The 53,663-nt window shown below is 61.6% G+C and carries 64 protein-coding genes, 1 tRNA gene and 3 pseudogenes (1 of these 68 running past the window's edge); 26 read left to right on the forward strand and 42 right to left on the reverse strand.

From position 1 onward, the window contains the following. Positions 1-123: 123 nt before the first annotated feature. Together HMPREF3120_RS09125 and HMPREF3120_RS09130 are read right to left on the reverse strand one after the other, a co-directional pair. Positions 124-744, reverse strand: a complete 621-nt coding sequence (locus tag HMPREF3120_RS09125) for a CPBP family intramembrane glutamic endopeptidase (RefSeq protein ID WP_070452551.1) — start codon at positions 742-744, stop codon at positions 124-126. 74 nt (positions 745-818) lie between these two features. Continuing rightward, on the reverse strand, positions 819-2,150 hold the full coding sequence (locus HMPREF3120_RS09130) for an esterase-like activity of phytase family protein (RefSeq protein WP_070452555.1): 1,332 nt from the start codon (positions 2,148-2,150) through the stop codon (positions 819-821). Positions 2,151-2,308: 158 nt separating this feature from the next. Here HMPREF3120_RS09130 and HMPREF3120_RS09135 point away from each other — a divergent pair. Both HMPREF3120_RS09135 and HMPREF3120_RS09140 read left to right on the forward strand, forming a co-directional pair. After that, positions 2,309-2,382 (forward strand) — tRNA-Leu (locus tag HMPREF3120_RS09135). A 196-nt stretch (positions 2,383-2,578) separates the two neighbouring features. After that, entirely contained in the window at positions 2,579-3,043 is a 465-nt protein-coding gene (locus tag HMPREF3120_RS09140) for an S-ribosylhomocysteine lyase (protein ID WP_070421693.1), read from the forward strand. 5 nt (positions 3,044-3,048) lie between these two features. Here HMPREF3120_RS09140 and HMPREF3120_RS09145 read toward each other — a convergent pair whose 3' ends face one another. Continuing rightward, a complete protein-coding gene (locus HMPREF3120_RS09145; protein ID WP_070452557.1) occupies positions 3,049-3,990 on the reverse strand; it encodes a suppressor of fused domain protein in 942 nt (313 codons plus the stop codon). Between the two features lie 98 nt (positions 3,991-4,088). Between HMPREF3120_RS09145 and HMPREF3120_RS09150 the strand changes: the two genes are divergently transcribed. Then, positions 4,089-4,871 carry a Bax inhibitor-1/YccA family protein gene (locus HMPREF3120_RS09150; RefSeq protein ID WP_070452744.1) on the forward strand — a complete coding sequence of 261 codons (783 nt, stop codon included), beginning with the start codon at positions 4,089-4,091 and terminating at the stop codon, positions 4,869-4,871. A 115-nt stretch (positions 4,872-4,986) separates the two neighbouring features. Here HMPREF3120_RS09150 and HMPREF3120_RS09155 read toward each other — a convergent pair whose 3' ends face one another. The 3 genes from HMPREF3120_RS09155 to HMPREF3120_RS09165 form a co-directional block, all read right to left on the reverse strand. Beyond that, entirely contained in the window at positions 4,987-5,496 is a 510-nt protein-coding gene (locus tag HMPREF3120_RS09155) for a hypothetical protein (RefSeq protein WP_070452562.1), read from the reverse strand. Positions 5,497-5,533: 37 nt separating this feature from the next. Further along, positions 5,534-6,055: a transcription elongation factor GreA gene (gene greA / locus HMPREF3120_RS09160; RefSeq protein WP_070421690.1), complete on the reverse strand. Its 522-nt coding sequence runs from the start codon at positions 6,053-6,055 to the stop codon at positions 5,534-5,536. A 106-nt stretch (positions 6,056-6,161) separates the two neighbouring features. Continuing rightward, positions 6,162-6,611: a DUF4307 domain-containing protein gene (locus tag HMPREF3120_RS09165; protein WP_246815458.1), complete on the reverse strand. Its 450-nt coding sequence runs from the start codon at positions 6,609-6,611 to the stop codon at positions 6,162-6,164. Positions 6,612-6,713: 102 nt separating this feature from the next. Between HMPREF3120_RS09165 and mca the strand changes: the two genes are divergently transcribed. The 3 genes from mca to HMPREF3120_RS09180 are packed head-to-tail and all read left to right on the forward strand — an operon-like array spanning position 6,714 to position 8,694. Beyond that, on the forward strand, positions 6,714-7,595 hold the full coding sequence (gene mca, locus HMPREF3120_RS09170) for a mycothiol conjugate amidase Mca (RefSeq protein ID WP_070421688.1): 882 nt from the start codon (positions 6,714-6,716) through the stop codon (positions 7,593-7,595). Continuing rightward, entirely contained in the window at positions 7,595-7,894 is a 300-nt protein-coding gene (locus HMPREF3120_RS09175) for a hypothetical protein (protein ID WP_070452565.1), read from the forward strand. Before mca ends, HMPREF3120_RS09175 begins: the two co-directional genes overlap by 1 nt. A gap of 20 nt (positions 7,895-7,914) precedes the next feature. Continuing rightward, positions 7,915-8,694 carry an isoprenyl transferase gene (locus HMPREF3120_RS09180; RefSeq protein WP_070421686.1) on the forward strand — a complete coding sequence of 260 codons (780 nt, stop codon included), beginning with the start codon at positions 7,915-7,917 and terminating at the stop codon, positions 8,692-8,694. A gap of 12 nt (positions 8,695-8,706) precedes the next feature. Here HMPREF3120_RS09180 and coaA read toward each other — a convergent pair whose 3' ends face one another. Next, a complete protein-coding gene (gene coaA, locus HMPREF3120_RS09185; protein ID WP_070421685.1) occupies positions 8,707-9,630 on the reverse strand; it encodes a type I pantothenate kinase in 924 nt (307 codons plus the stop codon). Between the two features lie 112 nt (positions 9,631-9,742). Between coaA and glyA the strand changes: the two genes are divergently transcribed. Then, positions 9,743-11,035, forward strand: coding sequence for a serine hydroxymethyltransferase (gene glyA, locus HMPREF3120_RS09190; protein ID WP_070452749.1), 1,293 nt, complete (start codon positions 9,743-9,745; stop codon positions 11,033-11,035). On the opposite strand, the gene HMPREF3120_RS09195 is transcribed toward glyA, so the two are convergent. Next, positions 11,032-11,418, reverse strand: coding sequence for a DUF5997 family protein (locus HMPREF3120_RS09195; protein WP_070452752.1), 387 nt, complete (start codon positions 11,416-11,418; stop codon positions 11,032-11,034). The two genes, glyA and HMPREF3120_RS09195, sit on opposite strands and share 4 nt — an antisense overlap. Before the next feature lie 25 nt (positions 11,419-11,443). Here HMPREF3120_RS09195 and HMPREF3120_RS09200 point away from each other — a divergent pair, with 25 nt between their 5' ends. Both HMPREF3120_RS09200 and HMPREF3120_RS09205 read left to right on the forward strand, forming a co-directional pair. After that, on the forward strand, positions 11,444-12,064 hold the full coding sequence (locus HMPREF3120_RS09200; RefSeq protein WP_070452568.1) for a LysR family transcriptional regulator substrate-binding protein: 621 nt from the start codon (positions 11,444-11,446) through the stop codon (positions 12,062-12,064). 25 nt (positions 12,065-12,089) lie between these two features. Then, positions 12,090-12,698, forward strand: coding sequence for a hypothetical protein (locus tag HMPREF3120_RS09205; protein WP_070452570.1), 609 nt, complete (start codon positions 12,090-12,092; stop codon positions 12,696-12,698). 66 nt (positions 12,699-12,764) lie between these two features. Here HMPREF3120_RS09205 and HMPREF3120_RS09210 read toward each other — a convergent pair whose 3' ends face one another. From HMPREF3120_RS09210 to HMPREF3120_RS09225, 4 genes are all read right to left on the reverse strand, one after another. Next, a complete protein-coding gene (locus tag HMPREF3120_RS09210; RefSeq protein ID WP_070421682.1) occupies positions 12,765-14,324 on the reverse strand; it encodes an MDR family MFS transporter in 1,560 nt (519 codons plus the stop codon). Further along, positions 14,318-14,926: a TetR/AcrR family transcriptional regulator gene (locus tag HMPREF3120_RS09215; RefSeq protein WP_070452573.1), complete on the reverse strand. Its 609-nt coding sequence runs from the start codon at positions 14,924-14,926 to the stop codon at positions 14,318-14,320. Before HMPREF3120_RS09215 ends, HMPREF3120_RS09210 begins: the two co-directional genes overlap by 7 nt. A gap of 27 nt (positions 14,927-14,953) precedes the next feature. Continuing rightward, positions 14,954-15,457, reverse strand: coding sequence for a hypothetical protein (locus tag HMPREF3120_RS09220; RefSeq protein ID WP_070452576.1), 504 nt, complete (start codon positions 15,455-15,457; stop codon positions 14,954-14,956). Positions 15,458-15,523: 66 nt separating this feature from the next. After that, a complete protein-coding gene (locus tag HMPREF3120_RS09225; protein WP_070452579.1) occupies positions 15,524-16,924 on the reverse strand; it encodes a class II fumarate hydratase in 1,401 nt (466 codons plus the stop codon). Between the two features lie 103 nt (positions 16,925-17,027). Between HMPREF3120_RS09225 and HMPREF3120_RS09230 the strand changes: the two genes are divergently transcribed. Next, a complete protein-coding gene (locus tag HMPREF3120_RS09230) occupies positions 17,028-17,720 on the forward strand; it encodes a CPBP family intramembrane glutamic endopeptidase (RefSeq protein WP_070452582.1) in 693 nt (230 codons plus the stop codon). A gap of 53 nt (positions 17,721-17,773) precedes the next feature. Here the strand turns inward: HMPREF3120_RS09230 and glpX are convergent, their stop codons facing one another. After that, entirely contained in the window at positions 17,774-18,784 is a 1,011-nt protein-coding gene (gene glpX / locus HMPREF3120_RS09235; RefSeq protein WP_070452585.1) for a class II fructose-bisphosphatase, read from the reverse strand. Between the two features lie 142 nt (positions 18,785-18,926). Between glpX and HMPREF3120_RS09240 the strand changes: the two genes are divergently transcribed. After that, positions 18,927-19,499 carry a DUF4245 domain-containing protein gene (locus HMPREF3120_RS09240; RefSeq protein ID WP_070452588.1) on the forward strand — a complete coding sequence of 191 codons (573 nt, stop codon included), beginning with the start codon at positions 18,927-18,929 and terminating at the stop codon, positions 19,497-19,499. A 10-nt stretch (positions 19,500-19,509) separates the two neighbouring features. Here HMPREF3120_RS09240 and HMPREF3120_RS09245 read toward each other — a convergent pair whose 3' ends face one another. Then, positions 19,510-19,779 (reverse strand): exodeoxyribonuclease VII small subunit, encoded by a 270-nt coding sequence (locus HMPREF3120_RS09245; RefSeq protein ID WP_070421676.1) that lies wholly within the window; start codon positions 19,777-19,779, stop codon positions 19,510-19,512. A 42-nt stretch (positions 19,780-19,821) separates the two neighbouring features. Next, positions 19,822-21,096: an exodeoxyribonuclease VII large subunit gene (gene xseA / locus HMPREF3120_RS09250; RefSeq protein ID WP_246815459.1), complete on the reverse strand. Its 1,275-nt coding sequence runs from the start codon at positions 21,094-21,096 to the stop codon at positions 19,822-19,824. A 103-nt stretch (positions 21,097-21,199) separates the two neighbouring features. Between xseA and HMPREF3120_RS09255 the strand changes: the two genes are divergently transcribed. Next, positions 21,200-22,171: a 4-hydroxy-3-methylbut-2-enyl diphosphate reductase gene (locus HMPREF3120_RS09255; RefSeq protein WP_070452591.1), complete on the forward strand. Its 972-nt coding sequence runs from the start codon at positions 21,200-21,202 to the stop codon at positions 22,169-22,171. A gap of 53 nt (positions 22,172-22,224) precedes the next feature. Here the strand turns inward: HMPREF3120_RS09255 and HMPREF3120_RS09260 are convergent, their stop codons facing one another. From HMPREF3120_RS09260 to HMPREF3120_RS09270, 3 genes are read right to left on the reverse strand one after another with little or no spacing between them, the layout of a single operon-like run. Further along, complete coding sequence (locus HMPREF3120_RS09260; RefSeq protein WP_180949987.1) at positions 22,225-22,902, reverse strand: DUF6542 domain-containing protein; 678 nt, start codon at positions 22,900-22,902, stop codon at positions 22,225-22,227. An 11-nt stretch (positions 22,903-22,913) separates the two neighbouring features. Continuing rightward, positions 22,914-23,963 carry a DNA recombination protein RmuC gene (locus HMPREF3120_RS09265; RefSeq protein WP_070421673.1) on the reverse strand — a complete coding sequence of 350 codons (1,050 nt, stop codon included), beginning with the start codon at positions 23,961-23,963 and terminating at the stop codon, positions 22,914-22,916. 31 nt (positions 23,964-23,994) lie between these two features. Next, the gene (locus tag HMPREF3120_RS09270; RefSeq protein WP_246815460.1) at positions 23,995-25,371 is read right to left on the reverse strand and encodes an AI-2E family transporter; all 1,377 of its coding nucleotides are present in this window, start codon (positions 25,369-25,371) and stop codon (positions 23,995-23,997) included. 83 nt (positions 25,372-25,454) lie between these two features. On the opposite strand from HMPREF3120_RS09270, the gene ychF reads away from it, so the two are divergent. The 4 genes from ychF (at position 25,455) to HMPREF3120_RS09290 (ending at position 29,619) form a co-directional block, all read left to right on the forward strand. Next, positions 25,455-26,543 (forward strand): redox-regulated ATPase YchF, encoded by a 1,089-nt coding sequence (gene ychF / locus HMPREF3120_RS09275; RefSeq protein WP_070452600.1) that lies wholly within the window; start codon positions 25,455-25,457, stop codon positions 26,541-26,543. Between the two features lie 18 nt (positions 26,544-26,561). Beyond that, complete coding sequence (locus tag HMPREF3120_RS12390; protein ID WP_070452603.1) at positions 26,562-26,858, forward strand: recombinase family protein; 297 nt, start codon at positions 26,562-26,564, stop codon at positions 26,856-26,858. Positions 26,859-27,113: 255 nt separating this feature from the next. After that, complete coding sequence (locus HMPREF3120_RS09285; protein ID WP_228496378.1) at positions 27,114-28,898, forward strand: hypothetical protein; 1,785 nt, start codon at positions 27,114-27,116, stop codon at positions 28,896-28,898. Continuing rightward, entirely contained in the window at positions 28,885-29,619 is a 735-nt protein-coding gene (locus tag HMPREF3120_RS09290) for an ATP-binding cassette domain-containing protein (RefSeq protein WP_016456434.1), read from the forward strand. Before HMPREF3120_RS09285 ends, HMPREF3120_RS09290 begins: the two co-directional genes overlap by 14 nt. A 133-nt stretch (positions 29,620-29,752) precedes the next feature. On the opposite strand, the pseudogene HMPREF3120_RS12395 reads toward HMPREF3120_RS09290, so the two are convergent. Then, a pseudogene (locus HMPREF3120_RS12395) lies at positions 29,753-29,875 on the reverse strand (IS3 family transposase); the annotation flags it as partial. A 146-nt stretch (positions 29,876-30,021) separates the two neighbouring features. Here HMPREF3120_RS12395 and HMPREF3120_RS09295 point away from each other — a divergent pair. Next, on the forward strand, positions 30,022-30,255 hold the full coding sequence (locus HMPREF3120_RS09295) for a recombinase family protein (RefSeq protein ID WP_224784272.1): 234 nt from the start codon (positions 30,022-30,024) through the stop codon (positions 30,253-30,255). 349 nt (positions 30,256-30,604) lie between these two features. Then, positions 30,605-31,459 (forward strand): 23S ribosomal RNA methyltransferase Erm, encoded by an 855-nt coding sequence (gene erm, locus HMPREF3120_RS09300; protein ID WP_070452609.1) that lies wholly within the window; start codon positions 30,605-30,607, stop codon positions 31,457-31,459. Positions 31,460-31,529: 70 nt separating this feature from the next. Here erm and HMPREF3120_RS12400 read toward each other — a convergent pair whose 3' ends face one another. From HMPREF3120_RS12400 to merA, 4 genes and pseudogenes are all read right to left on the reverse strand, one after another. After that, on the reverse strand, positions 31,530-31,883 hold the full coding sequence (locus HMPREF3120_RS12400; RefSeq protein WP_016423158.1) for a type IIL restriction-modification enzyme MmeI: 354 nt from the start codon (positions 31,881-31,883) through the stop codon (positions 31,530-31,532). Positions 31,884-32,257: 374 nt separating this feature from the next. Continuing rightward, positions 32,258-32,647, reverse strand: a pseudogene (locus HMPREF3120_RS09310) (peptide chain release factor I). Between the two features lie 192 nt (positions 32,648-32,839). After that, positions 32,840-33,190 (reverse strand): hypothetical protein, encoded by a 351-nt coding sequence (locus HMPREF3120_RS09315; RefSeq protein WP_005293255.1) that lies wholly within the window; start codon positions 33,188-33,190, stop codon positions 32,840-32,842. Further along, a complete protein-coding gene (gene merA, locus HMPREF3120_RS09320) occupies positions 33,187-34,608 on the reverse strand; it encodes a mercury(II) reductase (RefSeq protein WP_070452615.1) in 1,422 nt (473 codons plus the stop codon). The genes HMPREF3120_RS09315 and merA overlap by 4 nt, the downstream gene beginning before the upstream one ends. A gap of 98 nt (positions 34,609-34,706) precedes the next feature. Here merA and HMPREF3120_RS09325 point away from each other — a divergent pair, with 98 nt between their 5' ends. Beyond that, on the forward strand, positions 34,707-35,096 hold the full coding sequence (locus HMPREF3120_RS09325; RefSeq protein ID WP_005290994.1) for a heavy metal-responsive transcriptional regulator: 390 nt from the start codon (positions 34,707-34,709) through the stop codon (positions 35,094-35,096). Between the two features lie 46 nt (positions 35,097-35,142). Here HMPREF3120_RS09325 and HMPREF3120_RS12405 read toward each other — a convergent pair. After that, positions 35,143-35,388 (reverse strand): annotated as a pseudogene (locus HMPREF3120_RS12405) (alkane 1-monooxygenase); the annotation flags it as partial. A gap of 82 nt (positions 35,389-35,470) precedes the next feature. Beyond that, positions 35,471-35,821 carry a VOC family protein gene (locus HMPREF3120_RS09335; RefSeq protein ID WP_070452620.1) on the reverse strand — a complete coding sequence of 117 codons (351 nt, stop codon included), beginning with the start codon at positions 35,819-35,821 and terminating at the stop codon, positions 35,471-35,473. Positions 35,822-36,154: 333 nt separating this feature from the next. Here HMPREF3120_RS09335 and HMPREF3120_RS09340 point away from each other — a divergent pair, with 333 nt between their 5' ends. Then, positions 36,155-36,436, forward strand: coding sequence for a type II toxin-antitoxin system RelE/ParE family toxin (locus HMPREF3120_RS09340; protein ID WP_005290974.1), 282 nt, complete (start codon positions 36,155-36,157; stop codon positions 36,434-36,436). A gap of 34 nt (positions 36,437-36,470) precedes the next feature. Beyond that, complete coding sequence (locus tag HMPREF3120_RS09345; protein WP_070452758.1) at positions 36,471-36,731, forward strand: HigA family addiction module antitoxin; 261 nt, start codon at positions 36,471-36,473, stop codon at positions 36,729-36,731. 13 nt (positions 36,732-36,744) lie between these two features. On the opposite strand, the gene HMPREF3120_RS09350 is transcribed toward HMPREF3120_RS09345, so the two are convergent. From HMPREF3120_RS09350 to relB, 4 genes are read right to left on the reverse strand one after another with little or no spacing between them, the layout of a single operon-like run. Continuing rightward, positions 36,745-37,335, reverse strand: coding sequence for a putative glycolipid-binding domain-containing protein (locus tag HMPREF3120_RS09350; RefSeq protein WP_083284865.1), 591 nt, complete (start codon positions 37,333-37,335; stop codon positions 36,745-36,747). A 48-nt stretch (positions 37,336-37,383) separates the two neighbouring features. Then, positions 37,384-37,827 carry an alternative ribosome rescue aminoacyl-tRNA hydrolase ArfB gene (arfB, locus tag HMPREF3120_RS09355; RefSeq protein WP_070452622.1) on the reverse strand — a complete coding sequence of 148 codons (444 nt, stop codon included), beginning with the start codon at positions 37,825-37,827 and terminating at the stop codon, positions 37,384-37,386. Positions 37,828-37,848: 21 nt separating this feature from the next. Then, on the reverse strand, positions 37,849-38,136 hold the full coding sequence (locus HMPREF3120_RS09360) for a type II toxin-antitoxin system RelE family toxin (RefSeq protein ID WP_070452625.1): 288 nt from the start codon (positions 38,134-38,136) through the stop codon (positions 37,849-37,851). A 9-nt stretch (positions 38,137-38,145) separates the two neighbouring features. Further along, complete coding sequence (gene relB, locus HMPREF3120_RS09365; protein WP_070452628.1) at positions 38,146-38,361, reverse strand: type II toxin-antitoxin system RelB family antitoxin; 216 nt, start codon at positions 38,359-38,361, stop codon at positions 38,146-38,148. 165 nt (positions 38,362-38,526) lie between these two features. Between relB and HMPREF3120_RS09370 the strand changes: the two genes are divergently transcribed. Next, positions 38,527-38,763 (forward strand): VOC family protein, encoded by a 237-nt coding sequence (locus HMPREF3120_RS09370; RefSeq protein WP_070452630.1) that lies wholly within the window; start codon positions 38,527-38,529, stop codon positions 38,761-38,763. On the opposite strand, the gene HMPREF3120_RS09375 is transcribed toward HMPREF3120_RS09370, so the two are convergent. The 3 genes from HMPREF3120_RS09375 to HMPREF3120_RS09385 all read right to left on the reverse strand — a co-directional run bounded on the left by HMPREF3120_RS09375 (position 38,760) and on the right by HMPREF3120_RS09385 (position 41,644). Further along, the gene (locus HMPREF3120_RS09375) at positions 38,760-39,797 is read right to left on the reverse strand and encodes an FUSC family protein (RefSeq protein WP_083284866.1); all 1,038 of its coding nucleotides are present in this window, start codon (positions 39,795-39,797) and stop codon (positions 38,760-38,762) included. The genes HMPREF3120_RS09370 and HMPREF3120_RS09375 overlap by 4 nt on opposite strands. 150 nt (positions 39,798-39,947) lie before the next feature. After that, on the reverse strand, positions 39,948-40,979 hold the full coding sequence (locus HMPREF3120_RS09380; protein ID WP_070452635.1) for a sensor histidine kinase: 1,032 nt from the start codon (positions 40,977-40,979) through the stop codon (positions 39,948-39,950). Continuing rightward, positions 40,976-41,644, reverse strand: coding sequence for a response regulator transcription factor (locus HMPREF3120_RS09385; protein ID WP_208856611.1), 669 nt, complete (start codon positions 41,642-41,644; stop codon positions 40,976-40,978). Before HMPREF3120_RS09385 ends, HMPREF3120_RS09380 begins: the two co-directional genes overlap by 4 nt. Before the next feature lie 83 nt (positions 41,645-41,727). On the opposite strand from HMPREF3120_RS09385, the gene HMPREF3120_RS09390 reads away from it, so the two are divergent. Continuing rightward, entirely contained in the window at positions 41,728-42,567 is an 840-nt protein-coding gene (locus HMPREF3120_RS09390; protein ID WP_070452641.1) for a DUF418 domain-containing protein, read from the forward strand. Then, positions 42,548-43,399, forward strand: coding sequence for a trypsin-like serine protease (locus HMPREF3120_RS09395; RefSeq protein ID WP_070452644.1), 852 nt, complete (start codon positions 42,548-42,550; stop codon positions 43,397-43,399). Before HMPREF3120_RS09390 ends, HMPREF3120_RS09395 begins: the two co-directional genes overlap by 20 nt. 52 nt (positions 43,400-43,451) lie before the next feature. Here the strand turns inward: HMPREF3120_RS09395 and HMPREF3120_RS09400 are convergent, their stop codons facing one another. The 4 genes from HMPREF3120_RS09400 to HMPREF3120_RS09415 all read right to left on the reverse strand — a co-directional run bounded on the left by HMPREF3120_RS09400 (position 43,452) and on the right by HMPREF3120_RS09415 (position 47,241). After that, entirely contained in the window at positions 43,452-44,000 is a 549-nt protein-coding gene (locus tag HMPREF3120_RS09400) for a DUF488 domain-containing protein (protein ID WP_070452765.1), read from the reverse strand. Between the two features lie 20 nt (positions 44,001-44,020). Continuing rightward, positions 44,021-45,547: an HNH endonuclease signature motif containing protein gene (locus HMPREF3120_RS09405; protein ID WP_070452648.1), complete on the reverse strand. Its 1,527-nt coding sequence runs from the start codon at positions 45,545-45,547 to the stop codon at positions 44,021-44,023. A gap of 82 nt (positions 45,548-45,629) precedes the next feature. After that, positions 45,630-46,724, reverse strand: a complete 1,095-nt coding sequence (locus tag HMPREF3120_RS09410; protein WP_070452651.1) for a hypothetical protein — start codon at positions 46,722-46,724, stop codon at positions 45,630-45,632. Between the two features lie 37 nt (positions 46,725-46,761). Beyond that, complete coding sequence (locus HMPREF3120_RS09415; protein WP_070452654.1) at positions 46,762-47,241, reverse strand: DUF1707 SHOCT-like domain-containing protein; 480 nt, start codon at positions 47,239-47,241, stop codon at positions 46,762-46,764. Positions 47,242-47,292: 51 nt separating this feature from the next. Between HMPREF3120_RS09415 and HMPREF3120_RS09420 the strand changes: the two genes are divergently transcribed. Continuing rightward, complete coding sequence (locus HMPREF3120_RS09420) at positions 47,293-48,066, forward strand: MerR family transcriptional regulator (protein ID WP_070452657.1); 774 nt, start codon at positions 47,293-47,295, stop codon at positions 48,064-48,066. 56 nt (positions 48,067-48,122) lie between these two features. Here HMPREF3120_RS09420 and HMPREF3120_RS09425 read toward each other — a convergent pair whose 3' ends face one another. From HMPREF3120_RS09425 to HMPREF3120_RS09445, 5 genes are all read right to left on the reverse strand, one after another. After that, a complete protein-coding gene (locus HMPREF3120_RS09425) occupies positions 48,123-48,875 on the reverse strand; it encodes an ABC transporter ATP-binding protein (protein WP_070452660.1) in 753 nt (250 codons plus the stop codon). 4 nt (positions 48,876-48,879) lie between these two features. Beyond that, a complete protein-coding gene (locus HMPREF3120_RS09430; protein ID WP_168156424.1) occupies positions 48,880-49,935 on the reverse strand; it encodes a FecCD family ABC transporter permease in 1,056 nt (351 codons plus the stop codon). Between the two features lie 26 nt (positions 49,936-49,961). After that, positions 49,962-51,173, reverse strand: a complete 1,212-nt coding sequence (locus HMPREF3120_RS09435) for an ABC transporter substrate-binding protein (protein ID WP_070421636.1) — start codon at positions 51,171-51,173, stop codon at positions 49,962-49,964. A gap of 118 nt (positions 51,174-51,291) precedes the next feature. Continuing rightward, positions 51,292-51,579, reverse strand: a complete 288-nt coding sequence (locus HMPREF3120_RS09440; RefSeq protein WP_141739419.1) for a hypothetical protein — start codon at positions 51,577-51,579, stop codon at positions 51,292-51,294. Beyond that, entirely contained in the window at positions 51,576-52,595 is a 1,020-nt protein-coding gene (locus HMPREF3120_RS09445; RefSeq protein WP_070452666.1) for a hypothetical protein, read from the reverse strand. The genes HMPREF3120_RS09440 and HMPREF3120_RS09445 overlap by 4 nt, the downstream gene beginning before the upstream one ends. 38 nt (positions 52,596-52,633) lie before the next feature. Here HMPREF3120_RS09445 and HMPREF3120_RS09450 point away from each other — a divergent pair, with 38 nt between their 5' ends. Continuing rightward, entirely contained in the window at positions 52,634-53,125 is a 492-nt protein-coding gene (locus tag HMPREF3120_RS09450) for a 2'-5' RNA ligase (protein ID WP_070452669.1), read from the forward strand. 16 nt (positions 53,126-53,141) lie between these two features. On the opposite strand, the gene HMPREF3120_RS09455 is transcribed toward HMPREF3120_RS09450, so the two are convergent. Beyond that, positions 53,142-53,663 carry the 3' portion of a spermidine synthase gene (locus HMPREF3120_RS09455; protein ID WP_070452673.1) on the reverse strand. Its footprint extends 255 nt past the window's final position, so the window shows 522 of its 777 coding nt (coding positions 256-777); its start codon lies beyond the right edge, outside the window — the gene reads right to left on this strand; the stop codon is at positions 53,142-53,144.

The raw sequence follows: 53,663 nt of genomic DNA on the forward strand, positions 1-53,663 counted from the left end.
ACGCCATAACAGGCCTCAAGACACGAAAACAGGGCGGTTCAACCCCACGAGCAGGCTAGACCACCATTAAGACGGAGCCCGGCTCGATGCCTATGTATAGGGACAACAATGAGTTCGGTGACCTCAGAGAAGGGAAGGCAAGATCAGCAGCATTGCGATGCTCCACGTCAGGTGGAGTGCGATGGGGGAGTACAGCCTGCCGGTGCGCACTGCCTCGGTGTAGGCGAGCGCACCGAGGACCACTGCCGCGAACACAAGCAACGGCACACCCATCACGACGGTGACCAACCCGTAGGCGACCGTCGACCACACACCAGCTTGCAGCACCGTTTGTCCAATGCTTTGTAGCTGGCGGGGGACGACGTCGCGGAAGATGAGCTCCTCGCCGACGCCGTTGACCACGAGGACGAGCAGCGTCAGCGCGTAACCGCCTTTGTTAGGAGTATCCAGGATCTCTGCGACAGGGCCGGCAAGTGCTGGGATGCGGGTGACGATCAGGGCACCCAAGAAAAAGACAACCGCAAGTGCGGTGCCTAATCCGATGCCACGTACGACGTCGCGGAGTTTGCCGGGGCCAGCGAATGCGCCTTTGTCGCCCCACACCCACCAGGCGGCTAGGTACACGACGGCGGTAAAAGCGGTGGCCCAGTAGAAACCTGCGGTGCCGTCGCCAGCCTGGCGCGCGAGGAAGAGCCCGAGCGCACCAAAAGCGCAGGGCAGAAGAAACAACCATTGCCTGGCCACGAGAGAAACTCCGTCCAAATAATCTGGCGATGTGAATGACAGATTACCGGGCAGTTTCTCAGGGCAGATAGTTGTTAATTGACAGAGAAGATGATCATCTCCGTGTCGTCTGGCTTACCGCGGTACCGGCCGTCATCGCCAGGGAAGTTGTTGTCCAAGGCAGTTAAGTATCGGCCGTCCTCAAGCTGAACAATCGTTTCGACGCTCAGTAGCGCAAACATGAAAGGGTCGCCGACACCGTATGCCCGTGCATCGGAAACCATGCCGATCTTATTGGGGTTGGCGATGTGGAGAAGGTCTGCCATAAGCGCCTTTTCCACTGTTTTCCCTGGCTCGATACCCTTGAAATTCGCAACCTCGAATACCTTCTTCAGCTTCGCATCGGAGCCGAGGAAGTCGTCGCGCTCAAGCACGAGCAAACGGCCATCCTTGGTTAGGAAAGCGTCGCCGATGAGCGCGTCATCGCCTTCAGCAAGGTAGGTCCAAGTCTTGCCGGTGTATTTGCCTGTCGTTGTGTCGAACTGAGAAATGACGCGTTCACGCTTGTCGGCCGCCTTGTCGAGGTACCCCTCGAAAACCGGGTAAAGATAGCGTCCGTCCCATGCCATGGCTTCAAAGCCTTTGGAATTGCGCAGGTTTGGTCGCTCATTATCGCCAAGTGTTGGGTTCGATGGGCTCTTCACACCTGGGTATGCGTAGGGCTCTTCGAGCAAGGTGCCGTTCTTGTCCACATGGAGGATGTAGGGGCCGAACTCCTCGCCGATCCAGAAAGATCCGTCGGCGGCCTGGACGAATGACTCGGGGTCAAAGTCTGCGCCGGTAAGTAGACGATCCTCGGTGTCGTTGTTGACGATCTTCCACGGAATCTTTCCGTCGGGGTCTTTTAATGAGATGTAGTCAAGTACATCAACACCACCGGTGGTTTGTGGATTCTTCGCTGTTTCCGCCGTTTCCCAATTGGGCTTGACCGTGTAGATCCTCAGGAGGAAATCGGAAGAATTCGATTTCGAACCGAAGCCGTTATCTGGCAAGCCATAAAACGTGCCGTCGCCAATCTCGATCATTCCAGAAAAGCCGGGGATGACCTGCCCTTTAAAAGGGTGGGTTTGCCCGTTACCGTCGAAAGCATCCTTGCCTGAATTCGGGCCGGGAGCCTGGTATAACGCCGAGAGCTTCGCACGGCCCTCGAGAGTTGGGCCAGTGACCTCGGGAGCCGTGGTGGACGCCGTTGGATCTACGTCGCTGTTGCTGGAACCAGAATGCTCGGATCCGTTGCCGGCAGCCGCGCCAATTGCTCCGCCGACAAGACCACCGACGACGAAAACGCCTGCTACTGCTGCGATGAGCTGCTCAAGGTTGATGTCTTTGATCAGTTGGTTTAAAGGGGGTGGAAGTTGAATGTTCATGTGTCACTACCTCGAAAATCGCCAGGAACTGAGCGAGAAACTCAGGCGAAACTTACATTTCGCACAGCGAGTGTATGGCGGGCAGTGCACTTTCGCTCGGTGAGATTTTCCGGCCGGTTTCAGCATTGAGGCGCCGGGGAAGTACCATATTTCCCGGCGCCCCTATAGCCCAATTGGCAGAGGCAGCGGACTTAAAATCCGCCCAGTGTCGGTTCGAGCCCGACTGGGGGCACAATTACTAGCCCGGTAACCGGGCTACATGGCGGTATAGCAGCCGTTGACGAGGTGTCGTCGGAAAGCAAGAAGCTCACTCGCGCAGCAAGCTACGCAGCCTCGCCGATTCGGGATGCGGCAGCCGTGACCAGCACGACTCGCAACGATGAATCCAGTGATGGGAACGGGCCAGCGCGTTCAGTACAGTCGAGGCCATGACTGATCGCATGAATGTTGAATCCTTCAACCTCGACCACACCAAGGTTGACGCACCGTTTATTCGCCTGGCGGACCGAAAGGAACTTCCCCAGGGTGACACGCTGGTGAAGTGGGACATCCGCTTCAAGCAGCCGAACGTCGAGCACCTTGAGATGCCGGCAGTGCACTCCCTGGAGCACATGTTTGCCGAGCACGCCCGCAACCATGCAGACAACGTGATCGACTTCGGCCCGATGGGCTGCCAGACCGGTTTCTACCTGATGCTCTCCGGCGACGTCGCCGAGGCTGAGGTCGCTGATCTGGTGGAAAAGACGCTCACCGACATCACCAATGCCACCGAGGTGCCGGCTGCGAACGAGAAGCAGTGCGGCTGGGGCGCAAGCCACGACCTCGAGGCCGCCAAGCGCGAAGCGCAGGCGTTTCTGGACAAGCGTGACGGGTGGGGCAACGTCTTTAAGTAAGCGTCCTACGTTGTCGGGTCGATGACCTGGAACGTCAACGGCACGGTAGTCAACGCGTAAGTGCCCGGCGCAGTGTCGAATACAGCGAGCAATTCGTTCGCTACGTCGGCACGGCCCGGCACGACAATGTGATCCTCGGCCAACTCGAGATCGATTGCCTTCGGGTCGAACATGAGCCACGTGTCGTTGCGGATGAGGGCATATGACTTGCCAAACAGCAATCGGTAGCGCGCCGCCCGAAGCAGTGCGGCGGCGGCACGTTCGTCGAGGTCCACACGCCCAGCGACATCGACATCTAAATACTTGGCGGTGTTTGCGCCGATAGAGGAGCCGTCGGTGTGCGAGGCGTCGTCGAGAAGCACACGCACCTGCGGATCGCTTGACAGTGGGGCACGTGCAGGGTCCGTCAACCCAAGCGGCACATGCTCGCCGAGCACGCCCGCGAACTTCACCGGATCCCACCGCAACATCCGCTCCAGATCATCTCCGACCAACCCCGCGGCGTAGGTGAACTGCACTCGCCCGGTCGGTCCCTCCGCACAGCCGAGGAGTGGATCCGCGACGAACACAAACCCCGCGAGCGAGCCAGAAGCCGACGATAAATAATGCCCAGGCTCAATCTCGACTCCGCTGCGGACCACGTTGCGAGCCATGCGTGCCAGCTGCTGCGCCGGCCACTCAGGAGGGAACACCTCATCGTCCATCGGGATGCGGAGCGTGAGCTCGGTCTGTGTGCCCGCAACGCGTTGCGACGACTCCACCTGGGACAACCCGAACGTGCAGTACAAGACGTGGGGGAGGGGGTCGTCGACAAGAAATGCGAGCACATCCAACGCTGCATAGGAAAAGGTGTAGGCCTGCGCGCCACCAGTTGCTGCAGACAACCTGTCCAGGACAAGATCGCCGCCCGTGCTCGGGCCGCGACGCCAACGATCGAACACACCCATGTGTCCAAATTCTACGCCTCGGGAACCTTTTTGAAGGTGCAAGCGTTACAACCTGTGAATAGTGGTCGCAACAAGACTCGAAAGGAATGTTGGACGACGTGAGAAGTACCAACCCGGTTCTGAAGAACCTGACCAATGAAGAACACACCGCTGGCTACGGCTACGCGCCCGAAATCCAGCAGGACCGCCCGCTGACGGTCGATGACATTGTCTCCAAGACCGGCATCACCATCGCCGTTATCATCCTGTTCGCCGCGATTAACTTCGGCATTTACCTGTCCGGAAACGCTGGCGTGGGGATGATCCTGACGCTTGTTGGCGGCATCGGCGCGTTCGTGGTCACCCTGGTCCACGCGTTCTCGCGCACCTTCGGCTCCCGCACGGTGACGCTTCTGTACGCAGCCTTTGAAGGCCTGTTCCTAGGCGGATTCTCTCTGCTGATCTCCGGCTGGTTCTCCGTCGGCGGGGCTGACGCTGGCCAGATGATTTTCCAGGCCATCCTGGGCACCCTCGGCGTGTTCATCGGCATGCTCGTGGTTTACCGCACCGGCGCCATCCGCGTCACGCCGCGACTGAACCGCCTGATCACCGGCGCCATCTTCGGCGTTGTCATCATGGCGCTGGGCAACCTGCTGCTCGCCGTATTCACCGGCCAAAGCCCGCTGCGTGATGGCGGCACCATGTCCATCATCTTCGGCGTCGTATGCGTGGTCCTCGCAGCTATTTCCTTCCTGCAGGACTTCGACCTGGCCGACAGGCTCGTGCGCACCAGCGCACCGTCGAACGCCGCGTGGGGCGTCGCACTGGGTCTGGCTGTGACGCTCGTGTGGCTCTACACCGAGATCCTGCGTCTGCTGTCCTACTTCGCCAACGACCGCTAGACGGCGCTAAGCAACGCTAAACGGCGGTACCAAACGCCGCCGACAATAAAGCGGCCCTGTTCCGATTGGAACAGGGCCGCTACTCTTTGCGCCGATGAGAGGCGATGAGAGGCGATTAGAGACGATCCGGGTTCACGGTCGCACCATCAACCGAGATGGTGGTGAACAGCAGATCGTTGTTCACAACCTGCGGAGCGCCAAGGACAACCTTGACGCCTTCCTCGCGGTTATTCGGATCCAGGACAACACGGGTTGCGGTGCCCTCAGCCAGGTCGGCGGTCCAGGTATCCCAGACGATGTCCTGCAGGAAATCGTTCTGGCTCTTGCAGTCGACCGTCAGCTGAGTCGGGCGCAGCAGGCCGGTCTCGCCACAGTTGTTGAAGGTTGGCAGCTCGTCCGCGGCGGCCTCGAGGGGCTCCGTCGCGGTCGCCTCGCTGGCCTCGACAACATTGGTCGCGGCGGTGGCGGAAGCACCAGCACCCTTGAGGGAGCCAGCGTCCTGGCTCGTCGCGGTGTCGATCTTCTTGTCAGACGGGTTCTCGTTCGGCGGGGTGCAGCCGGCGAGGGCGAGAGCAGCGATGGCAGCTACGCCAACCAGAGCTTTGCGGGAAGAGGTTGCAATCACAGGATGATCCTTCGCTATCGAAAAAGAACGGGTAAAACTACTTTGCACGAGGCGTTGAAGCTTTAACTGAATCATACGGCTCAGCCTTGACGATCGTGACCGAAATCTCGCGACCATTCGGAGCCGTGTAAGTACGGGTCTCGCCCTCAGCGGCACCAACGACGGCAGCGCCCAGCGGGGACTGCTCGGAGTAGGTCTCCAAATCAGCGTTGTCGGTCGACGCAGCGCGGGTACCGATGAGGAACGTCTCGCGGTCCTCCTTGTCGCCGTTGTAGTAGACGTGAACGACGGAACCGATGTGAGCGACACCTTCGACAATGCCGGTGCGCTCGGTGGTGGAGTTGGAGAGGATCTCAGAGATCTGCTTAATGCGAGCCTCTTCCTGATCCTGCTGCTCACGAGCTGCGTCGTAACCAGCGTTTTCCTTCAGGTCGCCTTCCTCGCGGCGCTCGTTGATCTCCGCGGCAATCACCGGACGGTTATCGATCAGCTGCTGGAGTTCGGCCTCCAGCTTGGCCTTCATTTCCGGGGTAATGTACTGCTGCTGGGGTTCAGCCATAGGGGTAACACCCTTCCCTCATACGTAAAACGAGCCCGCAGGCTGCGGGCGAAACTGTGCAGATATACCGCAAAAGATTAGCACATGGTAGTACGCAGCCCGTGTGCTAGCGGGCGTCGTAAAATTTGCTCTCCGGGTCCATGTAGAACGGCAGATTTTCGGAACAGCCGTAGATGCGGCCGGAAACAAGCGGTTCACGCAGCGGCAGGTCCACCGGGATGCGCTGGTGCTTCTCCCCGCCGGCGGGAAGGATGACCTCGCGGCGACCCACCTCAGCGTGGGAGTAATCCACCGCGGTGACGATGCAATAGGCCGGTACCGACGGGTCCTTGCGGGTCACGTCGATCCAAAGGCGTCCGGTTGAGTCGTCGATATGTTCCTGCGAAATAAATTCAGCGGTGACGGGACGGTCCATCCTGTCGATGATCGTTCGGGCGCCGAAGAAGATGAACGCGATGGCGATGAGCACAGCGGCGACTGCGACCACTTTGCCGCTTACGCCGTCGCTCTTGCCGGAGCTATAGCGTTGCGACGGACGGCGCACTGGAGTGGACACGGATGCAACCTCGCAATAACAAGGGGGATAGGGACTTAACTGGGATGGTACTAAGATGTTCCGAAGTTCTAACAACACCCCTACAAAAGTTGGAGAGTACGAGTGGCTGGTCTGCGTCTGATGGCGATCCACGCTCACCCGGACGATGAGTCCTCGAAGGGTGCGGCGACCATGGCGAAATACGCTGCCGAAGGGAACCGTGTGAAGGTGGTGACCTGTACCGACGGACGACGTGGGGACATTTTGAACCCTGCGATGGACCGCCCTGGGGTGCTCGAAAACATGACGGCCGTGCGCCACGAGGAGATGGCGCGTGCCGTCGAGGCGCTTGGTGTGGAACACGTTTGGCTGGGCTACGAAGACTCCGGCCTGCCCGAGGGGGACCCGCTGCCTCCGCTGCCGGAGGGGTCATTTGCGGTCCAGGACCCGGAAGAGGTTGCGGTGAAGATCGTGGAGGAGATCCGCGAGTTCAAACCGCACGTCATCATTACCTACGACGAAAACGGTGGCTACCCGCACCCGGACCATCTCATGGTTCACGCGATTTCGATGATTGCGTGGGAGAAGGCGGGTGACGCCTCGTTTGCGCCAGAAGCCGGCGAGCCGTGGACACCGCTGAAGCTCTACTACACGCATGGTTTCATCCTCCAGCGCATGAAGCTGCTGCAAGAGGCGTTGTTCGAACGCGGTGAGAAGAGCCCCTACGAGCTCATGATCAAGCGCTGGGAGGAAGCCGAGGGGGATGTGTTTGACCGCGTGACCACCCAAGTGGAGTGCGCCGACTACTTTGGACAACGTGAGCAGGCGCTGACTGCTCACGCCACCCAGATCGATCCGGCAGGGGCGTTTTTGGCCAGCCCGGTGGCGGACCAGCAAAAGGTGTGGCCGACGGAAGAATTCGAGCTCGCACGTACCCGGGTGGAGACCACCTTGCCTGAAGATGACTTGTTTGCCGGTATCGATGCCGGTGCTGAGGAGGAGTAGTGTTCGCCAACTTCATCAACGCCGCCGCAACCGTTGATCTGGTCCTGGCGCAGTCGCCGGGGGAGACCCCGGCTGGTCCGGACTTTGGCAAGGCGTCGCCGATTGGGCTGCTGCTGCTTGTCTGCCTCGCGGTCGTTGTCTTGTCGATTGGGTATGCGTTTCACCGGCGTTTCTCCCGGTTCCGTCGTCGTCAAGCATTTGCTGAGGCGCATGGCATTGATCCTTTCGACGAGAAAGCTATCGACGAGGCCATGGCGAAGGCTGGCGTTGCCGACCAGCGTAAGAAGCGCACCTTTTAAGCCCCGCTAGAATCAACGTTGTGTCTGTCCTCTCCAAACTGCGCTACCCGCTGTACCAGCTGTACGAAGCACGACTTAAGCGTGAGCTGCGTGGAAAGAAACGCCCGAAGCACATCGCCGTGATGGCTGACGGGAACCGTCGCTGGGCTCGCGAGTCGGGGTTTAAGGACATTTCCCACGGCCACAGGGTCGGCGGCGCGAAGATTGGCGATTTGGTTCGCTGGTCTGCGGAAATGGATGTCGATGTTCTCACGATTTACCTGCTTTCCACCGAGAACCTTCAGCGCACCTCGGAGGAGGTGGAGCTGCTCTTCGACATCATCTCCGAAGTCATCGAGGACCTCGCCACCGAGGATTACACCTGCCGCGTGCGCTTGGTCGGCCAACTGGACCTGCTGCCGGACGATGTGGCAGCACGCATGCGAGAAAGCGCCGCTACCACTACCGAGAAAGCCGGACTGACCGTGAATATTGCGGTGGGCTATGGCGGGCGCCAGGAGATCGTGGACGCGGTGCGTGCGCTTATCGACGACACCGCAGCCGCCGGCGCAACCCCCGCCGAAATCAAAGAGGCGGTGACGGTCGACTCGATTGGTGAGCACCTCTACACCAAGGGCCAGCCCGACCCAGATCTGGTGATCCGCACCTCCGGTGAGCAGCGTCTTTCCGGATTCCTGCTGTGGCAGGCCGCGTACTCCGAAATCTGGTTCACGGATACGTACTGGCCAGCGTTTCGCAAGATCGACTTCCTGCGAGCACTGCGCGACTATTCGCAGCGCTCCCGCCGCTTTGGCAAATAAAACCCTGGCGAATTACAGCTTGCGCATGCGGACGCGCTGAACGGTGTGGTCGTAATCCTTGCGCAGCACAAGCGATGCGCGCACCCGCGTGGGCAGAATGTTTTCCACCAGGTTTGGCAGGTTGATGGACTGCCAGATTTCGCGTGCGGCGTAGGTCGCCTGCGCGTCGTCAAGACCTGCGTAGTGAGCAAAGTGTGCGCCGGGCTCCTGGAATGCGGTATCGCGCAGTTTGAGGAAGCGCTCGATGTACCAGTGCTCGATGTCGGAGGTCTTGGCGTCGACATAGATGGAGAAGTCGAACAGGTCCGACACCATCAGCGTTGGGCCGGTCTGCAATACGTTGAGGCCCTCCAGAATCAAGATGTCTGGCTGGCGTACCTCGATGTACTCGTCCGGGAGAATGTCGTAGGCCTCGTGGGAGTAGATCGGAGCCTTGACCAGGGGCTGACCGGACTTCACCTCGGTGACAAATCGCATGAGGTTGCGGCGGTCGTAAGACTCAGGGAAGCCCTTACGGGCCATCAAACCGCGCTCCTTGAGCACTGCGGAGGGGTGCAGGAACCCGTCAGTGGTGATCAGGTCGACGCGGGGGTGGGAGTCCCAGCGCTGAAGTAGCACCTGCAGCACACGCGCGGTGGTTGATTTGCCTACTGCGACCGAGCCTGCAAGCCCGATGATGAACGGCACATGCCCCGGATCGCCGCCGATGAACGTTTCGGTGGCTTTGGTCAGTTTCTGGCGCGCTCGTACCTGCAGGTGGATCAGGCGCGACAGCGGTAGGTAAATGTCTTCGACCTCTTGCAGATCGAGGCTCTCACCGATGCCTGCGAGTTTGGTGAGCTCATCTTCGGTGAGCACCTGTGGCATGGTGGCACGACGTTTGCGCCAGTCCTCGCGGTGAAAATCGAGGTAAGGCGAAGAATCGACACGTGGCATGGCCCTATTGTTTCACCTTGGATCCTGTGCATGGAATTCGACATAACACCCGGGTTGCTTACATATACTTCGAAGCGGTAACTACGACCGAACGAGAAAGGACCCGGTGGACGTGTCTGAAGATTTCCGTTACCAGGATCTGGCTACTTTTGACCCCGAAGTTCACGCCGCGATTGTCGACGAGCTAGCGCGCCAGCGCAACACCCTCGAAATGATTGCGTCTGAAAACTTCGTTCCGCGCTCCGTACTTGAGGCACAGGGTTCTGTGCTGACCAACAAGTACGCCGAGGGCTACCCGGGCAAGCGCTACTACGGTGGCTGCGAGCACGTGGACGTTGTGGAGACCCTGGCACAGGAGCGTGCCAAGGAAGTCTTCGGTGCAAAGTTTGCAAACGTGCAGCCACACTCCGGTGCGCAGGCGAACGCCGCTGTGCTAATGGCACTGGCGGAGCCGGGTGACACCATCCTGGGCCTGAACCTGGCTCACGGCGGCCACCTGACCCACGGCATGAAGATCAACTTCTCCGGCCGTCTCTACAACGTGGCAGCGTACGAGGTAGAGAAGGACACCCACCTCATCGATATGGCCAAGCTGCGTGAGCAGGCTCGCGAGGTCAAGCCGAAGGTGATCATCGCCGGCTGGTCCGCCTACCCGCGCCACGAGGACTTCGCTGAGTTCCGCTCGATCGCGGACGAGGTCGGCGCCTACCTGTGGGTTGACATGGCCCACTTCGCCGGCCTGGTTGCGGCTGGCCTGCACCCGTCGCCGGTCCCGCATGCGCACGTGGTGTCCTCCACGGTGCATAAGACGCTGGGTGGCCCCCGTTCCGGCTTCATCCTGACCAACGATGAGGAGCTAAACAAGAAGATCAACTCCGCCGTTTTCCCCGGTCAGCAGGGTGGCCCGCTCATGCACGTCATCGCTGCGAAGGCGACCGCGTTCAAGATCGCGGGTATGGAGGAGTTCAAGGACCGTCAACAGCGCACCATCGACGGTGCGAAGATCCTGGCCGAGCGCCTTACCAGCGAGGATGCGAAGGCTGCCGGCATCGACGTTGTCTCCGGCGGCACCGACGTCCACCTCGTGCTGGTGGACCTGCGTAACTCGCCGATGGATGGCCAGCAGGCCGAGGACCTCCTGCACGCCGCAGGCATCACGGTCAACCGCAACGCGGTGCCGTTCGACCCGCGCCCGCCAAAGGTCACCTCTGGCCTGCGTATCGGCACGTCGGCGCTTGCTACCCGTGGCTTCGGCGAGGAGGACTTCCGCGAGGTGTCCGACATCATCGCCGAGACCCTGATCCAGGGCGAGAAGGCTGATATCCCGGCGCTGCGCGCCCGTGTCGAGGCCCTGGCGGAGAAGTACCCGCTGTACCCGGGCCTTGAAGACTGGAAGATGCTCTAGTCGTTCTGGCCGTCGGCGGCGCTTGCGGTGTCGACATTGTGCCCGCGCTGCTCTGCGAGAGTGGCGCGGGCTTTTTGTAGCCAGTCCGGTTGGTCGTCGAGAAGCGCGCGGATTTGCTCCGTGGTCATCGACTGCTCAACGCCGGCTGCTTTCAGCGCGGTCACCGAGATGCCGAGCTTGCGTGCGACCTCGGTGCGGGGGTGCGGGCCGTTGAGGCGCAGTTCTTGCAGCCAGGCGGGCGGGTTTTCCTGCAGTTCGCGCAGTTCGGCGTGGGTGATGGCGCCGTCCTGGAACTCCTGTGGAGTGGCGGGAAGGTAGATACCGAGTTTTTTCGCCGCGGTCATCGGCTTCATTGCGGTGCCGGATGGGGTCTGTTCACTCATGCCCAAAACGGTAGCATTACCTGCCATGCTCACCATCGCGTTCGTCACCGGTACTGAACCCGGCAAATGGTTCCGCCGCTATGCCCAAATGTCGGGCGAGGACCCTGCGACATTGCCGTCGGATGATCCGTTTCCCCTCGTCGGCAAGGATGCGGACGCGGCGCTGGTCAGGCTTCCGGACGAGCGGGTCACGGACGAATACCACGTGGTCCGGCTCTACGAGGAGGCCTGGGGCGTGGCAGTGCCAAAGGACTCCGTTTATGCGGAGGTGGGGGAGGTTGATCGCGGGGATCTTGCGGAAGAGATTGTGAATTTCGAGTACGCAGAGCAGACGCTTATCGACGATCTGCGTACCGCCCTTTCCGTTGTCGCCGCAAACGTCGGCATCGCCTACGGGCCGTTGCCGTTGCTGAAGACGCTTGCGAAGAAGCAGATTAAGGCGCTGCCGATCGACCCGGGGGAAGGCGTTAATACCACGACGGTTGCGCTCGTGTGGCGGAAATCGGACGATTGTGACGCTGTCCAGGACTTTGTTGGTATTACGAAGGGGAGAACTCCCAGGTCGTCGCGTACCGCGTCGCACCCCCGATCGGGTGGGAAGAAGACTCGACGTTCGCGCGGTGCCCATAATGGGCGACGCACCTAAATCAACATGAAAGGTATGACAAATTATGTTTTCCCGTAAGATCGCTGCTTCCGCCGCTGCTGTAGCCCTGGCTGCTACCGGGTTAGTTGCGTGCTCTAACGACGACGACACCGCGGCAGAGACCGAGGTTGTGGAGGCCACCGCTACTGAGACGAACGTAGAGACTGAGACTGCGGCTGCGAAGACGGAAACCGCTGACGCTTCCGCAACCGATTCCGCGGACTCCATCGGCGCTGCGGGCGAGGGCACCGAGGCGACCGAGGAGATTACAACTGCTGACGGCGGCACCGCAATGGTTCCGGCTGGCGTCGTTGCTGCCATGGATAAGTTTGCTGAGCCGTCCTGGGGCGAGCCGATGAAGGTTGAGCAGGTCGACGAAGGCTGGATCGTTACGTACGACCAGGAGCACTACGTCACCTGGAATGAGAACACCGGTGGCGCACCGACCTGGGGTCAGATTGCCAACGAGTGGATGACCGACGTCAACGTGGATAAGAAGCTGGGCTTCCCGCTGGCTCCGGAGGCTGCTAACCCGGACGAGTCCGGCTGGACCCAGGAGTTCGAGCGCGGCTCCATCAACTGGACCCGTGCTGGCGAAGGCGAGCCGTTCGCCGCGGTGATCACCGAGAAGTAAACCGCGCCCATGTAACGGCGTTCGGCCCGGCCCCATGTGAGGGGCCGGGCCGTTTTCGTTTCCCGGTTAGCTCAAATCTTCCTTGAGTGGGTCTTCCTTGACCGGCAGGAGTATCACGAACGCGATGATGGCCAGCGGCACCATGAGGAGGAACACGGGGGTAAGGCCGTCGTTGTAGCTCGACAGCACGACTTCCTTCACCGGCTGAGGCAGTTGCGCCACGCTGCTCGGGGTTAGCGAGTTCGCGGCACCCTCACCGAATTGCTTGCCTAGCGCAGCACCTTCTTCGCCGAGTTTCGCCAGAGCTTCCGGCAGGCGCTCCTCCAGCTTTTCGCGCATGTTGTGAATGAACAACGAGCCGGACAGGGAGGCGCCGATAGCGGAGCCGATCTGGCGGAAGAAGTTGTTCGTCGACGTTGCGGTGCCCACTTGGGCGAGTGGGAACGAGTTCTGCACGATGAGCACAAGAACCTGCATGACCAGACCAAGGCCGAAACCGAAGATGAACATGTAGATCCCGAGCACGGTCAGCGACGTGTCCACGCTCAGCCGAGAGAACAGGAACAGTCCCACGGTGGTAATGAGCATGCCGGACAGTGGGTACATCTTGTAGCGGCCGGTGCGAGAGATGATGAAGCCGACTGCCGTGCCGGTGCCGAGCATGCCGAGCACCATCGGCAGCATCATAAGGCCCGCGTCGGTCGGGGTCAGTTCGTGCACCATTTGCAAGTACGTCGGGAGGTAGGCGAGAGCACTGGTCATCCCGAGGCCAAGCACCGTGCCCGCCAGGGTGGTCAGCACCATGTTGCGGTTGCGGAACAGCCCCATGGGGATCAGCGGGTTAGTCGCGCGCAGCTCGACAATCACGAACAGCACGGCAGCGATCACAGCGATAGCGCTGGTGGCGATGATGGTCGGGGAGGTCCAGTCGTACTGCGTGCCACCCCATGTGGTGGTGAGGATCAGCGACGTGGTGGCCACGATCATCAGCGTGGTACCGATGTAGTCAAAGTTCATGCCCTTGGCGGATCCGCGGCGCAGCTTCAGCACCTTGGTGCATACCGTCATGGCGAGCAGGCCGAGCGGGATGTTCATCCAGAGCGCCCAACGCCAGCCGGGGCCGTCGGTAAACCAGCCGCCGAGGACCGGACCGAGCACCGAGGACACACCAAATACTGCGCCCATCACGCCCATGTACTTGCCGCGCTCGCGAGCAGGAACGACTTCCGCGATGATGGACTGCGAGTTCACCATCATGCCGCCCGCGCCGAGGCCTTGGATGGCGCGGCCGATGATGAGCAGCTCCATGGTGTTAGCAAAGCCGCCGATGGCGGAGCCGATTACGAACAGGCCGATGCCGGTGATGTAGAGCCACTTGCGGCCCAATACGTCGCCAAGCTTGCCGTTGATGGGCATCGCGATGGTCATCGTGACCAAGAACGAGGAGATGACCCAGCTCATGTGGTCCACGCCGCCGAGGTCACCAACAATGGTCGGCAGGGCCGTGGCGAAGATCATCTGGCCCAGCGAACTCATCAGCATGGTCAGCAGCAGGGCGGCGAACACGACGCCGACGTTCGGGGGAGTGGCTTGAAGCGGGTGGCGTCCCGCGCGGTTGTCTACCATGTCATGTCCTTTGCGTAATTCGTGATGTCTTTGGCGTATTCGATGAGCAGCTCGATTGGGTCTCCTTCATCAGGCGGTGCCCAGAGGTACCTGGTCACGACCCCTTGAAATAGCACGACGATGAATAGTGCTTCCGCCTCCAGCGATCCCGAATGCTTGCGGTCCTGCGGGAAGGTTTCAAAGTGGGCGCGGAGGGCGCGACCAATTTCGGTGAGGAATCCGCGCTTTCGGGCGGCTTCGGCGTGCATCAAGCCCGGGTTGTTCTCCAGTAATTGACGACGACACTTCGCCGCCGGACCATCAAACGTGCCCGGCTCAACCACGATGGAACGAATGACAAGCTCCAGCACGTTGTCGCTCTGGGTCGTGCGGATCGCGTCCAGCGCGTCCTCGTCGAGGGTGAACGGAAACGATCCCAAGATCGCCTCGTCCTTAGATTCCACATAGTTGAAGAAGGTTCGCCGGGAGATGCCTGCCTCGCGGCAGATGTCGTCGACGGTGACGTTGTCGTAGCCACGCTTGTCGACAAGCGCCGCCGCCTCGTTGCGGATGCGCTTTAGCGTCTCGCGGCGCTTCTGTTCCCGAATTCCCTCATTTTGCACGGGGTGCAATATTACACCCGGTGCATGTTAAGGCAAACCGGCGGAGAGTTCCCCTTCTACCAGCGCTTTTTCGCCTTCAAAGTACGTCAGTTTCACAATCCCGGGCTCTTGCTTTTCGACGACCCACCGCCCCGAACCATCCCCACACGGCTTCGTCAACGGCACCGACGCACCGTCCTCACCGATCAGTGCGGTGCAGCCGGTCAACGGATACGTCACCGACGCAGTACCGCCACCGAACGTCGCCACCGCAGGCCACGCCTTTACCTTCGCGTTGTCCTCTAGGCTGTTCAGGGTTCCGGTGTAGGTGCCTGTGGGGGAGCTGGTGTCGTCGTCACGCAACTGCGGTTGCGCCGTCACCGTGACGGTTTCGGGGACCTCGTTGGTCGGCTCGGGCTTCGGATTGGCGTACCAATACGCGGCCGCAAGCGCGACACCGATCACGGCGACGATCAGCGCAAGCACACCACCGACGACCCACGGCTTATTCGGGCCACCGGCAGTGCGAAGCTCGGAGAAAGAATCAGGCATGAAAAAGCCCCCAGCATGTTGAAGTGAAGTGCTGGGGGCAGATTCTAGCTAGGTGCGAGCTACGGCCTAGTTTCGGTCGGTGTTGGCCATGGACAGCACATCGAGGCGCTTGTCCAGCTCCTCCTCGGTGAGCTTCTCACCATCGACGAAACCAAGGTCGATGGTGGCCTGACGGATGGTGATGCCCTCCTTGATCGCGTGCTTGGCAATCTTGGCTGCGTTCTCGTAACCAATTGCAGAGTTCAACGGGGTCACGATCGACGGGGACGACTCGGCGAGCTCGCGCATGTGCTCGACGTTCGGCTCGATGCCATCGACAAGCCTGGTGGCGAATTGACGGGAGGTGTTTGCCAGCAGGCGGGAGGACTCGAGCACGTTGCGCGCCATCATCGGGATGAACACGTTGAGCTCGAACTGGCCCTGGGTGCCGCCGAACGCCACAGCAGCGTCATTGCCGATGACCTGTGCGGAAACCTGAGTTGCGGTCTCGCATAGCACCGGGTTGACCTTGCCCGGCATGATCGAGGAACCCGGCTGCAGATCCGGCAGGTGGATCTCAGCGAAACCAGCCAGCGGGCCCGAGCCCATCAGGCGGATATCGTTCGCAATCTTGTACAGGGAAACCGCCACGGAACGCATCGCGCCGGAGAACTCCACCAGGCTGTCGCGGTTCGCCTGTGCCTCAAAGTGGTTCTTTGCCTCAGAGAGCTCATCCAGGCCGGTGAGCTTCTTGAGCTCCTCGGTAACCTTGCCGCCGAACTCAGCCGGAGTGTTGATGCCGGTGCCCACAGCGGTGCCGCCAATGGCCAGCTCGCCCAGACGGTGCAGGGTCGCCTCGACACGCTCGACACCCAGCTCGATCTGGCGTGCGTAGCCGGAGAACTCCTGACCCAAGGTGACCGGGGTGGCATCCATCAAGTGGGTGCGGCCCGACTTCACAACCTCGTGCCACTCCTTCGCCTTCTTCTCCAGAGACTCCTGGAGCACCTTCAGCGCCGGGATGAGATCGTTTGCGGCAGCCTCGGTGGCAGCAACGTGAGTAGCGGTCGGGAAGGTGTCGTTAGAGGACTGGCCCATGTTCACATGGTCGTTCGGGTGAACCTCAACACCGTTCGCCTTCGCGATGGACGCGATAACCTCATTGGTGTTCATGTTCGACGAGGTGCCGGAACCGGTCTGGAACACATCGATCGGGAACTGGTCGTCGTGCTTGCCGTCCGCAATCTCCTTCGCAGCAGCGATGATCGCGTCCGCCTTCTCAGCGTCCAGCTTGCCCAGGTCCTTGTTCACCTGAGCACACGCAGCCTTCAGCAGACCAAGTGCGCGAATCTGCTGGGCCTCAAGGCCGCGGCCGGAGATTGGGAAGTTCTCCACAGCACGCTGCGTCTGGGCGCGCCAGAGAGCGTCGACGGGCACCTTGACCTCGCCCATCGTGTCATGTTCGATGCGGTATTCCTGATCAGCCATGATTGTCCTTTACTTCTATCCCATGCACGCCACGCACGCTAAAGTGCGCTCGTGCCTTTCCAAAGATCGATTATGCCCCAGATAACAAAAATGAGGAGCTGTAATGTCTGAAAACCGGACACAAAAGGCCCCCGCATTGAGGGATGCGCTGGTGGCGTTGGCGGCAATGGCCATTATGTACGCCCTTTTGGCGGGACAGGGTCTGCTGTTGGTGCACGCGAACGTGTCCCGCACCGTCGCGATCAGCATGCTGCCTCTCGCGGTTCTCATTGCCATCGTTGTGCCCTTGGTGCTGCTTATCCGCTACATGAAAAGTCGCGGACTCGAGCTGGGGTTTACGCGGCTAGGGAGTCGAGGCTGGCATGTGCTGTGGCAAGTTCCGGCAGTGATCGTCGGGGCGGCTGCATCGAGCGCTATCGTCGGCTCGCTGATCGGGATGGAACCAGGCGGAGGCTCAACCGCAGATGACTTAGCCAAAGATGCCGGAAGTGTGGCGCCGGTGCTCATCTTGCTTGCCAGTTATCTGCTGCTCGGGCCAGTGATTGAAGAGATTGTGTTCCGCCGTGTGCTCATGGGCTACTTTGACACGCACATGCCGGCAGCAGCGAGCGTGCTGCTCACCTCCGCCATCTTTGCTGCAGCCCATATCGCGCCACCCGTGATCGTCTACACATTCTTCTGCGGCATCGGCCTCGCACTGGTCGCAAGGTTCCACGGCAGCATCACCGCGAGTTTCATCGTGCATGTAGCCAACAACTTCGCGGCTAGCGCAGCAGTCATTGGAGCCTTGTTCTAGAACGACAAAGCCCCGCACTCTTCGCTGAGAAGGCGCGGGGCAAAAGTCAGGTTCTACTTGGTTGGCTCGGAGTAATCGACCACCGAGTAGTCCTGCAGCTTGGCCAGCTGGTGCTGGGATTCGACGTAGCGCACGGTGCCGGACTTCGAACGCATCACCAGCGAACGGGTGGTGGCGCCAGACTTGCGGTAGGTCACGCCACGCAGCATGTCACCGTTGGTCACGCCGGTAGCGGCGAAGTAGCAGTTATCAGAGGTGACCAGGTCGTTGATACCCAGGACACGATCCAGGTCGTGGCCAGCGGCGAGTACCTTCTCGCGCTCCTCGTCGGACTGCGGGGCCAGCATGCCCTGGATGTCGCCCCCAAGGCACTTCAGCGCACATGCGGTGACAACACCTTCCGGGGTGCCGCCAATGCCCATAGCGATGTCGATGGAGCTGTTGTCCTGAGCGGCAGCAATTGCGCCGGCAACGTCGCCGTCCATGATGAAGCGAACCTTGGCGCCGGCGGCACGGATTTCCTCGACAAGCTTGTCGTGACGCGGGCGATCCAACACAACAACCGTGATGTCAGCCGGACGAACACCCTTCGCCTTAGCAACCGACTTGATGTTGTCCTCAACGGAAGCAGTGATATCAATCGCGCCGACCGCCTCAGGGCCAACCGCGATCTTGTTCATGTAGAACGCGTCCTGCGGGTTAAACATGGAGCCACGATCCGCGGCAGCAATGACAGAAATCGCGTTCGGGCGACCCTCTGCCATCAGACGGGTGCCATCTACCGGGTCAACGGCGATATCCACCGCAGCACCACGGCCGGTGCCAACCTGCTCGCCGTTGAACAGCATCGGGGCCTCGTCCTTCTCGCCTTCGCCGATCACGATCACGCCGTCCATCTCCACGGAGTTGATCATCTTGCGCATCGCGTTCACGGCGGCGCCGTCGCCCTCGTTCTTCTGTCCGCGACCCACCCAACGACCGGAGGCGAGCGCTGCTGCCTCCGTCACACGGACGAGCTCCATTGCTAGGTTGCGGTCAGGGACAAGATCAGACTGTTCAGTCATCGCGGGGGCCTTCCTCCAGAGGACAAAAATCGACCCCTCTATTCTGGCACTTCCACACGCCGAAGTGTTGGTATCGCCCACCTTTACGGGGGAGAAGCCCGCCCGTTCTGGGGTGCAGGTGGCTCATGACATACTGAAACGCGTGGCAAACGACAAGAAACCCCGCATCTTCCAAAACGGCCGAGACATGGCAATCAACGCCGTGCTCATTGTGGTGCTCATGCTCGTCGCTGTCGGCGCGACCGGGCTGTGCTCCTTCAACCCCGGCGCCCCAGAATCCGGCCCCGTGCAGGAGGTCGACGCAGAAGCGTTCCTCGACCTCGAGGCGCGTGCGGTGAACTACCCGGTGCGCTACCCGCAGATGCCAGAAGGCTGGACCACCAACTCGGCGCGCCGCAGCATGCTTGCCGGCAACTCGGCACCCGTCGTCGGGTGGGTCACCCCGAACCGTGGCTACCTGCAACTCACCCAGACTGGCGTCGATAAGGATGCGGCGCTCCAAGCCTCCAACACCGACAACCGTATGCTCGATCGCACAGTGCGTATCGACGACACCGACGTCGAGGTCTACACCAGCGACGAACGCGAGGTCCGCGACCTGTGGATTGTGGACGCCGGCGACGCACGCTTCGTCGTCACCGGCGCAGGCAGCACGGACGAGTTCGAAGAGCTCATCAGCGCAGCGCTGAAGGCTACTCCGATCACACCCCAGTAGCTTCTAGTACTTACTGCTCAGGAGCCTGCCCGCTGACCTGACGGGTGCTGATGGCTTCTTCGACGCGCTTCGAAGCGCCGTCGAGAAGCACCTCGCACCGCTTCGCCAGCGCCTCACCGCGCTCCCAATACTTCAACGACTCGTCCAAACTCATCTGGCCGAGCTCCAAAATCTTCACCGTCTCCACAAGCTCATCGCGAGCCTGCTCGTAGGTCAGCGTCTCCGGGTCCGGGAAAGCATTGTCGTTCGCCTGGCCGGATCCAAACGTGTTGTCTGTCATGAGTGTTCCTTAAACGTTCTTAGTTGACTTCAGCTGGTTGCATTAATCAGCGGGAGTGGTGGACATCGAAGCGGCGGTAATCGAGCCATCGCCGACACGGATACGCAGCTGCGCGCCGGGCTGAGCCTGATCAATAGAGGTCACAACCTCAGGGCCAGAGTGGTCGCGCGGAACCACCTGCACCACGGCGTAACCACGGGCCAAGGTTGCAGAGGGGCCGAGCGCCGACACCTGGGCGCGCAACGCCGAGACCTGCTGGTTCTCACGCTGCAGCACATGGGAAATGTCGCGGCGGATCAACGCCTGGGCGCGCTCCACTTCCTCGCGGCGGCGCGTGATCGCCATCATCGGATCCGCTAGGGCAGGACGGGTGCGAATCGACGCGAGGCCGTTTCGTTCCCGCTGCACCCATCCGCGCAGGGCGGCGGACATGCGGGCACGTGCTTCGTCGATAAGCGCACGCTCCTGCACAACATCCGGCACGGCACGCTTCGCAGCATCGGTCGGGGTGGCGGCGCGAACATCCGCCACATTGTCCAGCACCGGGTTATCCGGCTCGTGGCCAATCGCCGAAATGACAGGTGTGCCAGCGGCCGCCACCGCGCGTTGCAGGGCCTCCTCCGAAAACGGCAACAAGTCCTCAACCGAACCGCCGCCGCGGGCGATGATGATCACCTCCACGTCCGGATCGCGATCCAGCACCTGCAGTGCCTCGATCACCGCAGGCACGGTCGTCGGCCCCTGCACTGGCGTGTTGATGATCTCAAAGTTCACCTGCGGCCAACGCCCCTGCGCCACCGTGACCACGTCACGCTCCGCAGCTGAACCTCGCCCCGTAATCAGGCCCACCTTCTTCGGCAAGTAGGGCAGCGGACGCTTCCGCGCCGGATCAAACAGGCCCTCGGCCGCCAACTGCTTACGCAACGCCTCAATGCGCGCCAACAGCTCGCCTGCGCCAACGTGGCGGATCTCCGCCACCTTCATCGAAAACGAGCCACGGCCTTGATAAAAGGTCGGCTTGCCATACGCCACCACGCGGTCGCCGTCCTTCAACGGCACAGCCATGCCGGTGAGCAGCGACGTCTCCGCCGTCAACTGCACCGACACCTGCTCCTGCGTATCCCGCAACGTCATATACGACAACCGCCACGACGGCTTCGTATTAATCTGCGTGAGCTGGCCTTCAATCCACAGCCAACCCAGCCGGTCGATCCAGCTCTTCACGGAGTTATTGAGCTTGGCCACAGACCACGGCGTTTCCGGCGTGCTTTTCGGCGGTGCACTCTGCGCACCTTGCACACCTTGTGTTTCTGCCACGCGATGCTCCTTTCTCCCCAGTATTTCTGCCAGGTAAACAGTACCCGGCGGGCACGAATTACCCGCCTACTGTTTTTGACGTAGATTCGTTAGGGTTGGTTCCATGACTGATCAGGGTAAGAAAGTGCTACTCGCGTCCCCACGCGGATACTGTGCCGGCGTGGACCGCGCCGTGGAGACCGTAGAAAAGGCGCTAGAGAAGTACGGCGCCCCCGTCTACGTGCGCAAAGAGATCGTGCACAACAAATACGTCGTGGAGACGCTGCAAGACCGCGGCGTGATCTTCGTCGACGAAACCGACGAGGTCCCTGAAGGATCCCACCTCGTATTCTCCGCCCACGGTGTATCGCCGGCAGTACGCGAATCCGCTCAGGAACGCAGCCTGCACACCCTCGACGCATCCTGCCCGCTGGTGACCAAGGTGCACAACGAGGCGAAGCGCTTCGCCCGCGACGGCTACCACATCCTGCTCGTCGGCCACGAAGGCCACGAAGAGGTCGAAGGCACCGCAGGTGAGGCTCCGGACATCACCCACCTCGTCGACGGCGTCGACGGCGTCGACCGCCTGCCGGACTTCCCGGAGGGGCAGAAGCTGGTGTGGCTGTCCCAGACGACGCTGTCTGTCGACGAGACCATGGAGATCGTCAACAAACTGCACGAGCGCTACCCGAATCTGGAGAACCCGCCAAGCGACGACATCTGCTACGCCACCCAGAACCGCCAGGCTGCCGTGAAGAAGATCGCGCCCCAAAGTGACCTGGTCATCGTGGTTGGCTCCCAGAACTCGTCCAACTCGAAACGCCTCGTCGAGGTTGCCCTCGAGGCCGGTGCGCAGAATGCTTACCTGGTCGATTACGCCCACCAGGTCGACGATGCCTGGTTCGACGGTGTCAACACCGTCGGCGTGACCTCCGGCGCGTCGGTGCCGGACATCCTCGTCCGCGAACTGCTCGACTACCTGGGGGAGAAGGGCTACGGCGACGTGGAAGAGGTCACCACCACCGTGGAGACCATCACGTTCTCCCTGCCGCGCGAACTGCGCCTGCCGCGCCGCGAGGCACCGCTCGAGGCATAAACCCCGCCGAGAACGACCAAAGGCCTTGCCCCGTTGACATCGGGACAAGGCCTTTAGCCTTTGTACAAGTCCTCGCCGAGGCGGTGAACCGCACGTGAAGAACCACCGGTTTCTCCGGATCTACGCGAGCCACTCGCATTTGCCTTGCGACGACGCGCCCCCTCCGACTTCGCCCGCTCCAACAACTCCTGCACAGGAACCGACCGAGCCTGCTCGCGAGCCCTCCGCCCTTGAGAATTTGTGCGACGGTTGCTGCGGTTCTGCGAGGTCCGCTGGGCGGTTTCGCGTCGGCGAATCGCATCGTTTTGCCGACGGATCAGTCGCAGCCGCACCGCAGCGATAAGCAGCGAGCCCGCGGTGGTGAAAAACAGCACCGGGAAGTACTCCGCCACCGGGTACGCGATACCGAGCAGTGCAGTCTTAGCGCTCGCGCCGCCAGCCGACAGGCTCTCGCGCGACATGAAGTAACCCGTGGCCACCAGCGCGGCGACAAACATTAATGGTGCGCTCGTCACCGTCAGGGAAAGCCCCTTCGGGTTCACCAACGTGGTCACCACGATGACCGCGAGGGCATACAGCGCAAGAAACGGCCACGAAATTACACCTGCGGACAGCGACAGCAGCACGCCGGTGAACAGGGCGGCGAACACGATGCCGAGGCCAGACCCCGTCGGCAACCCAACAAAGGTGGCGGACGTAGGGGAATGGCTCCGGCTCGAAAGATGTGACACGCTGACGCAGCTTACCTGTCATTGTCCTCCGCCATGTGCCGGGCACGCGTTGAAACCGGATTCAGCTCGGGCGCCTGCTCCCGCCGTACGGGAACGTTGGCCTCCTCAAGCTTGCGGGCCGTCACCATTACGCGGGAATCCATCGACGCCAACGTGGCGTTGTATGCCTCAACTGCCTTCTCCAATGAGGCGCCGACTTTGTTGTAGTGGCGGGCCATCGTCGATAAACGCTGATGCAGTTCCGCACCGAGGCGCTGCACCTCCTTCGCGGACGCGTTGATAGCTTCCTGCCGCCACCCCAGCGCCACTGTGCGTAGCAGCGCAAACAGTGTGGTCGGGGTGGCGATGACCACGTCGCGCGAAAACGCATAGTCAAGCAGTTCCGGATCGAGCCCGAGCGCGGCATCCAAAAACGGGTCAGCTGGCACAAACAACACGACGAACTCCGGGGTCGGCTGAAACGCGTTGATGTAGGTCTTGTTTGACAACGTATCCACATGCGAACGCAGCAAATGCGCATGGCGGCGCAGGTGGGCCTCGTGTTCCTCAGGATCGTCTGTGTTCAGCGCGTCGAGGTAAGAGCCGAACGGAACTTTCGCGTCCACCACGATGTTTCGGCCCTGGGTGAGGCGGATGATCATGTCGGGGCGGACCCGGGTGTCGTCGATACGCATGTGCGCCTGCGTATCAAAGTCGACATGTTCGAGCATGCCTCCGAGCTCCACGACGCGCTCCAGCTGCATCTCGCCCCAACGCCCGCGCGTCTGCGGGGAGCGCAGCGCAGTGATGAGTTGATCGGTGCGGTCACCGAGGCGCGCGGAGGTGCGCCCGATCGCCTGCACCTGCCCTGCGATTGCCGACGACGCCACCGCCTGCTGCTTATCCATCGCATCAAGCTGCTCACGCATGTCCTTCAACGCGCGAGCGACGGGGCGTAGATCCTGCGGCGGAGCTGGCTGTGGGGCAGAACGACGAAACCACGCCACGCCGGTGAACACCCCGACGATAAACCCGGCGAGGAGACCCGTTGCAAGGATGAGAAAGACCGTGGAGGTTTGCATGCCGGAGATCTAACCACCCCGGCACGACACACTACTCGTCGGGTTCGCTTTTATGTTCGAAATCCCGGCGTCGCAAGATGGTGCGATTGCCTACCTCGCGCAACTTCTTCAAGCTGTTCGACGCGAAGTGGGGCGACTCCTTGTCCTCATCACCTTCTTGCACGTCCTCTTCGGGGGTCTGCGGAGCGTTGACCCAGTCGCGCTCGCCGCGCCACGCCTCGCGCTTGTGCACCGACTCTGCCTCGTCGATTTCGGCGATGAGCTTGCCTTCTTCGGTGGCAAAAGTGAGGTCCTCGGCACGGACCTCGCCGGCGTTGATGCGCAGGATGTCCAACACGTAGCGGTACACCACAGCGATCATCGCAGCTGTCGGCACCGCGAGGAAACCGCCCATGAGGCCGAAGAGGCCACCGCCGACGGTCACGGAGATCAGCACGATCACCGGGTGCAAGTTCATCGCCTTGGACTGCAGTAGGGGAGAGAGCACGTTGCCCTCAAGCTGCTGGGTCGCGAGGACGATGCCAAGCACGATCAGGGCCTTGGTGAACCCGAGCGTGACCAGTGCGATCAGGACCGCCAAAGCGCCTGCGACCACGGCGCCGACGATCGGGATGAAGCCCGCAACGAACGTAATAATCGCAAGCGTGAACGCCATGGGAACGCCGACGATGGCAATGCCAATGCCGATCACCAGCGCATCGATGAGGGAACACACCGCCTGCGCCCTGATGAAGCCCGACAGGGTGTTCCAAGCGCGGGTCAACAGTTCCGTGAAGTGGAGTCCCGTGCGTCCGCCCGTCGCGCCGCGCAGCCACGGCAGGAAGCGGTGGCCGTCCTTCAGGAAGAAGAAGGTCAGCACGAACAGCACCATCAGCGTCACCGACAGGCCTGCCGCGGTGTTGATGCCGGAGAACACGCCACCGGCGATGGCGCCGGCCTGGTTCTGGACCCACCGCGTGATTTCGTCGACACCCTCGTTCAGGTTCTCCGGATTCACGTTCAGCGGTGGACCCTGCGCCCACAACTGCAGGCGCTGCACACCCTCGAGCGCCTGGATGTACAGCAGCCGCGATTGGCCCACAATATCGGGGGCGACGATCATGCCGAGGGCTGCCAGCACGCCGAAGAACAGCAACATGGTCACCATGGCCGCGATGCCGTCGGTGAACTTATGGTTGCGCAGCCAGCTCGCAACCGGGGCAAGCACCGTGCACACAATCAGCGCGAGCACCGCAGGCAACACGCCGACCCAAAAGGCGCCGATGAGCTTGCCGATTGCGAAGAAAAACAGCGCGATGACCAGCAGGCGCAGCGTAAACTTCGCCCCGGAGGAAACCCAGGCGTTAAACACCACGATGCGATCGACGCGGTCGTCGCGCTTGTCTGCAGTCTGATTCGGAGCGGTCACGCGAACTATTGTGCCCCACTGCACATTGCTTTGCGACGAACCCCTCACAACCAGCGCCACAACGTGGGATAGGATGGAGCGCCGTGAGCCTTACTCTTGGAATTGTCGGTCTGCCCAACGTCGGTAAATCCACCTTGTTTAATGCGCTGACGCGCAACGAGGTGCTTGCCGCTAACTACCCGTTCGCCACCATCGAGCCGAACATCGGCCTGGTGGAGCTGCCGGATCCGCGCCTGGATCGGCTGGCGGAGATCTTCGACTCGGAGCGCGTGCTGCCAGCAACCGTGTCCTTCGTGGACATCGCCGGCATCGTCAAGGGCGCGTCCGAGGGCGAGGGCATGGGTAACGCCTTCTTGGCCAACATCCGTGAGGCGGACGCGATCTGCCAGGTGGTGCGTGCGTTTTCCGACGACAACGTCATCCACGTCGACGGCCAGGTCAACCCGTCCTCGGACATCGACGTGATTAACACCGAGCTGATCCTCGCGGACCTGCAGACCATCGAAAAGGCCCTGCCACGCCTGGAGAAGGAAGGCCGCAAGGACAAGGACGTCGCCGACCAGGCCGAGGAGGCTAAGAAGGCCCAGGCCATTCTCGAAGACGGCCGCACCCTCTTCGCCGCCTCCAAGACCGGCGATATCGACCTGGCACTGCTGCACCACCTGCACCTGATGACCGCCAAGCCGTTCCTCTACGTCTTCAACTCCGACGAAGCCGTGCTGACCGACGAGGCGAAGAAACAGGAACTGCGCGAACTCGTCGCCCCGGCCGAGGCTGTGTTCCTCGACGCCCAGACCGAAACCGAGCTGCTCGAACTTGACGACGAAGACGCAGCCGAGCTCCTCGCCGCCGTCGGCCAAAACGAACCAGGTTTGAAGACCCTGGCCAAGGCCGGCTTTGACACCCTCGGCCTGCAGACCTACCTCACCGCAGGCCCGAAGGAGGCTCGCGCCTGGACCATCCACAAGGGGGACACCGCCCCGAAGGCCGCAGGCGTGATCCACTCCGACTTTGAAAAGGGTTTCATCAAGGCCGAGATCGTCGGCTTCGAAGACCTGGACGCGCTCGGCTCCATGGCCGAGGCCCGCGCCGCCGGCAAGGTCCGCCAGGAAGGCAAGGACTACGTCATGGTCGACGGCGACGTGGTCGAGTTTCGTTTCAATGTAACCTAAATACGCTATGAATAGCGTATGACTACACGCGCTGCTATTTACCTCCGTATCTCGTTAGATGCTGCCATGGACGGCCTCGCCATCGACCGGCAGCGTCAGGACTGCGAAGCCCTCGCCGAGCAACGCGGCTGGGACGTCGTGCATACCTACGTCGATCAATCGATCTCTGCATCAAAGAAGGACGTGGACCGTCCCGACGAATCGGTGCCATACTTCGACTGTGACCGTCAACGGCAGAACGCAACGAAGCATCAACACCCGCGGCGGCCAGAAGTCGATCGCCGAGCTTTCGGCAACGAATTTGCCGGGCACTAAGGACAGCTACTACTACAACTTCTGCTAGAACTCATGCGCATTCGACCCCTAGTACTTGGGCTTTTGAGCCTACTTCTTGCTGCAGTCATCGCGACTACTGGGTGGCTGCTGACAGCCCTGGTTGACTCCACCAAGCCCTTGTCCTTAGGGGTCGAATCAACCTTTAGTCTTGACTACGTCGAGCCTAAGACTTCACTCGCGGAGGAACTTGAGTCAGACTACGCACCGACGGTAATCCGTAACTCACTGGTTTCATTGGCCGAGCAGAACGGCTACTCCATCTACCGGCTGACTGGCACCGATGACGCAAGCGGGACTTCCCACGAGGTTTTCATCCCGCTGGAGCAAAATTATCCAGCACCGGAACGCATTCCCCGGCTCAACCGGCCGGATGCCTTGAGCCAAGCGTCCAGTGAGCTTGGGTCGCTGGATTACCACGGTGACTACGTCTTGGTTCCCAAAGCAACGGGTGGCAATGCGAACCACTTCTACGAATCGGCCAGGAATGACGGGCTCAGGCTAAGCGAAAAGACGCAGTTCCTTCACCTCATCCAATCGGTCGTATTCCGCCTGCCCGCGTTGGTGGCGATCCTGTTTCTATTTGTCGTTTCCCTTTTTGCCCTGGTATTTGTTCTTCGGGTTTCCGGTCTTAGATTGGCAGCGCTGCGCACAATAAATGGCGGGCACCGCAGTCAAAAAGGCAATTGGCGGCAATGGGCCTTTGTCATCCTCCCACACCTAGTTCTCATTGGCCTTGCGAGTACATTCCTCGCCCGCCAAGGAAGCTATTCTTTTGCTTTCCTGTTCCTCAGGTTCTACGCCGCCGGGATAGGCTTGGCCCTGGCCACCACCGGTTTGGCCGTAGCCGTCACCGCCCCATTGTTGCGCCGCGCAGTAGCGCTGCTGGGGCAGCGTGCCCCCGCAGAGAAGGCGGCGGGAAAAGCGCTGAAAGTAATTTCGGTCTTTACCTGCGTGACCTTTGTAGCAGCGGGTCTTAGCTCAGCGGCTGCGCTCCGCTCCTACCAGCAGGAATCCGAGGCCCAGCAGACCTGGAAATCTCTCGCGGAGTTTGGAGCCTTGCATTTTTCAGCCAACTTCGACGGCCCTGCTGGCCGCGCGGAAGGAGGCGAGCTCTTGCCGCCCAGTGTGCAGCAGAACTTCCGCGACTTCGCGCTCAGCTGGGAACGGGAGCACGGGGCTGTCCTCAGCCATACTTTGCCGAAAGAAGGTACCGGTGTGCCGGACTCCTGCCCCGTGGCACTTGCTAACCGCCAATGGCACGATCTGCAGGATTATCAGTTCCGTCCCGGAGACGACAACCACTCGGTCGACTATTCCGCAGCCCAAGAGCATTTCGCAGCTTCCGTGGATCTGTGGGCTCAGGAATCCGGCGACCTGCTCCTTAAGTCTGCGCAAATTGGTCCGGTCAGTGCCGATCATGCGGTCGGATTCATTAGTGGAACAATGTCGGGGGAACTGGTTCCCGGCGATTGTTTTTACGTGCTTGAAACGGACGATCTATCCGGCTTCGACGCAGACTTCCTAAGCTCCACAGCTTCGAGTGAAAATTTGCTCTTCGCGGATTTCTCGGAACTGGGTCCAGAACTTACCGCTGCCGGCCTCGAAGGCTACGTGTACCCGGTACGCGCGGCCGATCGCGGTCTGGCCGAACTAGTAGCCAGCACGGCGCTGTTCTGGCTGAATATCCTGAGCGTCCTCGGAGCTTTGCTCGCCACGCTTGCGGCCTTGATAGTCCAGGCGCGCATCCAGCTCCGAGTTCACCGTCGCCTCCTGGTACTCCTCCACAGCGCTGGGCAATCACCGGACAAAACGATGTGGCGACTATTCAAAAGCCAACTGGTCAGCCTGACAGTTGTCGTCATATTGTCCGTCCTGGCTCCGCTACTGCTTCCCAACCCGTTCCTCTACACCTTCACCGCGCTAAGCTGCCTTGTCTTAATCGTCTACCTCGGTTTTGCCCGTCTCAGTATTTCTCAGCACATGTCCGCCTCCCCTAGGAGTCACAATGTCATTGGCTAGCCCCAATCAGTCCCCCACTCTGCCGCCGGAGATTTCCACCTCTCATCTCTGTCTCGCCGCGGAGTCGACTTTTTCTGTGGGGCGCAGCACGCGGATGGTGAAGAAGTCCCTCGTGGAAAATGCAACGTTTTCCCTACCCGGGCCAGGCTTTGTCGCCATCTGTGGAGCCAGCGGTTCCGGAAAGACTTTGCTGCTCAACACCTTGGCCGGGCTCCTGCCGCCGGCGGACGGCCTCCTCCGGATAGACGGTGAGAATGCCTCCGCGTGGAGGATGAAGCGGAGGCGGAGATTCTGGCGAGAACGCGCAGCGATAATCCACCAAGACCACGGAATCATTCCCGAACTAAGCTGCGAAGATAACCTCACCCTCGGACTATCCAGGAAGCAATACTCCAAAGAAGAATTGCTGCACTCCCTCGGCGAAGTCGGTCTTGATGTCCCCTTCGACGGGCCGGCAGCTATTCTCAGCGGAGGCGAGCAGCAGCGGCTGGCGATCGCCCGAGCCCTGCTCCGCGGCGCGGCTTATGTGTTCGCTGACGAGCCGACCGCCTCCCTCGACCCCACTAACCGCGACCAAGTTATCGCGCTCCTGCGGCGAGCTGCGGACGGGGGCGCACTCGTTCTGGCCGCCACGCACGATGCCGCAGTTATTGCTGCCGCTGACAGCACCTTGCGCATCAATGATCGCCAGGTCACAGTCTCCGGCTCTGCGCGGGATTAAATCGCGATGCCCGCGGCCTTGGCCACCTTCCGGTACCCGGCCGCATGGTCCGCGACGCTGGCGTGGGCGTTGAGTCCGCTGGGGTTGTCGAGCACGGGCCTGACCCCCGGAAAGTAGACACGTCGGGGGTTAGCTATGCTGCTTGGGCCAGCGTAGCTGATGTGAGTGCTTCGAAGTCATTGGGGGCTAGAAAGTTGCACCAGGAGTGCCGTCTGCGGGTGTTGTAGCGCATGCACCACCGGAAGACTTCTTGGCGACTGATGTCGAAGTGGTCGGGTTTTAAGTTCAATGTTAGCTAAGGGCCTTATTAAAAGCGTTTGGCAACACGCGCTCCTATTTACCTTCGTATCTCGCGAGACGCTGACGTGGATGGCCTCACCATCGACCGGCAGCGTCAGGACTGTGAAGCCATTGCAAAGCAGCGTGGCTTGGACGTTGGACATAGGACATAACTACGTCGATCAGTCCATTTCCGCGTCAAAGAAGAATGTGGCTCGCCCCGACTACGACGCCATGGTGGCATCCTTTGAACGCGGCGAAATCGACGCGATCATCTGCTGGGACCTCGAACTACCCGCCCCACGTCGGTGGGTAGTCCGATCAGTCGGACAAAACTACTCCCGCACCACAGCGTAATAAGGGGTGCACCTTAAAAACATCCGGAGGTGGGGGTAACTCCCCCTCGTTGCCCAGAGACAAAATACGCCAGTGGCGTCTGTACGACGAGCCGAAGGTAGGACAAATTCCAATCCAGAGAGGTCTTGCACTGTTGCGGTGCGGTTGTCTTCTTTCTCACCGTATTGGACCCTGCGAAATTAATTGGATACGATAGGCCCATGTTGATTTCAGGTTCCGTTTTCATGCGGCCGCTCACCAGCCGCTAAGGCGGTTTTCTCCCTCCCGCAGGTTAGAAACCGCTCCGGTCCTTTAGCCGGGCGGCCATTTGCCATGCCCGGCTCCGTTTCAACTCCACGGAGCACACCTAATGTCTACATACGGATACGGCCGTCACGAACATGGCCAAAATTTTCTCACAGACCACAAGATCATCAACTCCATCGTCGATCTTGTAAAACAAACCTCCGGCCCCATCATTGAGATCGGGCCAGGAAGCGGTGCCCTCACCCACCCGATATCCCACTTGGGGAGGGCAATAACGGCAGTTGAGGTAGACGCAAAACTAGCTGCCAAACTCACAAAAAAGACCGCCTCGGCGTCGGTCGAAGTGGTCCATGATGATTTCCTCAACTTCCGGTTACCCGCCACTCCCTGCGTCATTGTGGGAAACATTCCCTTTCACCTCACCACTGCCATTCTTCGAAAGTTGTTGCATGCGCCGGCATGGACTGACGCTGTACTCCTCATGCAGTGGGAAGTCGCTCGCCGCCGGGCCGGGGTAGGTGCAAGCACGATGATGACAGCTCAGTGGTCCCCGTGGTTCACGTTTCACCTTGGTTCCCGAGTACCAAGGTTTGCTTTCCGGCCACAGCCAAACGTTGACGGGGGGATCTTAGTGATCCGCCGGGTGGGTGACCCGAAGATCCCGATAGAGCAACGCAAAGCCTTTCAGGCGATGGTGCACACCGTTTTCACCGCCCGGGGACGCGGGATAGGGGAAATTCTCCGAAGGGCAGGGTTGTTTTCATCACGTTCAGAGACACAATCATGGTTGCGCTCGCGAGGAATCGACCCCGCAACCCTACCTCCCAGATTGCACACCAGCGACTGGATCGATCTCTTCCAGGTGACTGGTTCCTCTTCACCGCGCCATCGGCCCATTTCACAATCGGGAAGTAGTCAACGCCCTCCTCAACGGAAAAATCGAGGCCGGCGGCGGTAATCCCCCCACCACCAAAACCGAAATCCACCAGTAGTAGTGAACGACCCATGTTCGTCTACCGTGAGCCGCGTTATGGCAGTGACGTGTTCTCGTCGGGCACAGTCATAGTTCCCGGCGTTGCCAGCGACAGGGTTCTACACCCAGCAGCGGGACCGATCAAAATCACCCGCACGGGGAACGACCCTGCTGGTGGTTTCGATTTTGATGAAAGCGAGGAGACATAGCCCCTCGCCAACTCCCCGTAGCTGGCGAACAGTAGCTCCTGGCGCTGGCGCTCGTTGGTGAGTTTGCGTGCCACATCGAAAGCCTTATCGACTTCCCGGTCCAAGTTGTTGTGAGCCTTGAGCAGAATTGGGTCCATCGATAACGGGTTGTAGTGCTCCGCGAGTGACCGCTGGGGGTGCCGCTCGCGTGCCCGCAGCACCAACTGTCCAGCGTCGATGATTCGCTGCTGCGCCTTCTCATCTAGTTCACACAGAGCTGGTCCGCAGTTGTAGCTCCCGATGTACTCCGAAAAACGGAAAAAATAAATAGTGGGGATACATCAACCTTCCACTTTCCATTCTTCCGGCTCAGAGTATTGAGGGGTCTGGGACCGGGTCCGTAAACCCTTTATGTTTTTCGCGCACAGCGGTTTTTAGCGACGCACCCTATAGGTTTTCCGCAGAACTTATATGTGTTTCTGTGCACCCCATATGTTGTCTGTTTTAGCGGTATTTCGTTGTTAATTCCGCACGCGCGCATCAAATGGTTATTTATCGACGACACTCCGTCGAGTTCAAGTTCAACGTGTAGTGCTTAACCTCTGCGATGAACTCTTTGATCCCGGGACGTGATGAAGACTGGGGCTATTGTGCTCCCCCGAACGCTACGGCCCGGGGGCACGAGGCTGTGTCGCAGGTGCAGGCGAGAGGACCACTAGCGAAACACAGACCGCTGAGTCGACGCAGTCACGGTAAAGACGGAGCCGTCTAGGCGGTGCTCGAGGTTGCGCGGGATACGGTGACGCTGGGCGTCGGTAAGCGATGCGCATTCCGCGACATCGATGGAAAGCTGGACTTTGCCGTCCGTCGTGTTGACGCCCTGGCCGCCCGGAGTCGACGATTTCGCGAAACGCTCCGCGAGATCGGCGGCGATGACCGCACCGTCGGGGATCCCCGGGCCGGGTGCTATGGTCATGTCGTTCATGCCGCCCAGCCTAGGTGCCCACAACCCTTTCTCGTCTCGGCGGAAGCGGAGACCGCGTCGCGACGGCCGGGATCCAGCCTCAGTATTATCCTCGTCACCGGTTGATTCGAACGCTTTTTGCTCCTCCTTCTCCCGTCGGGCTTCGATTTCAGCGGCCTCCGCAGGTGGCAGTGATCGCTGGATCCGCTCGAACTACCGGTTCCGATCAGCGGTCGAAGGATTTTCGCAGCAGCCGGACCTGCGGCGCCGGTGCCGCCGCCGTAGCCTGACGAGCATCCCCGCCATGACGGCCATCACGACGGCGGTCCCGGCACCGATGATCCAGGGATTACCGAGGAGCCCACCGACGCCTGCGAGTGCTCCGCCCGCCGCGATGAACGGCAGGCCGCAGCAGAGCAGCGACGGAAGCGCGCAGCATGCCAGCAAGAGCAGCCCGGTCACTGCAGCGACGACGGGACCGGCGCGCCATTCGTCGCGGTCCTGATCGGCGCTCATCGTCTGCTTCAGGATGAGATCTCCCCGATTGCCTGCGTTGCCGTTCATGCGCAGCACGACAGCAGCGACGGGTCGGTGGTGAAGGCCTTCGCGGCGATTCGGATGCCCTCGGCCATGGTCAGGTAGGGGGCCCAGGCGTTGGCGACCTCGGCGACGGTCCTGCCGAGCACGTGGACGCCTGCGGCGGCGAGCTCCCCGGCGTCCTTGGCGACGGCGGTCAGGCCGAGGATCTCTTTCGTCTCGGCGTTCACGACGATCTTGATGAACCCGCGGGTGTCGCGGTTGACCAAGGCGCGGGGCACGTGGTGCAGGGGCAGGACGCGGCAGTCGCAGTGGATCCCCGCGGCGAGGACGTCCTTCTCGGTCATCCCGACCGCGCCGATCGCGGGCCCGGTGAACGTCACCCGCGGCAGGCGGGCGTAGTCGACGGACCGGTCGGCGTCTGCGAACGCGTTCTCGGCGACGAGGGTGCCGTGGTGGGCGGCGACGTAGACGAACTCGGGGTGCCCGGTCACGTCGCCCGCGGCCCAGACCCGCGGGTTCGAGGACTGCAGCCGGTCGGAGACGACCACCTCGCCGGAGTCTCCGGTATTCACCCCGACCGCATCGAGGTTCAGGCCATCGGTGACGGGACGGCGTCCGAGGGCGACCAGGACCTGGTCGGCGCGGAACTCCTGCGAGCCACCGGACAAGGCGGCGGTCACGACGGCCTCGCCTCCCGTGCCGCGGGAGACCCGGGTGGGCACTGCGCGGCTGACGACGCGGATGCCCCCGTCGGCGAACACCTCCTGGAGCGCCTTCGACACCTCCGGTTCCTCCTTCGAGGCGAGCCGGGACCGCACGAGCAGCGTGACCTGCGAGCCGAGGCGGGCGAACAGCTGCGCCTGCTCCAGGGCGACGTAGCCGCCGCCGAGCACCAGCAGCGACTCGGGGACCTCCGTCAGCTCCATCGCCGTGGTCGAGGTCAGGTATCCGGTCTCCTTCAGGCCGTCGATCGGCGGTGCCCACGGGCGAGAACCAGTCGCGACCAGGTAGTGGTGGGCCTCGATGGTCTCGACGCTTCCGTCGGATCCGGCAACATCGAGAACCGGCGCATCAGGGGTGCCCACGAACGAGGCGTCGCCGCGGAGGACCTGCCAGCCGTAGGAGTCGGCGACGTCGGCGTACTTCTCGCCGCGCAGCGACTCCACCAACGCTTGCTTCCCAGCGATCAGCGCGGGCATGTCGACGGGATCCGCCGTCGTCGCGATCCCGGGGAACCGGGTTGCGGCATCGACCGCGACGTGCCGCGCGCCGGCCGCGGCAATGAGCGCCTTCGACGGGACGCAGCCCGTGTTCACGCAGGTGCCGCCGAGCGTCCCGCGCTCGATCATCACCACCGACTTCCCGAGCGTGCTGGCGCGGATCGCAGCGGCGAACGCGCCGCCTCCCGATCCGATGATGGCGAGATCGTACTTCGTAGGCATCGCTACTCCTGTCAACTCTTGGCTTTCTGCTCTGTCTCAGCCATACTGGGCCTTCCAGTGCAGGGGAAGGTCAAGCGCGGCCACGGAAGGAGACAGCAATGTGGATCGGAGAACTCGCCGAGAGGGCGGGCACTACCGCGAAGACCCTTCGCTTCTACGAGGAACAGGGCCTTCTGCCCCCGACCGAGCGCACGCCGTCCGGATACCGCGACTACGCGCCCGAGACGGTCGCTCGGATCGACTTCATCCACCGCGGCCAGGCCGCGGGTCTCACTCTCGCCCAGATCCGCCAGATCCTCGACATCCGCGACGGCGGCCATGCGCCCTGCGAGCACGTGCGCGACCTGCTTGACGTGCGCCTCGCTGAGATCGAGCAGCAGATCGCGCAGCTCTCCGTGCTGCGCGACACTATCGCGGACCTTAGCCAGGACGCCGCGCACCCGGATCCTGAAACGTGCAGCACCGATCAAGTGTGTAGGTACTTGTAGACGGCGGGAGTCAATGGCTCAAACGCTACAACCCCGATATGCGCTAGCGTATGTCGATGCCGCCGGTGCCCACCTCGATGATTTTGGTGGTGGCCGCGATAGCACACAGCAGCGGCATCGGGGCGGAGGCCTGCAGTGCGAAGTGGTGGACTCGGAAGGACGCGTTGTTCACGCCGATTTTGTCCGCAGCTTGGGTGATCTCCAGACGAGTCTTGGCGATCTTTTCCGCAGATGGCCCGCACTAGCTGCCGAAGGCGTAATGCCCGAAGCTTAAGAAGCCGAACGCTTTCATTGGATAACACTCCTTTTGATGGTGTTAACGAGAGGGGGTAACTTTGCAACGACATACCGTGGAGTTCAAGTTCAACGTGTAGCTAGGCCTCGGGGCTGCCCACACAGAACTCGTTGCCCTCTGGATCCTGCATGACGGTCCACACCAATCCCGGTGCTTTGTGGGTGCCGAGTTCGGTTGCGCCCAAGCCTTTGAGGCGCTCTACTAAGGATTCGCGCTCCGCCCCGCCAGCGTCGATGTGCATGCGGTTCTTGCCAGGCGTGGGATCGTCAACGCGCTGAAACCCTAGCGCTGGGGTGGAATCAACCATCACGAAATCGCCGTAATCCGCGGCGATTTCGCAACCTGTGGCGGCGGACCAAAACTCGGCGAGCTGGGACGGTTCGAGGCAGTCGAAAGTGATCTGGCGGATCGTGAAGTTGGGGTCGCTCATGGGCATCATTATGGGGGCGGGGCTAAGAAACCGCAGCATGGTGTCCGGGCGGGGACTCAGCCTTCCGGCGTAGTGGAGCGTATTGAATCGCGAGGGTCACTCCCGCGAGAGCGCAAGAACTCGATGTCGTAGCCTTTTTCGGCTTCGGCGACCCAAGCATCAACCTGATCTTCACTGATCGGCTTCCCGTTTTATTGTCTTCACGGTAGCCACCGTAATGCGGAGCTTGCGACGGTGTGGTTGCGTAAAGTGGGTGTGCATTTGTATTCGGGCGAGCACAAACTTAACGTTGTGCGTTATTGACGCTTCGCGTTATGGGGGATAGGGTGAGACATGATCCAGTCATTCGCTGACAAGGACACTGAGCGTCTGTGGAATCGAGAGCGGGTCCGCTCGATCGATTCCCGCATTCACTCAGTAGCGCTGCGCAAGCTTCGCCAGCTTGGGTACGCGCAGACTCTCGATGAGTTACGGATTCCTCCGGGAAACCGGCTCGAGGCCTTGAAAGGCGACCGGCGGGGTCAGTTCAGCATTCGAATCAACGACCAGTGGCGGATCTGTTTTCGGTGGTCCGCCGCGGGGCCAGAGGAGGTTGAGATCGTTGACTACCACTGACAAGCTCCCTCCGGTTCACCCGGGTGAGATCCTTATGGAGGACTTTCTCAAGGAAATGGAGATCACCCAGCACAAGCTGGCCGTCTCCATCGGCGTTCCGCCCCGCCGGATCAACGAAATTGTTCACGGTAAGCGCGCTGTAACCGCTGACACTGCCCTTCGTTTGGCGAAGTTTTTCGGGATGAGCCCCCAGTTCTGGCTTGGGTTACAGGCCCAGTACGACCTGGATGTGGCAGAAGACAAAATCCTGGCGGAAATCGAACGGATTCAGCCGCTCCAGGCTGCCTCGGCGTAGCAGGTCAGCGACTTTAAATGCGTCGCGCCATGTCGGGGTAGTAGACGACAACCCCATCTTCGTCGACTTCGAGCTCTACATCGACTCCTCGTGTTCCGCTTGCGTAGCGAACTTTGTGTGAGTCGATTGAACTGTAGTACTGATCCGAGGCGATTACCTGGAGAGAGGGCATATCGATCCAGGCCATGATGAGCGGAGTCTTGGGGACATTCTCTTCGAGCAACCCGAGGCGCCGAATGGGCATCGTGTTTGTCAAGGGGCATAGACCCAGGTCACAGTCCACTGCAGTTTCCAGATCAGCTGGTTGTACAAGACCCGGTGACGGGAGGTGGTCCGGCTGGGTGCCTGATTCTTTAGTAGTCGATTTCCACTCGCCTTCTTCGGACCGTGTGAGCTTAAGGTGACGCTCCCAACCTTCGCCCACGACGTTGGCCACCACGTTTTGAGTTACCCAGTTTTCTACAGCCCTCAGATCCCAGGCGGCTTTGTAACCTTCCCCGACCTGGGTACCGCTAGCCGTCAAGCCAGTTTGGTGGAACTGCACCCTTGCTTCGTTCTGGATTAAGGGGTTGTCTACATGCTGCCATGTGTAAGTCCGTTCCATGCGCTGAAGCCTACTGGCCCAGGGCGCTTGTGGTCGATGGTGACAGCTCTAAGGAATCTGGGGCCGCTTCCTCATGGACTTCAGCTCCGAGCGACGCATCTTCGCTTCTCGACGGCGCCGCACCGAGCCCCTGGTCGGCTTCGTCTTGCGCCGCGGGGGAGGCGGCGGGGCGAGCGCCTCGCGCAGCAGGGCGGCCAACCGCTCGCGCGCCTCGGCACGGTTGCGGACCTGTGACCGCTGGGACGACGCTGCCACGGTGAGGACGGTGCCGTCTAGGCGATGCTCGAGGTTGCGCAAGATGCGGCGACGTTGGGCGTCGGTAAGCGATGCGCATGCGGCGATGTCGAGGGAAAGCTGTACCTTGCTGTCGGTGGTATTGACGCCCTGGCCGCCCGGCCCCGACGACTTTGCGAACCGCTCCGTCAGGTCGGCGGCCGCGATGACCACGCCGCCGGGGATCCCCGGGCCGGGCGCGATGGTCAGGTCGTTCATGCCGCCCACCCTACGTCCGAGCTAAAAATCGCGATAGATCTCGCGGCGATGACCGATTGAAAGCACTTCGATTGTGATTGTGCCTTCGTTGATGAGAGCGAGGATTCGGTATGTGCCGACGCGGTAGCGCCACTCGCCGGACCGATTCGCGATGAGCCCTTTCCCAAATGCTCGTGGGTTGGTGCAACCTTCCAAGTTGTCTTTGATCCAGGTGGCGATGATCCGCGCGTCGAAGCGGTCCATCTTCTTCAACTGTTTGCGGGCGCGGGCTGTGAATTCGACCTTGTACTCTCCTGCCGCTGCGTTCATTGAAAGTTGCTACTGATCGAGGTCGGCCAGAATTTCGTCGAGACTGTAGCGCTCGCCGGTGTCGTGAGCGATTGCGTCGCGAAGCTCCTGTAAATCGTGCGCATCCTCAATTTTCTCCAAGATCGCATCGCGGGCGAAGTCGGAAATAGTTACGCCCTCGAAGCGCGCGTACTTGCGCACTAGCTCGGCATCATTGTCATCCATCCGGATTGTCATCGTTGCCATGGGTACCCCTTTCATCAAACTGAATACAGTGTATTCAGCGGGTGACTGGCGTGCAATGGTCAATCGAGGGCTCGACGACTTCCGCTTACACTGGCGCGCATGAAGACATCGCTTTACGTTTCGATCCCCGGCAATGCCTGAGAGGCGCTCGAGTTTTATCACGGCGTGTTTGGCGGCGACGACCTGCAAAATCAGAAAGGCGCTCTCGACCGTGGCGTGTTTGGATTCACCGCCGACGTTGAGTCGGTGGAAGAAGGCGAGCGTCTCATCGAACGCCTTACCGCAGGCGGCGGCAAGGTCACTATGCCCTTCGCGCTGGCGCCATGGGGTGCGCATTTCGGAATGCTCGAGGATAAATTCGAGCTCGCATGGAACATCAGCACCGGAGACGGCCCCCGCTAACTCACCTTCCGCGGAAGCACCACGGTGGGGTACTTGCGCACGTATCCCACCGCGATGATCGCCAAAGCAGCCACCGCGCCGAGCATGGTTTCTGCGGTGCGGGCGAGCAGCATTGGGACGACTGGGGCGGCGTCGACAACTTGCACCATCAAAAGCGCGGTCGGGGTGATGAAGCTGGCGGCGATGGTGTAGTTGCGGGTCACGTACATCTCGGTCAGGTACTGCAGGATGACGATCCACACCACAATCTGCCAGCCCTGCGGATGGTGCGACAGGAGGAAGCCGGTCACAGCGATGCCGGTCAGGGTGCCAAGGACACGCTCGATGGCACGGAAGTACTGCACCTTAAACCGGGAGTTCACCAAGGGAGCGGCGGCAGCGACCATGGCCCAGTAGGAGTGGGAGAGGGGGTCGACAAGCGTCACTGAGATCAGTCCCAAGGTGCCGGCGAGCAGCGGGGCGAAGAAGAACCGGTTTGCCTCGACCGCAAGGCGGCGGCGCGGCACGCGGCCTGCGTCGGGGGCTCGGGTGGGGATTTCGCTTTCCTTCGCGTCGCCACCCGGCCCTTCGCCGATGAGGTGGGAGAACAAACCCAAAACAAGGCACACCAGCGCCGCGCCGCCCGCGATGGCGAAGGCGAGCAGCGGGTGGACCGGGTTACTTAAGGAACCGACGGCAGCAACGGCAAAAATCACAAACACGGAGCCAGTCGGCTTCATGTCGGTGGCCAGCGCGATCGTCGCCCACACAGACGACGCAATAGAGGTGACAATCAGCAGGACCCATGGGCTGAGATCAAACCACGCAATGGTCGCGCCGAGCGTCACCATCAAGGTCAGTGCGGTGCCGGCAAGAATGTGGTGCTTTAGGCGAATCTCGCGGGTGGCGTGGCGGCCATACACCCCGGTAAATGCACCGAAGTTTGCGTAGATAGCAAGGTCTAGCCGGCCGAGCGCCAGCAGGGTAAACATCGGGATGGCCACGCCGAGCGCGGTGCGGAAGGCAGGGATGTGGTCGCGTCGTGCAGGTCCCATCGTGAATAGTGGGCTGAAATGACGCAACCGTAACCTCCTCAATATCGAACTTTTCTCGTGCTGCCCTGCCGGGACACTCGCGACACTTTAATGGTCACTTCAAAACTTCGTCGAGTCGGGCTCCCGCATGCTGCTCTACATCCGGGAGCTTTAGGCCGGAAGCGATAGCTTTGCGACGAGCCCACCACCGGCCCGCGGCGCAAGCACCAGGGATCCGCCGTGGGCGTTTGCGATCGCATCGACGAGTGCCAGCCCGAGCCCGTGGCCGGCGCCTGAGGTGCGTTCGGCGCGCGCGAATGGTTCGGTCCAGGTTGAAACTTCGGCCGCGGAGTAGGTCTCGCCGCCGGATTCCACGGTGACCTCGGCGACGTTGCCCACCTTGCGCAGGGTGAGCGCGGGGTTGTTTCCGTGGGTGAGTGCGTTGCGCACCAGGTTGTCCACCGCCTGGCGGGTCAGGGTGGGGGAGGCGTCCACGGTCACGGGCACGGCGTCGGCGGGGACGTTGCGGTCGGCGCACACCTCGCGGCACAGTTCTGCCAGGTCGAGGCGCTGCCGGTCGCGCACGTCCACGTTGGCCAGCTGGAGTAGGGCGGCGACGGTGTCGGCGCTGCGGGCGTTGACCTCGCGCACGCGGGTTAGCGTGGGACGCAGCCCGCCGTCGTCGCCGGTCAGGGCCACGTCTGCCATGGTCTGGATGGTTGCGATCGGAGTCTTCAACTCATGGGAGGCGTTGGAGGCGAACCGGCGCTGGCGCTCCACTGCGCCCGCCAATTCGTCGAGCATGACGTTGAGCGCGTCGGCGAGTTCGCCGACCTCGTCGTCGGGACCATGGTGGGTGATGCGGGCTGAGAGGTCGCCGCGGGTGACGGAGGCGGCGTCGTCGGCAATGTCGCGAAGAGGTTTGATCACCAGGCCTGCCACGAACCAGCCGATCACACCCGCAAGCAGGGTCAACAGGGCAAGTACCGACAGGGAGGCGAGGAGGACGCGGCGCAGGATCTCGCTGGTGATCGGCACGGCACCGTCGATGATGACACCGTCCTCCACCGTGGGGAAGGTGGCCGTTACCGGCACCGGGGTGAGCTTCAGGTAGGCATACACTAGCCCGATCAGAGCCAACCCCATCCCAAGCACCGTGGCCACGAACATCACCGTAATGCGGGCCCGCAAACTCAGCCTCATCGTTCCTCCTCCGCCACGTAGTAGCCGGCGCCGGCCACGGTGTGCACGATGCGCGGCTCGCCTAGCTTCTTGCGCAGGTGCGACACCGTCACGCGCGGGGAGTTAGTGAACGGGTCCGCGTTTTCGTCCCACGCCTCCGCGAGCAGGTCCTCGGCAGAGATCACCCCGCCGTCGGCCTCCATGAGCACCTCGAGCACCGCGAACTCCTTCGGGCTCAGCGGCACAGTCTCGCCACCACGGGTGACCTCGCGCCGAAAGGTGTCTAGGCGCACATCCCCGCACCGATACACCTCGCCGCGCGCCGGGGCGTTGCGCTTCGCCAACGCATTAACCCGCGCGATCAGCTCCGGGACCTCGAACGGCTTGGGCAGATAGTCGTCCGCGCCGAGCCCGAAGCCTTCCAGCCTGTCGTCCAGGGACCCGGATGCGGTCAGCATGATCACCCGGGTCGCGGGATGCGTATCGACGACCCACCTGCACACCTCATCACCATGCAACCCCGGCAGGTCCCGGTCGAGGACGACGACGTCGGGGCGGGTGTCGTCGATACGCGAACGCGCCTCTACACCGTCATACACGGCGGTGGCCTGCATGTTCGCGTTGTTGAGTGCGGTGGCGATGGCGTCGGCGAGATAGGCTTCGTCGTCGACCACAAGTACCCGAATTGTCATGGCCCCGATCGTATCGGCGGGGGTGTTGCGTCCACGTTAACGTCACCGCAACATCTGGTTGCGTAACTTCCACAGCCATGCAGACCCGAAACGTAGGAATCGACGCCGCCCGCGCGGTGGCACTCGTCGCCATGATGGTCGCGCACCTCACCGTCCAAGACGGCATCACCGCACAGGTGCTGTTCGGCTTCCCGGCCGCGCTGTTCGCCTTCATCGCCGGTGTCTCAATGGGGTACATGCGCGCCCAGCCCGCCGAGTTCATCGTGCGCGGCATCCTTCTGATCGCCCTGCACTTCGCGCTCGCCCCATTTTCGGGGTCGATCGTGGTGGTGCTCGGCACCATCGGGGTCTGCATGGCGCTGCTCGCCTGGGCGCCACGCTGGGACACGCCTTTGTTGCTGTGGCTCGCGTGCGCACTCACCTTTGGTTCGGCGGTGCTCGCGCCGTCGTCCTGGCCGTATCCGCTTTTGATGTGGGCCACGCTCATGATCGCCGGCATCCTGTTCAAGCGCCACATGCCGTTGTGGCCCGGCCTCGTGGTCGGCGGGGCGCTGTTTGCCCTGGATGTGGCGCTGCGCTGGACCACACCGTTGCCACCGCTTCTCGACGCCACCGGCCACACCGGAGGACTCATGGACGTTGTGGGCAGCGTGGGGGCGTCGATAAGCATCTGCGCCCTGTGCTGCCTGGCGCAGCGCTGGCTCGGATGGCTCGCCCCGCTGGGCCGGATGCCGCTGACCCTGTACTGCATCCACGTGCTCACCGCCGAGTGGCTCAACGTGTGGGTGACCCTGGGCGGCGCCATCGTGATCGCTTATGTATGGCTCGCGAAATTTAAGCGCGGGCCGCTTGAAACTGTAATTCGCCGCATCACCGCGGTAGTGAAGGAGAACAATCGTGAAAAAGTACGTAGCTAGCCTCGCCGTCGCAGGCGCCCTCGTCGCCCAGCCCGCATGGGCGATGGAAAGCACCACCTTCGCCGGTGATGCCGACGAGGCCAAGCCCGTGGTCTCCGTGCGTGTCGACGACTCCGACCCCGACGACGGCGTCTGCACCGGCACCGCCATCGACCCCCACTGGGTGATCACCGCCCGCCACTGCGTCGAGGCTGCCGCAAAGCCGGGCGGCTCGGTTCGCACCGGCCAGGGCGACGACCAGCGCGTCTACAAGGTCGACCGCCACGAGATCGCCCCGCGCGGCGACATCGCCCTGCTCCACACCGAAGAGGAAATGCAGCTAGACACGTTTGCAGAGGTTGCCGACGAGATCCCCGCTGGCGCAGTCAACATCTACGGCTGGTCCTCCGACGGCTCGGGCGGCTCCACCAAGCTGCCCTCCGCCGAGGCCGAGGTGCGTGGCGATTCCCCGCTCGCCCTTTTCGACGCCCCAACCGCCCTCGAGGTCGCCCTCAAGAACGGCGCCCGCATCCAGCCGGGCGACTCCGGCGGCGCCATCTTCGCCGACGGCAAGGTCGCTGGCGTCATGTCGGCCGGTCTGTTTGAGGATCCCGAGAACCCGACCGAGGAGGAAATGACCTCCAACGCCGCCGTCGCGGTGGCGCCGGTCGCTGAGCAGGCCGAGTGGATCCGCAGCGTTGTTGGTGGTGAGGCGGCAGACTCTTCCGCGACCGCCTCTCCGGAATCGCAGGCTGAGCCATCGGCGTCCTGGCGCAACGTCGCCATCGGTGTGGGCGTCTTGGCCCTCGTGGTTGCTGGCTTCCTGGTGCTGCTGCGTCGCCGTTCTAACTAATCGCACCCGCTAGCCACTCTCGCTAGAGCACAGGGTTAAAACTCGAGGTGTGCTACTCGGTTTCTTTCGCCGGGTAGCGCACCTTTTTGTCGTCGCCGACGGTGGCGCCGTCGTTGAGCTTCGCGGGGGTTAGGGTGGGGCCGTGCTGGGTCATGCCCATGATGTGCTGCACGTCGTCGCCGTGGGCGAGGAGGTGGTCGGCGATGATGCGACGGTGGCAGCGCCACCACACTGCTTCCGAGCACATGATCGCCGTTGGGGTTTCCGCGGCCTGGTCTCTGAGTTCTGCGAGGGCTTGCGCGAACTCGTCGCCGAGCGTGTGGTCCGCGTAATTGTGGAAGCTGCGGTTGCGCCAGTTTCCGTTGACCTCAAAGGGGATGGTCTTGGAGACGTTGCGCCGCCCGGTAAGGCCTTCGCTTCGGGAGTAGGCGATGCCGTGCTCGGGTAGGTGTGTGGCGAGGTGGTCGTCGTTGAACCAGGGGTACTTCCTGGAGCCGGGGAGTTTGCGCACGTCCACAATGGCGCGCACGCCGGAAGCCTCGAGCATGCCAGTGAACTGGTCAAACTCGAGGTTGGAATGGCCGACGGTGAAAATACGCATGCCTTCGAGGGTAGGCACCGTTAGGCACCTTTGGGCATCGGTGGGCTACCAGGTGGGTGGCCCGGTGGGTAAAAGGCAGGGTCGAGTGTCCCGGTCCGGGCGCAGTCGCATCTTCCTTTGGCTGCGTAAATTCTGCTGACTGCGGAGTGTTTCGCGGGTACTGATTGGTTGTATTTCAGCGGGTCAAAGGGGTGTTTTCGGTACCCGGCTTTGCCTGTTTGGGGGTCGTAATCCATGTACCCCTTGTTCAAGGAGCCGTCTCTGTTGTCGTTGTTGCACCTGTGGTGTTCGCGGCACAGTCCGGTGAGGTTTTCGATGTCCGTGTTGCCGCCCTTGATCCAGGCAAGGATGTGGTGGGCTTCGCACTCCGTCATTGGGGTGGTGCAGCCCAGCCAGGAGCACACGCCTTGGATGGCGAACATTGCGATGCGCTGTTCGACTGAGGCGAGTCGTGTGGTCCGGCCCATCCACAGTGGCACTGAGGTGACGCCGTCGACTTGGAGGAGGAAGTCGGTGGTTCCGTCCATGCCGAGGCGGATGAGGTCGAAGCAGTCGACTTCGATGCCGGTGTTGGTGTCGTAGAGCATGGAGGCGTCGCCGTCGGCAAGGTCGTCGAGCGTCATCGAGATCACTACCGAAGCCGCCCCACCGTTTTTCTTCTGGCAGTCCTGTTCGTACTGCTGGAAGATGGCGAAGAACTGGTCGAAGCGTCGCTGCCCAGGCGATCGGGTGTCCTTCTCGTCCTGGAATTCTGCAGGCAGGTTCGAGTTCGGTGCGAGGCCTCTATCAGCGTGCGCCTTGATCAACGCGGCGGCGCCGGCCGTGGCGGTGATGTGGATATCAACGGTGCCATCTGCTTTACGACGACCAAACGACAAACCACGGTTCTCATACCCCGCATTCGGATTGGAGTGGGGAGCGTGCTTCCGGTTCGCTTCAGCCACGGCGCGGCGGACGAACTGGCGGAGGTCTTCCGGGCTGCGCAGGAGCGCTTCGGCCATGGCGTCGGCGTAGATGCGGGTGTGCTCACCGGCGGCGGCCTTGAGCAGCTTGTCCAGTTCGCGCCGGATGATGTCTTGCTTTTCGGCGCTGACTTGGGAGGAGTTCTTGCGGGCGTCGTCTTGCTGCTGCTTCTGACGGTCCTGCTGCTCCTGCTCCTGTTGGTCCTGGTGGTCCTCGTCTGCGGCACCAAAGAGGTCGTCATCCTGGTCTTCCTCAACCGGGGGAGCGGCAGGTTCCGGCGGTGGGCCGAACAGCAGGCGTCCGCGCTCGAGGCGGTTGTAGGCTTCGCCCTTCGACAGGTCGAGGTACTGCTGTAGGTATGCGTTGGGGTAGTTGGCGCCGACGATGCGGCCGGCGTCGTCGCGTTCGGCAATAAAAGCGAATGCGGCGTCAATGGTTGCCTTCTTTTTAAATTGTTCTTCTAGGCGTTCCATGTCGCGGCGGATGTCGTTGAACGCGAGGGCGGAGGGGTCGTCGAAAAGCGTGCTCAATGTGTGAAGCGCAGCGGAAATCTCGTTGACGCATTGGGTGATGGTGCTGGTCATGGCCCCTCCTTTCGTGAGTTGCCATAAACCTATCAACTCCTCACGACATCAACCCGGCACATTCGAACAGGGTTTCGAACAATTAGAGAATCTCCACACTCTCGTAGCGCCCAACGCGAAGCGCACCCATTGGCATTCCAGCGTCGGTCTGGAAGTGCATGTACTGCGGCGCAACGATCAGTCGGGCGCGTTGTCCAACGACCTTCTCCCACTCGACGTTTTGGAGGTACTGGTGGCCACGGGCGCCGATCTCCCGACGCCCCAGGGCCACGGAATCCGTGGACTTTGTGTACACGGAACCGGCGTGGTTGTAATCCGTGAACTCCTGGGGAGAATCCAGCTCAAGCAGGAAGTATTCACTCGAGGAGTCTTCACCATTTGGCATGCCTTCAGGTTGCAGCTCGGCACCAGTTTTCATCACCACAGTGCCCTCGATGGTCACGTCCTCGCCACCGACGCGCTCGACAGTGCTTTCCTCCAGGTGAACGGTGAGTTCGCCAGTTTCAAGCGGCGCTCGGTCTTCAAGTGTCATCCAGTCAATGACCAGGTGTAGCGGAGACGAATTCATAGCGCTGAAACCAGAGGATTCCTGCGATGCAACCAACGAGGCGCCCTCCAGATCTACCCAGGTACTTTGGCCCTCGCCCGTGCCCGAAGAGTGCGTGGTCTGGTACAGGCCACGCCCAAGTTGGGAGGCAAAGAGACCGGCTCGGAAGCCGCCGGCTCCAGCGGCGCCGTATACGAGTGATTGGTCAGCAACTTCCAGCGCCCCACCGTCCGTGGTGAACACCAAGACACTGGCATAACGGTCCGAGTACATGTTGTCGCCCCACTGGCTGAGCAGCAGTTCCGGGTTGCCGCCACCGTTGGCTTCAACGAGCGCGTAGTTGTAATTGCCGTTCAGCGTGAAATCTAATTCGCCATCCGTGGCCAGCGGAACCTCGAAATCCTGCTCGCCTGGCGCGTCGAGGACTTTCTCGTACAGCTCGCGCCAATTGCTTGTCGACGGCCCCTTCTCACCATCCGGATCATCTTCCCCTTCAACCTCCGAGCCATCGGGGTTGACCCACTTCACAGAGGTAACCACCACGGTCTCCCTGGAATCCCCACCCGCGCAGGCGGAGACGAACGCAACGGAACTGGCAGTAACAAGCGCGAGCGCGCGACGCAACATCATGCGCCAACTCTAACCGCCGTGCACAGGAAATATCCGGCTATTTCCCAAGTTCTTTGCGACGCTCGTAGGCCAGCTTGAGCCGTTCAGCACGCTCTTTCTTGTCCTTTTCCAGAAGCTCCTCGAGGACCTCGTCTTCCTCTTCGGAGATATCGAATATCGCGTACCAGGCGATCATCAGTGCGCCCATCACGGGCCACACCACCCAGGCGTAATCGAGGTCGACGAAAAACGTGATGAAACCGAGGACGCCCGTTGCCGTCATGGCCGCATCCATCTTCTTCTTTGCGGAGAGTTTGCGTTCCAGCTCCATCTCCGAAGCGGACGGTTGTGCTGGTGTTGCGGGTTCGGCCGGGAGGTCGTCGAAAAGCGTGGCTAACTCGCCTCGTGTGCGCGCTACTGCAGCCTGCCCTGTGCGTTCTTCGAACTCGCGCACGTCGAGGTAGCCGTCGGCGAACAGTGTGCCCAACCTGTCCAGGGCTGCTGAGCGCTCCGAATCGCCTACACGCACATCGTCCATGTTCGCCTCCAATTTGTGCTTGCCCCTGCGGCAACCTGTTCAATCACATGCATGACAGAGGATAACGAGTACACGATCGGCGAAGCAGCACAGGCGCTTGGCGTATCCACGAAAGCCCTACGCCACTGGGAAACCCTCGGGCTCATCGAACCGGAGCGCACGTGGGCGGACCACCGCATCTACACCGACGCGGACCTCGAGCGAGGTGCAGCTATCGCACTCTACCGCGGCGTGGGCGTGCCACTCGCGGAGATCGCGTCGCTTCTCGACGCCTCCCCGCACACGCTCGCAAGCGCCCTTAAACATCACAAGCAAGCACTTGCTTCTCGACGAGACGCCCTCGAGGAACAACTCGCCTCTGTCGAACAACTCATCAACGAATCAACACAAGGAGCGATCAACATGGACGCAATGAAGAAGTACCTCGGCGAGAACATGCCCGCCTACCAGGAGGAAGCACAGCAGCGCTGGGGCGATACGCCCGAGTGGGCGCAGTCCCAGGAGAAGCTGGCGCAGATGGGGGACGGCGACTTCAAGCGCCTCCAGGAAGAGCAGGACGCGCTGGCTAAGGACCTAGTCGCGGCCCGCGATGCCGGCGTCGCACCTGGTTCCGAGGAGGCCGAGGCGTTGGTGGAGCGCCACCGCGCGAGCATCGGCCAGTGGTACGACGTCACCCCGGCGCGCCAGCTCATCCTGGCCCGCATGTACGTCGGCGACGACCGCTTCCACGCCGCCTACGATGGCGCGCAGGATTACCTGCTCGAACTGATCACCGCGCACGCAAAGAATGCCGGCGTGGATGTGGACAACCCGCAGTGGGGGTAATCCGTATCTTCAACTCCCATGATTGCCCCGGACCTGCCCTGGATCTGTGCCGGCACCTACACCGGGCAAATGACAGGAACGTTGCCGTCGTGGAGAACTTTGGCGCGGATGCCGTAGACCTGCTCCAACAGTTCGGGTGTGAACGCATCGTTGGGGGAGTCGTGGGTGATCGTCTTGCCGCCTTTCATAACGAGTAGCTCGTCGCAGTAGCGGGCAGCGAGGTTGAGGTCATGGATGGCGACGATTGCCAGCTTGTCGGTGCCTGCGATGACCTCTCGGACCAGCTGGAGGACGTCGACTTGGTGGCGGAGGTCGAGGGCGGAGGTGGGCTCGTCGAGAAGCAAGATGCGAGGCTCGCGTACCAACATCTGTGCGATGCCGACGAGTTGTCGCTGGCCGCCTGACATGGCGGACATCATGCGGTCTGCAAGCGCTGTGATTCCGAGCCGGCTCATGATGCGTGCTGTGGCTTCGACGGGATTTTCGGTGGAGCCACCGCCGCGCCGGGCTGCGATCACGATGGACTCGAACGCGGTCAGCGAAGCTCCAGTGAGCAGATCCTGTGGTACATAGCCGACGACGTGAGGGCGGTTAGCGTCGGAGACAGTCGCACCGTCGAGAGTGATTGTGCAGGTGCCGGACGTTGGCGTTTTAATGCCTGCCAGGGTCTTGATCAGCGTTGATTTTCCGGCGGCGTTTGGGCCGAGCAGGCCGATTACGTTGCCTTCAGTTAGCGGGCCGAACGACATGGAGTCGAGGATGGTGCTGCGCCCGTATTTCACTGTCAGGTCGTCTACTTGGACTGCCATGGTTTCAGCCTTTCCGCCGGTTGCGGGTGAAAATGAGGAAGATGAAGAATGGCACGCCGACGAGCGCCGTGATGATGCCGATCGGGATCGCCACGCCCGGGATAATGGAAAGGGATACGGCGTAAGCGACGCTGAGCAGCATTGCCCCAGCTGCAGCTGAGGCGGGTAGGAAGAACTTTTGGTCTTCGCCGACCAGCATCCTGGCCACGTGCGGGCCGACGAGACCGATAAAACCGATGATGCCGGTGAACGCCACCGAGGCTGCTGCGAGCACTGAAGCGACGAGCAGGGTGGTGATGCGGAGGCGGGCGACATTGATGCCGAGGGCGGCGGCTCGGTCGTCGCCAAGTCGAAGCGCTGTAAGGCGCCATGAATTGGCAACGCAAAACGGGATGGCGACTGCAATAACCACGGCAAGAATGGACGTGGTGGTCCAGTTCGCGCGTTGCAGCGAGCCCATTGTCCAGAACACAATCTGTTGGAGCGCTTCGGTGTTCGCGCCGTATTGCAACAGCGAAAGTAGCGCCTGGAAGAGGAACGATAGGGCGATGCCGAGCAGGATCATCGACTCGGCGTTCGCACCTTTCCACACTGCGGCCGCAGCAACGATGGCGACTGCGACAAGTGCCGACAATGCTGCGGTGAACGCCAAGTTGAGTTGAGCGTTCGGCAACACCACCCAGCCGATGACGATGGACATTGCCGCGCCGAAGGCTGCCGCTGCGGAGATACCGAGGGTGAACGGTTCCGCTAGTGGGTTGTCCAGGATTGTCTGCATCTGCGCGCCTGCGAGCGACAGTGCTACGCCGACGAGGACTGCCATGATCGCAGCCGGAAGGCGTAGGGTGCGGATGACGGTGCGCGTTTGCTCGTCGACAAGTTCAGGGCGGAAAACCGCATTCCAAACCTGGCCGAGCGAAATGTCCAACGGACCGACGATGACTGCGATGAGGAAGCTCACAACCGCGGCGAGGGTGAGCCCCGCAATCGCGATTGCTTTGCGACGACCCCGTTGCCGGTACGTCGCAATCGCCTCCATTGCCTCTGTCTCGTCATACATGACTGGAGGTGTTACCGCTGTAGCCATTAGGAGTTAGCGTCCGACGCGTTGACAAAGAAGGTGCCGCTGTAGTCGTACGGCAGCCATTCGTCGTGGAACTCTTCGAACTCTTTTGCCGGATCGAGGTCCTTGAACTCCTCGGGGTGCAGCCACTTCGCAATCGCTTCGAGGGCGAACACGTTGAACGGGTTGTCGTAGAACTGGTGGTAGATGGCGTAGTAGTTGCCGTTCTTCGGGGCGTCGAGCAGCTCGATGCCGGGGATCTCCAACGGACCAGAGCAGGTTTTAAGTGCTGTGTTGGCGTCGGCCTGGTAGCCGAGTTCGACATGCTGGAACTGCTCGGTCTTGTTCGGATCGCGGGCCCACTCACCACCAGTGACGATGAGCTTCTCCGGGTTGATCTCTACCAGCTTCTCTGCGGTGAGCTTTGGAGAGTCAACGCTGATGACATCAGGTCCGAGGTTATGCCCGCCTGCAGCGGTGACCAGGGTGCCCAGGTGGACATCGCCTGCGACGTTGCAGCAGTCGGTGAACCCAGCTGCGGTCCATACCAAGGTGTCGGGGCGGTCCTTGATGGTTGCGACGCGGTCTGTCACAGTGCGGACCTTAGTGTCGTAGAAGTCGTTGAACTTCGCTGCCCGATCTTCTTTGTCCAGCAGGGCGCCGAGCAGGGACATGGAAACGGTAGTGTTTTCCAGTGGCTTTTGGCGGAAGTCGATGAAGGCGTACGTGATCCCGGCGGCGTCCATGTCCGCCAGGAAGCCGCTTTCTTCGGTGGCCTTCTTCTGGTCGAGCGTCATGATGACTACGTCCGGATCCTGTGCGAGCAGGTTTTCCACCGTGACGTCACCCTTTTGAATCGAGCCGATCATGGGCATGTCGATGGCTTCCGGGAACTGCTGGAAAAGCTTCTCGCGGAATGCGGGTGCGGCTTTAAACAGGTCTTGGCCGTAGGCGACGATGTTGTCGAATGGGTCATCTTGCAGAGCAGAGGTAGCAAAGACTGCGCGTCCTTCGGCGAGGACGATGCGGTCGGGGTGCTCGTCGAATTCGAGAGTGCGTCCCGCAGCGTCTGTGACGTGGACGCTACCGTCCGCCTTGCGTGTCGAGGACGCCGTGGCGGATGTCGCCGACGTTGCGGTGGTGTCTTGTGGTTGGGTCTCGCCGGAGCATGCGACGAGGCCGAGAACTGTTGCAGCGGAGACAATGGCTACCCCTGCGCGCTGGATGAGCTTCAACCCAGTACCTTTCTAAACATTGATTAGGCTTACCTTACAAGCCTTGGAGGTAAGGTAAGGCACGCCTGGCTTGGCGTCAAGTGTCTGGGGGTGAGTTAGGGGGACGCTGGGGAATCGCCTAGAGCGCCCCGTGCTCCAACACGAGGTCGGCGAAGTCCAGGTCGCCGTCGGGCATGGCGACCTCGGCCACGTACAGCAGGCTGAGTGCGTAGTGGCGCGGGCAGAACAGCAACGTCTCACCTGCGTGTGCGTTTCCGTGTTCGGGGCAGGGATAGGACACGAAGTACTGTGCGGTGTCGCCACACGGCGCGTTGGTCCAGTTGCAGCCCTTGTGGGACCAGCCGTCGTCGGTGTCCATCGGTGGCAGCGAATCGACGGTGTCGGTGGTAAAGCGTGTGCTCATCATTTACCCCCAATGGCTTCGAGTGCGGTCGCGATTGCGGCGTCGATTTCGGCGTCGGTGTGCGGGCTGGAGTCGTCGGCAAGATGCCCCCACCTGCGCTGGAATCGTTCCTGGAGTTCGTGGCGTTTGGCGTACGGCCCCTGGTGCCTATTTTCGACGACCACACTTCCCCCGTTGTTATCCACCGTGATGTACAGCAGCGTGGCGTCAGGGGAGACCTTGAGCATGAAGTTCAGGTCGGGAAAGCACAGTGCCCACCAGTTGTACTCAGCCGACGGTTCGAAGGTGACGTATTCGGGCAGGTCGGAGATCCGGTACGCGGTCGCCGCACCGCACTGGGTTGGCTGGGTGCTTGCGGCGGCGTCCATGTACTGGGCGTAGACGTAGGAGGCGTAGCCCATGTCCTGGAGGATCTCGTACCACTGGTTTGGCTCGATCGAGGTGGTGTAGGGGCCTGGGGAGTATGCGTCGGGGTGGCCGGTATCGGCAATCAGACTGGCATCCCCAAGCCCGGTTTGTGTCGCATTGCCCGGCCAGGACAGCTCGCGTACCTCGACTCGCACTGGGCTGGAGGAAAGGACACGGTTGAGGTAGTCCTCGCAGGCCTTCGGGTCGGCGAACGCTTCCAGGCGCACCGGGGTGTAGGACACCTCGACCACGTTGTGCTCGGCGCGCTGAAGTTCGGAATCCAGATCGTCGCCGTGCCAGCGCGGATCCTGCCGGTCGGCTTCGCGCCCGCAGCCGTCGAGGTAGACGATGGCGTCGTACCACTCCAGAAGCGTTACCGGCCGCTGCGGCAGCTCGGGGATATCGGGCGTGACCACACCGTTGATGGTCACGGACTCCACGGTGTCGTCCTCGCCGAGGCGCAAGCCGTACACCGCGTCGCTGCCGGTGTAGGTGCGGGCGTGGATCTGCCAGGTGTCGCCTATAAGCGAAAAGTCCCCCGGTGAAACCTTGGATAAATACGACGGAACGTAATCGGGTGCGGCGGCCAGCGCGCGCTCGAAAGGATTCATGCAGCCACAATACGCATGTAAATAGGTACGCTACTGGCGTGTCACCCGAGAATATTTTGTTGCGCATCCCGGAGGAGGAAGAACGCGCAGTCCGGAAGATCTACGCGGACCTCGCAGCGCGCGGCTTCCCGCAACAGCACCAACGGCCGCACATCTCGGTGACCTTCGCCCCGACCATGCACCGCAACGCCATCGGGGAGGCGGCAGTCATCCTGCCGCCAGAATTGCCAGCTGCTTTACGACGAACCGGGGTCGTCGTCTTCGGCACCAAATCCAAACAAACCGTGGCCTGGCTGCTTGAAGCCCCCGAATCCCTCGACACGGCAGCCCAGCGCGTCAGCGCCGCCAACCCGGACGGTCGCGGCGCCCGCTGGATCCCGCACCTGACCATGGGACTGCGTATTCCCAAGGCCATGGTGCCGGACTACATCGCAGCGTTAGCCGAGGTCACATCCCCGCACTTCAAAGAACTCACCGCGGAATACGCCGCGCTCTACCAGCCGTCGCTGGGCACTGAGTTACGGCTCTGAAGTCCCTTGCGGTGGGTTAGTCGTGGTGGGGCGGGGTGTCGTCGATAAGCAATTGCCCCAACTTCGACGGCACGTCAGCACAACACCGCAACGGCTGATCAGACGCCGCGACCACCACGTTGCCGTACGCGCCGCCGGCGAGCACCGGCGCACTTGCCGCGACCATGGTGTGGCGAAACACCTCGCTCAAACCCGCTAATTCCGCACGCGTGCGTGCAAGACCAGCGGCATCTCCAATGTTCGCCACAAACAACCCACCTGGACACAACGCTCGATGTACTGCCCGATAAAACTCCACCGTGGTTAGTGGGCGGGGCGTGTCCGGGCCAGCGAACACATCGCGCACAATCACATCCACCGAACCTTCCAGCAACGCATGCGTAAACGCGCGCGCCTCCGCCACCTTGATCGCCACCGGCGGATCAAACGCATCGCGCACCAACCGCGCCAACTGACCATCCAGCTCCACCGCAACGTTGCTGCTCGGCCACCGATGCTGCACATAACTCGGCAACGCACACCCCGCAGCACCCAGATG

It is taken from the genome of Corynebacterium sp. HMSC11D10 (assembly GCF_001806995.1).
Taxonomy (GTDB): Bacteria; Actinomycetota; Actinomycetes; order Mycobacteriales; family Mycobacteriaceae; genus Corynebacterium; species Corynebacterium coyleae.

Coding starts and splice junctions, on each gene's coding strand:
- HMPREF3120_RS09130 (WP_070452555.1), bottom strand. CDS start 2,150: ATGAACATTCAACTTCCACCCCCTTTAAACCAACTGATCAAAGACATC.
- HMPREF3120_RS09140 (WP_070421693.1), top strand. CDS start 2,579: ATGACTGATCGCATGAATGTTGAATCCTTCAACCTCGACCACACCAAG.
- HMPREF3120_RS09145 (WP_070452557.1), bottom strand. CDS start 3,990: ATGGGTGTGTTCGATCGTTGGCGTCGCGGCCCGAGCACGGGCGGCGAT.
- greA (WP_070421690.1), bottom strand. CDS start 6,055: ATGGCTGAACCCCAGCAGCAGTACATTACCCCGGAAATGAAGGCCAAG.
- coaA (WP_070421685.1), bottom strand. CDS start 9,630: ATGCCACGTGTCGATTCTTCGCCTTACCTCGATTTTCACCGCGAGGAC.
- HMPREF3120_RS09195 (WP_070452752.1), bottom strand. CDS start 11,418: ATGAGTGAACAGACCCCATCCGGCACCGCAATGAAGCCGATGACCGCG.
- HMPREF3120_RS09200 (WP_070452568.1), top strand. CDS start 11,444: ATGCTCACCATCGCGTTCGTCACCGGTACTGAACCCGGCAAATGGTTC.
- HMPREF3120_RS09205 (WP_070452570.1), top strand. CDS start 12,090: ATGTTTTCCCGTAAGATCGCTGCTTCCGCCGCTGCTGTAGCCCTGGCT.
- HMPREF3120_RS09210 (WP_070421682.1), bottom strand. CDS start 14,324: ATGGTAGACAACCGCGCGGGACGCCACCCGCTTCAAGCCACTCCCCCG.
- HMPREF3120_RS09220 (WP_070452576.1), bottom strand. CDS start 15,457: ATGCCTGATTCTTTCTCCGAGCTTCGCACTGCCGGTGGCCCGAATAAG.
- HMPREF3120_RS09225 (WP_070452579.1), bottom strand. CDS start 16,924: ATGGCTGATCAGGAATACCGCATCGAACATGACACGATGGGCGAGGTC.
- HMPREF3120_RS09230 (WP_070452582.1), top strand. CDS start 17,028: ATGTCTGAAAACCGGACACAAAAGGCCCCCGCATTGAGGGATGCGCTG.
- glpX (WP_070452585.1), bottom strand. CDS start 18,784: ATGACTGAACAGTCTGATCTTGTCCCTGACCGCAACCTAGCAATGGAG.
- HMPREF3120_RS09245 (WP_070421676.1), bottom strand. CDS start 19,779: ATGACAGACAACACGTTTGGATCCGGCCAGGCGAACGACAATGCTTTC.
- HMPREF3120_RS09255 (WP_070452591.1), top strand. CDS start 21,200: ATGACTGATCAGGGTAAGAAAGTGCTACTCGCGTCCCCACGCGGATAC.
- HMPREF3120_RS09265 (WP_070421673.1), bottom strand. CDS start 23,963: ATGCAAACCTCCACGGTCTTTCTCATCCTTGCAACGGGTCTCCTCGCC.
- HMPREF3120_RS12390 (WP_070452603.1), top strand. CDS start 26,562: ATGACTACACGCGCTGCTATTTACCTCCGTATCTCGTTAGATGCTGCC.
- HMPREF3120_RS09290 (WP_016456434.1), top strand. CDS start 28,885: ATGTCATTGGCTAGCCCCAATCAGTCCCCCACTCTGCCGCCGGAGATT.
- erm (WP_070452609.1), top strand. CDS start 30,605: ATGTCTACATACGGATACGGCCGTCACGAACATGGCCAAAATTTTCTC.
- HMPREF3120_RS09315 (WP_005293255.1), bottom strand. CDS start 33,190: ATGAACGGCAACGCAGGCAATCGGGGAGATCTCATCCTGAAGCAGACG.
- merA (WP_070452615.1), bottom strand. CDS start 34,608: ATGCCTACGAAGTACGATCTCGCCATCATCGGATCGGGAGGCGGCGCG.
- HMPREF3120_RS09325 (WP_005290994.1), top strand. CDS start 34,707: ATGTGGATCGGAGAACTCGCCGAGAGGGCGGGCACTACCGCGAAGACC.
- HMPREF3120_RS09335 (WP_070452620.1), bottom strand. CDS start 35,821: ATGAGCGACCCCAACTTCACGATCCGCCAGATCACTTTCGACTGCCTC.
- HMPREF3120_RS09340 (WP_005290974.1), top strand. CDS start 36,155: ATGATCCAGTCATTCGCTGACAAGGACACTGAGCGTCTGTGGAATCGA.
- HMPREF3120_RS09345 (WP_070452758.1), top strand. CDS start 36,471: ATGGAGGACTTTCTCAAGGAAATGGAGATCACCCAGCACAAGCTGGCC.
- HMPREF3120_RS09350 (WP_083284865.1), bottom strand. CDS start 37,335: ATGGAACGGACTTACACATGGCAGCATGTAGACAACCCCTTAATCCAG.
- arfB (WP_070452622.1), bottom strand. CDS start 37,827: ATGAACGACCTGACCATCGCGCCCGGCCCGGGGATCCCCGGCGGCGTG.
- HMPREF3120_RS09360 (WP_070452625.1), bottom strand. CDS start 38,136: ATGAACGCAGCGGCAGGAGAGTACAAGGTCGAATTCACAGCCCGCGCC.
- relB (WP_070452628.1), bottom strand. CDS start 38,361: ATGGCAACGATGACAATCCGGATGGATGACAATGATGCCGAGCTAGTG.
- HMPREF3120_RS09375 (WP_083284866.1), bottom strand. CDS start 39,797: ATGGGACCTGCACGACGCGACCACATCCCTGCCTTCCGCACCGCGCTC.
- HMPREF3120_RS09380 (WP_070452635.1), bottom strand. CDS start 40,979: ATGAGGCTGAGTTTGCGGGCCCGCATTACGGTGATGTTCGTGGCCACG.
- HMPREF3120_RS09390 (WP_070452641.1), top strand. CDS start 41,728: ATGCAGACCCGAAACGTAGGAATCGACGCCGCCCGCGCGGTGGCACTC.
- HMPREF3120_RS09400 (WP_070452765.1), bottom strand. CDS start 44,000: ATGCGTATTTTCACCGTCGGCCATTCCAACCTCGAGTTTGACCAGTTC.
- HMPREF3120_RS09405 (WP_070452648.1), bottom strand. CDS start 45,547: ATGACCAGCACCATCACCCAATGCGTCAACGAGATTTCCGCTGCGCTT.
- HMPREF3120_RS09410 (WP_070452651.1), bottom strand. CDS start 46,724: ATGATGTTGCGTCGCGCGCTCGCGCTTGTTACTGCCAGTTCCGTTGCG.
- HMPREF3120_RS09415 (WP_070452654.1), bottom strand. CDS start 47,241: ATGGACGATGTGCGTGTAGGCGATTCGGAGCGCTCAGCAGCCCTGGAC.
- HMPREF3120_RS09420 (WP_070452657.1), top strand. CDS start 47,293: ATGACAGAGGATAACGAGTACACGATCGGCGAAGCAGCACAGGCGCTT.
- HMPREF3120_RS09425 (WP_070452660.1), bottom strand. CDS start 48,875: ATGGCAGTCCAAGTAGACGACCTGACAGTGAAATACGGGCGCAGCACC.
- HMPREF3120_RS09430 (WP_168156424.1), bottom strand. CDS start 49,935: ATGTATGACGAGACAGAGGCAATGGAGGCGATTGCGACGTACCGGCAA.
- HMPREF3120_RS09440 (WP_141739419.1), bottom strand. CDS start 51,579: ATGATGAGCACACGCTTTACCACCGACACCGTCGATTCGCTGCCACCG.
- HMPREF3120_RS09445 (WP_070452666.1), bottom strand. CDS start 52,595: ATGAATCCTTTCGAGCGCGCGCTGGCCGCCGCACCCGATTACGTTCCG.